The following is a 45,372-nucleotide window of genomic DNA, read 5'->3' as shown; positions in this document are numbered from 1 at the left end:
TCCCCGGGCCGGTCCTCACCGCCCACCGCCCCCGCCGGGAGGGCCGTCCCTACGACACCCACGTCCTCCCGCCCCGCCCGCCGGCCCCCACCCTGCGCCCGGTGGACCTCGACACCCTCCCCGAGCTCACCGCCGAGTCGGGCCGCGGCCTCTTCCTGATCCACGCCCTCACCGACCACGTCCAGCTCCGCAACCACCCGCTCCGCGGCGCGATCGTCAGCTTCGACAAGATCCTCAAGTGGCAGGACGACGCCCTCCTGAGGGCGGCCTCGTAGCGCTGCTGCGGGCTTGGCCTACAGCACCGCCAAAGCCGGACTCCTCGGCCCCACCAGGTCGCCGGCCAGGGAACTTGGACCGGCCGGGATCTGCGGGAACACTGTCGTACCCGGGGCCATCCAGGTCGAGGCGGAGAACGAGCTGCCCGCCCACCACCGTGCCTGACCCGAGGACCAGATCCGCCGCCAGTGCGTCCAGCGCCGGGGCCGCCCCGAGGACGTCGCCGCCGCAGTCGCCTTCCTCGCCGGCCCCAGCGCGTCCTTCATCACCGGCCGGTCGTTGCACGTCGACGGCGGCTGGCTCCTCCACTGACCCGCCCCGCACGCCGAGACCACGGAGAAGGAAGAGATCACCATGCAGCACCGCGTCCGCGCCGTCCTCCTCACCCCGAACGACACCATGCTGCTGATCAAGCGCATCCGCCCCGGCATCGACCCGTACTGGGTGATCGTCGGTGGCAAGATCGAACCGACCGACGCCGGCCCCGAGGAGGCCCTGCTGCGCGAGGTCCGCGAGGAGATCGCTGGCGAGGCCCAGATCGTCAGCCACCTCCACACGATCGAAACCGCCACCGACCACGAGGACTTCTACCTCGCCACCATCGAGAAGTGGAGCTTCGAGGACCGCACCGGCCCCGAGTTCAGCCAGGAAGGCCGGGGCGAGTACATCCTCGAAGAGATCCCCCTGGCTGCCGACGCCCTCGATGCGCTCAATCTCCTGCCCCAGGACTTCGCGGCCGTCCTGCGCGACGCCGTCGAGCGAGGGGAACTCCTCGCCGCCCGCTGACCGCAAAGGCGGCCGGGTCGGCTCGGCCACCCGACATTCGCGCGCAACTCGCGACGGCCACCGCACACGGCTCCGCCAAGAAACGACAGTCCTTGATGTGATCAAGACCGCTGCGGCAAAAGGACCTTGGCGTGGGGGGTGACGTGGTGCGTTTCGTGGTCCAACCGAAAATAGGCGACCCGGCGGTGCTACCACCACCCCGGGATCCGATTGATCATCGCTGTCCCCTACTGAACCGGCTGGTCTCCCCGGCCATCGCGGGGCGCGTCTGGGGCACATGAGGGCCCAAAGTGCCGCTGACCAGTGCGAGCCACTGAAGGTGGTTTCGCCTGGTCAGCGGCACCTTTCTGATCGAACCCGCAGGTCACGGGCTTGCGGGGACCAAAAGATCCTCAAGTGGCAGGACGACGCCCTCCTGAGGGCCTGCTGAACGCGGGAACGCCGAAGGGGTACGGGCGGCGCGCCCGTACCCCTTCTTCCGCTGCCGACCGGGGTCAGCTGTGCGAGCCGGCCTTGCGGCGGCGCAGGACGAGCAGGGTGCCGACGCCCGCGGCGAGCACGGCTGCGCCGCCGAGGGCGATCGGGAGGGTGTTGGAGCTGGAGCCGGTCTGGGCCAGCTGCGGGCCGGCTGCCGGGCTGGTGGAGGCCTTGGCGGCACTGGTGGCCGGGGCGGGGGTGGTGGCGGCACCGGCCTCGGCGACCTTGAACTCGCCCTCGTAGTAGCCGTAGAACTGGGTGCAGGCGTCCGGCTTGTTGTTGGCCGGGGTGGGGACCTTGTCGTTGTCGAACGCGTCCGAGCCGGAGTCGTAGTTGGCTCCGTACTTCCCGGCCGGGGCCTTGGCGGTGGCGGCTATCCGGACCTGGACGGTGTGCTTCTCGCCCTTGGCCAGCTTGAAGTCGGGCACCCGCAGGGCGCGGTCGTCGAGTTGCGCGGGCTTCCAGCCGGAGCCGGTGTTCAGCTGGACGTCGAAGAACCCGGTGCTCCACTGGACCGGGCGGTCCCCGTCGAATTCGTCGGTGACGTAGAGGGAGTTGTGGACGGCGGGCAGATCGACGCCGCTGTTGTTCTCCCAGGTCACACTGATCTCGGCGGCGGGGCCGCCCTTCACCAGGGTGGTGCCGTACAGGCCGGTGCCGGTGACCTTGAGGAGCGAGCTCTGGTAGACGCCGCCGTGGCAGCGGTTGGCGGTGGTGGGTGTCGGCACGGGGCTGGTCGGCCGGACGGTGGGCTTCGCCGTGGCGGAGGCCGACGGGGTGCCCGGCGCCGAGGCGCTCGGCGAGCCGGTCGCCGTGGCGGAGGCCGACGGGGTGGCCGACGGGGTGGGCGTGGCCGAGCTGGTGGCGGTCGGGCTCGGCGAGACGGCGACGGCGCCGGCGGTGGCCGTGCCGACCGTCGCGCCGAGCGAGAGCGCGAGCAGCGTGGACGCGGCCAGTAGGCGGGAAGAGCGCACGATCTTTGCCCCCAATAGGGTGAATTCTGTCTCTGTCTGCACGACTTGGCGCCTGGTTGTGATCACCGCCAAGTGCGCAGGGGCGGCACCCTATCGAGGAGGTGCCGACCGGCTCCCGACCGGGGTGACCGGAGCGGATCTACGCTGGCGCGATGGGTGCGGTGGGCGAATGGGATCTGCGGCGGCTGCGGGTGCTGCGGGCGGTCGGTGAGTGCGGGACGGTGACGGCGGCGGCCGAGCGGCTCTGCCTCTCGCCGTCGGCGGTCTCGCAGCAGGTGTCGGCGCTGGCGAAGCAGCTGGGCGCGCCGATGCTGGAGCCGTACGGGCGGCGGGTGCGGCTGACCAGCGCGGCCCGGCTGGTGCTGCGCCATGCGGAGCTGGTCTTCGGTCAGCTGGAGCGGGCCGAGGCGGAGCTGGCGGGGTACCTGCACGGCGAGGCGGGCGAGGTCCGGGTGGGCGCGTTCGCCACCGCGATCGGCGGGCTGCTCGTGCCGGCGATCGCCCGGCTGCGCGACGCCGCGCCGCGGCTGGCGGTGCGGGTGGTGGAGGCGGAGGCGGCCGGGGCGTACGGGCTGCTGGCGGCGGGCGACGTCGACCTGGCGTTGTCGCTCGCGGTGCAGCCGGCCGGCGGCGACCCGCGGTTCGTGGAGTCGGCGCTGCTCAGCGACCCGCTGGACGTGGCGCTGCCGCCTGGCCACCCGCTGGCCGGCGTGCCGGGGCTGCGGCTGGCGGACCTCGCCGACGAGCCGTGGATCTACGGCGCCGCCGGGCCCTGGCGGGAGATCACGCTGGCGGCCTGCGCGGACGCCGGGTTCGTGCCGGAGCGGGCGCACACCGCGGCGGACTGGACGGCGATCCTGGCGATGGTCGCGGCGGGCCTCGGGGTGGCGCTGGTGCCCCGGCTGGCCTCGGCGGGCCGCGGTGGCGGCGCGGTGGTCCGGGCACTGCCGGCCGACCTGCCGACCCGCCGGGTGGTCGCGGCGGTGCGGGCCGGGACGGAGGGCACGCCGCCGCTGCGCCGGGTGCTGGCGGCGTTGGCCGAGGTGGCGGGGACCGTGCAGACCGTTCAGTCGGAGTGAACGGTTTGCTCAGTTCTTTGTGATGGACCTGATCAGTGCCCCGGGTTCATGGTGGACGCATGGCCACCGACAACGCTCCCAGGACCCTTCCCGACGCCGACGCCCTGCCCTACGGGGGCGGTAACCCGTACGCCGACTACCGCTCCGGCGACTTCGCCTTCACCGCGCTGACCGACCTGGCCGACCGCCGGCTCGGCGGCGCCGTGATCGCCGCCAACGACGAGCTGTTCGCCGAGCGGGAGAACCTGCTGCTGCCCGAGCCCGCCGAGTTCCGCCCGCACACCTTCGGCAACAAGGGCCAGATCATGGACGGTTGGGAGACCCGCCGCCGCCGCGGCGCCGGCACCGACCGCCCGCACCCGACCGCCGACGACCACGACTGGGCGCTGATCCGCCTGGGCGTGCCGGGAGTCGTCCGGGGCGTGATCGTGGACACCGCGCACTTCCGCGGCAACCACCCGCAGCAGATCGGCCTCGAAGGCACCGAACTCCCGGGCACCCCGGGCCCGGAGGAGCTGCTCGCCGACTCCGTCGTCTGGCACCCGCTGGTGCCCCGCTCGCCGGTGCGCGGCCACGCGGCCAACGGCTTCACCGTCGAGGACGGCCGCCGCTTCACGCACCTGCGGCTCAGTCAGTACCCCGACGGCGGCATCGCCCGGCTGCGGGTGCACGGCGAGGCCAGGCCGGACACCGCCTGGCTGGCCGCGCTCGGCACCTTCGACCTGGCCGCGATCGAGCACGGCGGCGCCGTCGAGGACGCCTCGGACCGCTTCTTCTCGCCCCCGTCCAACCTGGCTCTGCCCGGCAAGTCCCGCGCCATGGGCGATGGTTGGGAGAACCGCCGGCGCCGGGACGACGGCCACGACTGGGTCCGGCTCCGGCTGGCCGGGCGGGGTGCGATCCGCGCCGTGGAGATCGACACCGGCTACTACGTGGGCAACGCGGCCGGCTGGGCCGCGCTCCACGGACGGGACGAGCAGGCGGCGGACCCGCAGGAGTGGTTCGAGCTGGTTCCGCGCACCAGGCTCCAGCCCGACGCCGTCCACCGCCTGGTGCTGGACGCCCCGCGGCCGGCCACCCACGTCCGGCTCGACGTCTTCCCGGACGGCGGCATCGCCCGGCTGCGGCTGCACGGCAGCCTGGTCTGAGCCCGCCGCCGCCGTCCAGTCGCGGTCCTGGCGCCCTCCCCGGTTGCCGGTGCCGGACGGCCGCCGGACGATGGGGAGATGATGCACCAGATGCGCGCCGAGTACGGCGACGGCGGCCCGGCCGCCGGGGTGAGGCTCTGGCACATGGTCCGCGGCTCCGACGCCGTCGCCATGTGCGGCCGGGACCTCGATGAGGGTGCGCCGATGCGGGAGCCGGTGGACTGGGGCAAGACGCCCGAACTCTGCTGCCACACCTGCGGGGCGTACTACCTGCGCGAAACGCCCTACCTGGGGAGCGAGCACCAGGGGAACCCGTAGGCGTGCGACGGTCGGCGCCGGTACCCGCGGGCGGGTCTACTGTGGTCGGCATGGATGAATCCCTGGTCCGGCCACGGTCGTTGGTCCGCGAGGCGGCCGGTCTGCGGGCCGGCGATCCCGGGCTGGCCGTCCACGTCGACCGGCTCTGCACCCGGATCGAGCAGGTGGACCCGCTGCTCCACGCCTTCGTGCCCGAGCCCGGGCGGCCCGGGCGGCTGCACGCCGAGGCGCGCGCGCTGGCCGCGCGCCACCCCGACCCGGCCGCCGCGCCGCCGCTGTACGGGGTGGCGGTCGGGATCAAGGACATCGTGCACGTGGACGGCCTGCCGACGCACGCCGGCTCCGCCCTGCCGCCCGGTGTGCTGGCCGGGCCGCAGGGCGCCGTCGTGGACCGGCTGCGGGCGGCGGGCGCGCTGGTCGCGGGCAAGACGGTGACCGCCGAGTTCGCGGGCACCGCCCCCGGCCCGACCCGCAACCCGCACCACCCCGGACACACCCCGGGCGGTTCCAGCAGCGGGTCGGCGGCGGCGGTCGCGGCGGGGCTGGTGCCGCTGGCGATCGGGACCCAGACCGGCGGCTCGGTGATCCGGCCCGCCGCCTACTGCGGGGTGGTGGGCTTCCGTCCGACGCACGGGCGGATCCCGATGGACGGGGTGATCCCGCACTCGCCGACCTTCGACACCCCGGGCCTGTTCACCGCGGACCTCGCGGGCGCCGCGCTGGCGGCGCCGCTGCTCTGCGACGACTGGCGCGCCGAGGAGGCGCGGGCGGCCGGGGCCGCCGCGCCACCCGTCCTCGGCGTGCCGGCCGGGCCCTTTCTGGAGCAGGCCGGTCCGCAGGCGCGGAAGGCCTTCGAGGAGCAGCTGGAGCACCTGGCCGCAGCGGGGCTGACGGTCCGTCGGATCGAGCTGCCGGCCGACCTCGCGGAGCTGCTGGGCCTGCTGCGGACGATCAACCGCTTCGAGCTGGCCCGTACCCACGCCGACTGGTTCGTCCGCTTCGGCGGCCTCTACCGGGCGGAGACGGCGGCCGGGATCCGGCACGGCCAGGCCGTCCAGCCGGAGGACTACGAGGCGGCGCTGCACGCCCGTGAGCACCTGTGCGGCCTGCTCGCCGAGGACTGGGCGGCCTCGGGGGCGGACCTCGTCCTGACGCCCGCGGCGACCGGGCCGGCCCCGGCCGGGCTGGGGACCACCGGTGACGCGGCGATGTCGCTGCCGTGGAGCTTCGCCGGTCTGCCGGCGCTCACCCTGCCGGCCGGACCGGCGGCGGACGGCCTGCCGCTGGGCCTCCAGGTGGTCGCCCCGGCCGGCGCCGACGAGCGGCTGCTGGCGCAGTCGGCCGTGCTGGAAGCGGAGTTGGGGGCGCGCCGCCGGGGCGAGTAGGGGGTTAACCCCCGCCCGGATCCGCCGGACCGCCGCACTGCGTCCGCGCCCTGCCGCGCGGGAGGGTGGGGCCATGCCGAAGCCGCCCCGTCACCCCAGTCCGCAGTGCCGTTCCCGCCGGGCGGGCCGCGCCCCGATGCGCCCGGGGGTGCGGGCCTGATGCTGCTCTCCTACGCACTCCAGAGCCTGAACGCCCGCCGGTCGAGCTTCGTCGGCGCCTTCTGCGCGTTGTTCTTCGCGGCCCTGACCGTCACCGCCTGCGGCACCCTGCTGGAGACCGGCCTGCGCGGCGAGATCCGCACCGAGCGGTACGCGGGCGCCCCCCTCGTGGTGGCAGGCGACCAGCAGGTGCACCAGACCGTCGTCAAGGACAAGGGCAACGGGAAGACCAAGACCAAGGAGAAGGCCAAGCCGCTCGCCGAGCGGGCCTGGCTGCCCGCCGCGCTGGCCGACCGGATCGCCGCCGTGCCGGGCGTTCGCGCGGTCGTCCCCGAACTCACCTTCCCCGCCCAGCCGGTGGCCGCCGACCGGCTCCCCGCGTACGGGCACTCGTGGGCCTCCGCCGAGCTGACCCCGTTCACCCTCACCGAGGGCCGGGCGCCGGGCGCCGACGACGAGCTGGTGGTCGACGCGGGCCTCGCCGCACGGGCCGGACTGCACGTCGGCGACCGGCTGACCGTCCGCTCCACGCAGACTCCGGCCGCCTACCGGATCTCCGGCGTCGCCGCCGCCCGGGGCGTCGAACTGACCGCGCAGAGCGCGCTGTTCTTCAGTCCGGCCGAGGCCGGGAGGCTGGCCGACCGGCCCGGCCGGGTGGCCGCGATCGCCGTCCTGCCGACGCCCGGCACCGACCCGGCGAAGCTCGCCCGTGACCTCGCCCCGGCGCTGGCCGGCGGCAACGCCGTCGTCCACCGCGGCGCCGACCGCGGGCAGGCGGAGTTCCCGGACGCCGCCGGTGCCCGGGTGAAGCTGGTCAGCATGGGCGCCGCGATCGGCGGCACCGCGCTGCTGGTGGCCGTCCTCGTGGTCAGCGGGACCTTCGCCCTGATGATCCAGCAGCGGGGCCGGGAGATCGCCCTGCTCCGTGCGGTGGCGGCGACGCCCGGGCAGGTGCGGAAGATGATCGGCGGCGAGGCGCTGCTGCTGGGTCTGGCCGCCGGCCTGCTCGGCTCGCTGGCCGGGCTGCCGGCCGGCGGGTGGCTGTACGACGGCTTCGTCGGCCTCGGCGCGGTGCCGGAGACCCTGCACCACACGCTCAGCGTCTTCCCGTTGTTCGCCGCGGTGCCCGCGACCGTGCTGGCCGGCTGGGCCGCGGCCCGGATCTCGGCCCGCCGGACGTCCCGGATCCGCCCCGGCCAGGCGCTGTCCGAGGCCGCGGTCGAGGTGCCGGGCGCCGGGTGGGCGCGGGCGGTGGCGGGCGTGGTGGTGCTGGCCGGCGGCATCGTCCTGGTCGCCGTCCTCGCCGCGCTGGACACCGAGAAGGCGGCCACCCCGGTGACCTTCGCCGCCGTGGTGGTGCTGGCCGTCGCGGTCTCGCTGCTCGGCCCGGTGCTGGCCCGGGGCGCGTCCGCCGTCCTCGGCGGGGTGCTGCGGATCTTCCCGGTGAGCGGCCACCTGGCCGCCGCCAACCTGCGGGCCGAGTCCCGCCGGCTCGGCGCCGCCGCCGCGCCGCTGGCCCTGCTGACCGCGATGGTCTGCACGGTGCTGTTCACCGAGTCCACCCTCGGGGGCGCGGCCGCCCGGCAGGCCGAGGACGGCGTCCGGGCCCCGTGGACGCTGGCCGCGAGCGCGCCGGGGGTGCCCGGCCGGGCGGCGCAGGCCGTCCGGGAGCTGCCCGGCGTCACCGCGGCGACCGAGGTGCTCCGCAGCTCGGCCCGGATCGACCTGGAGAAGTACACCGTGCAGGGCGTGACCACCGGGGGACTGGCGGCGAGCTGGGACCCGGACGTCACGGCGGGCACGCTGGCGGGCTTCGGCGACGGCGACCTCGCGGTCAGCGCGACGGCGGCCGGCGTCCTCGGGGTCCGCCCCGGCTCCACCGTCCGGCTGGTCCTCGGCGACGGCACCCCCGCCACCCTGACCGTCCGGGCCGTCTACGCCCGCGGCCTCGGCTTCGGCGACCTCACGCTCTCGCACGCGCTGCTCGCCCGGCACGTCGACAACCCGCTCGCGTCGGCCGTCCTGGTGGCCGGTGACGGCCGGGTCACCCGGGAGCGGCTGACCGCTGCGGTGGCCGGCTTCCCCGGGGTGCGGGTGCTCGACCGGGCGCAGGCCGGGGAGATCGCGGCCGAGGCCCGGCAGAACGGCGCGGAGGCCAACTACCTCGGGATGGCCCTGGTGCTCGGCTTCACCGCGATCTCGGTCGTGAACACCCTGGCCATGGCCACCGCCGACCGCCGCCGGGAGTTCGCCCTGCTCCGGCTGACCGGCACCACCCGCCGCCAGGTCCTCGGAATGCTGCGGTTGGAGTCGGCCGCGGTGGTGGTCACCGGCGTCACCGTCGGCTCGGCGATCGCCTTCGCGGTGCTCACCGCCTTCAGCCTCGGCATGACGGGCGCGGCCGGGGTGGCCTGGGGCTGGACCGGGTACGCCGGGGTGCTCGCGCTGGCCGCGGTGCTGGCCCTGGCCGCCACCACCCTGCCGGCGAGGCAGGCCCTGCGGGCACCCGCCCTCGCCGTCCCGGCCGGGTGACGCCGGGCGGGTGCGAGCGGCGACCGCTATACCCTGGCTGGACGCAGGCGCACCGGGCGGCCCACGACTGTGGGCCGCCCGGCGGCGCTCCCGCCACGACGGACAGCTGAGGTGGACCGTGAGCGGTTCGGTCAAGGACGGACGCACCGAGGGACGCACGGCCGTCCGTGCCGACGGACGTGCCGACGGGCGGGTCGTGCGCGGCGAGGAGACCCGCCGGGCGGTGCTGTCGCGGGCCGTCGAGATCGCCTCCGTCGAAGGCCTGGACGCGCTGTCGATCGGCCGGCTGGCCACCGACCTCGGGCTGAGCAAGAGCGGGGTGTTCGCCGGCTTCGGCTCCAAGGAGGAGCTCCAGCTGGCGACCGTCCGGGCCGCCCGGCGGATCTTCTCGGACGCGGTGGTGACCCCCGTGCAGGGCGTGGCCCCGGGCCTCGGCCGGGTCCGGGCGCTCTGCGAGAGCTGGCTCGCGTACTCGCGGGTCCGGGTCTTCGAGGGCGGCTGCTTCTTCTTCGAGGTGACCGCCGAGTTCGACGCCCGCCCCGGCCCGCTGCGCGACGCGCTGGCCGGCTGTGCCCGGGAGTGGCACGGGCTGCTGCTCGACACGCTGGCGCAGGCCAGGGCGACGGGCGGGCTGCGGGCCGACGCCGACCTGGAGGACCTCGTCTTCGCGCTGGTCGCGGTGATGGAGACGGCCAACTCGCAGGCGCTGCTGTTCGACGAGGAGACCCCGTACGACCGGGCCGGGCGTGCGGTGCTGCGCCTGTTGCGGGCCGAGGCGACCGACCCGGGGGCCCCCGAGCTGGCCTGACGCCCGCTGCGCCGGGCGGAGGAGGCGCAGGTTCGCGTCCATAAAACTGCACGAACGGTCGTGCTAATATCTCCCCGAGTTCGGCCCCCCGCACCCAGGCAGACCCGTCAGCACCGACAGGGAGACCCGATGGACCCGGCCGTCACACTGATCCGCACCACCCTCAACGCCACCTCGCTGATCGCCCCCGGCCTGGCCGGCCGGGCCGCGTTCCGGCTGTTCCGCCACCCCGTCCGGCGCGGCCGGGTGCGCACCCACGAGCGCGAGGTCCACCGCAGCGCCGTCACCGAGGAGCTGTCCCACCACGGCGAGCGCGTGGTGGTCTATCGCTGGGGCGACGGCACCCGGCCCGTCCTGCTGATGCACGGGTGGCAGTCCCGCGCCTCGCGGTTCGCTGACTTCGTCCCCCGGCTCCGGGCGCTCGGACTGAGCCCGGTCGCCTACGACGCCCCCGGCCACGGGGACTCCGGCGGCCGCACCGCCACCGTGCTCGACCACCGTGACATCGCCGTCCGGCTCCAGGAGCGCCACGGCGACTTCGAGGCGCTGGTCGCGCACTCGCTCGGCGTCAACGCCGCCTTCCTCGCCCTGCGCGGCGGCCTGCGGGCCGGGCGGCTGGTCGCCGTCGCCGGGGTCGCCGAGGTCTCCTTCATGCCGGCCGCCTTCTGCGCGCGGGCCGGGCTGAACACCGTGGTCGAGCGGCGGCTGCGGTGGCTGATGAACCACGAGATGTTCCCCGGCGTCGCCGACGTCGGCGCGTACTTCGACGCCGCCCGCAGACCCGAGGAGCTCGGCCTGCCGATCCTCGTCGCGCACGACGAGGACGACGACGTGGTCCCCCTCGGCCACGCCCACCGGCTCAAGGACGCGTACGGGGACCGGCTCGACCTGATCGTCACCCGGGGCCTCGGCCACCGCCGGATCCTCACCGAGCCCACCGTCCTGGACAACGCCGTCGGCTTCCTGGCGGCCGGTTCCCCCGCCGGCGGGAAGACCGCGCAGGCGGCCGGACGGGAGGTCGGCGCGGCATGATCCTGCTCGAACTGCACACCAGGTCGCTGGAGTTGGCCGGAAAGGTGGTGGCCACCGTCCAGCCCGAGCAGCTGGTGCTGCCGACTCCCTGCGCCGGCTGGACGCTCCGCCGGCTGCTGGAACACGTGGTCGGCCAGCACCGGGGCTTCGCCGCGGCCGCCCGGGGCGCCGGGCCCGACCCGGCGCTCTGGCGGGACGTCCCGGTCGACGGCGATCCGGCGGGCGCGTTCCGCCTCTCGGCCGGGGAGCTGACGGCGGCCTTCGCCGAGGCGCACGCCGCGCCGCGGGCCGGGCGCGGACTCTGGCTGCCGGAGATCCGCGACGGCGCCGCCTTCCCGCTGCGCCAGGCCGTCGGCTTCCACCTGCTGGACACCCTGGTGCACGCCTGGGACGTCGCGGCCGCCCTGGGCACGCCGAAGGAGGTCGCCGAGGCGGTGGACGCCGACGAGTGGCTCGCGTCCGCCCTGCTCTCGGTGGCCGTGCTGGTGCCGGCCGCGCCCGAGGACCGGGCGCCGGGGGCCGCCTTCCGGGAGCCCCTTCAGCGGCCCCCCGGGGCGGGGCCGTTCGACCGCGTGCTGGCGCTCCTCGGCCGCGACCCCGGCTGGGCCCCGCCCGTCCGGTAGGGGAGTCGCCGGACCCCCGGGGGGCGGGAGTCCGGCGACGGGCCGGGGCCGGCCGGGGCCGGGCTCAGCGACCGTCGGGCTCCTCGTCGGGGAAGCGCGGTCCGCCGATCAGGTAGAGCAGTGCGGCGATCGGGAAGCCGATCGAGGCGGCCAGTAGGACGAAGAACTGCCAGACCATTTCTCGCTCCTCGACGGTCCGGGGCGGCCCGTCAGCCCCGGAGGGCCCGGCCCCTCGAAGGAGGTCCCAAACCCGGCAGGCCCTGATTGGCCGAATTGTCCACTCGGTATCCGACGGTATGGCCGAATTACCCCCACTGCCACCGGGACGGACCCGCGCGCCGCGTGCACGGGTCTGGGCCTGCGCCCCGCCCGGCCCCACACTGTCGGGATGCAGGTACAGCTCGCAGGGGAAGCACGGCGGCCGGACCGCGAGAGCGAGGACTTCGCGGCGGCCTCGCCGGAGGCGCTCGTACTGCTCGACGGTTCGAGCTCGCCGACCGGCCTGGAGTCCGGGTGCCGCCACGGCACCCCCTGGTACGTCCGGCGGTTGGGGGTGCACCTGCTGGCCAGACTCACCGACCGCGCGGACCGGTCGATCGGGGAGTGCCTGGCCGACGCCATCGCGGAGACGGCCGCGCTGCACGGCGGCCGCTGCGACCTGGGACACCCCAACACGCCGGCCGCCATGGTGGTGGCGGCCCGCCGGCACGGCGCCGCGCTGGAGTACCTGGTGCTCGGTGACTCACTGCTGGTCCTCCAGTTCAAGGACGGACCGCCGAAGGTCATCGGCGACAACCAGCGCTTCCCCGGCGGCGAGGAGCTGCGCCGGCAGGTCTGGTCGACGGTGCCCGGCTCGGCCGAGCGCGCCGCGCTGCACCTGGAGTACGCGCTGGCCGTCCGCGCCGCCCGGAACACCGGCAACGGCCCGTGGATCGCGGCGGCCAGCCCGAAGGCGGCCCGGTACGCCGAGACCGGCTTCGTCGACGCGGAGCGGCTGCACGCGGTGGCCGCGCTGACCGACGGCGCCTCGCGCTACACCGAGCGCTTCGGCCTGGGCAGCTGGGCCGACGCGCTGCGGCTGCTCGCCGAGTCGGGCCCGGGCGAGCTGATCGCCCAGGTGCGGGCGGTCGAGCGGACGGACACCGCCTGCGAGCGCTGGCCGCGCGGCAAGGCGCACGACGACGCCTCGGCCCTCTACGCGCTGCTGTGACGGGGTCCGTGGCCCTGGTCACGGCCGGGAGCCCCGGCCGTCGGTCCGGGCCGGCCGGCCGCGCGAGCCGGGCCGGTGCGGCGGCCCGGTCCGGGGCGGGCCGGGGGCCGGTGCGGCGGCCCCTGGCGGCGGACGGCGGTCCGCTCAGGCGGCCGACGCGGTGACGACGCCCGCCCGTTCGGCGAGGACGCCGGCCTGGAAGCGGCTGTCCGCGCCCAGGCTGTCCATGAGCTCGGCGATGTGCCGGCGGCAGGTGCGGACGGACATGCCCAGGCGCCGGGCGGCCTGTTCGTCGGTGCTGCCCTCGGCCAGCATCCGGGCGATGGAGCGCTTGATCGCCGCACCGGCCTCGCCGTAGCCCGCGACCACGCTGCGGGTCTCCTCCTGGTCGAACGGCATGGCCCGGCCCCAGCACTGTTCCAGCGAACGGTAGATGTAGTCGACGAGGGCGGGCTCGCGCACCATGACGGCGCCGGCGGGCGCGCCGATCCCCGTCCGGGGGATGAACGCCACCTCGCGGTCCACGATGACGACCCGGTCGACGATCTCGTTGTCGGTCCGCAACTCGCAGCCGGAGGCGGTGAGTTGACTGGCGTAGCTCTGCATGGCCGGGTTGACGCGGACGGTGTGCTGGTACAGCGCCCGCATCCGCACGCCGCGTTCGAGCAGTTCGAGGTTGCGGGCGAGCGCGTCCGTCATGCCCTCGGTGGAGCCGATGCCCGGGTGGGCGCTGAACACCTCGGTGCGGCAGTTCGCGGCCAGCTCCTGGAACATGGCGCGGACGTCGTCGGGGTTCTCCATCACGTCGATCGCCTCGGCGCTGCTGCGCTCGCGCCGCATCTCGTAATAGAAGGGCACCAGCCCGAGCAGTTCGGTCCGCACCTGGGCGGCCTGCTGCTGGCTTGCCTGCAGGGCGGCGTTGATGGGGCCGATCAGTTCCGCGGCGGCGAGCTCGGGGTTGGTGGCGATCAGCGCCGAGGAGCCGTCGGGGGCGGGTCGCAGCAGGTGGAGCGCGGAGAGGTCGTCGGTCGCCCGTTCCAGCTGGTCGGGGGTCAGGCCGAGCTCGCCGGCCGCCCGTTCGTCCAGCCGGCCGTGCCTGACGGCCCAGGTGAACACCCTCGCCGCGGTCTCGTCGAGACGGCCTGAAAGTGATGGAAGGATGTCCGGAAAGACCATGATTGCCCCCGTTTGATCATAGTGATTTCACTGCGCTGCAACTTTATGACAGGGGCGCCAGGTGGAGATCCCCCCGATCGGCGGGCCAATGTGGAGCTGCACCGGAAAGCAGGTGCGGCTCCCGGCCGGAAACGGCGGAGGGGCCCGAGGGAACGTACGACGCCGTGATCCGGCGATCGACACAACGGGGGAAAACACCATGGGCAAGCGCCTTGCTTCCTGCTTCGTTCTGACCGCTCTCGCCACCGCCGTCATGGCCGGCCCGGCGTCCGCCGCCACCACCACCGCCACGGCCACCGCCGCCGCTGCCGCCACCATCACCGTGCGGGCGGCCGGGGCGGACACCGACCCGCTGCACCTCGTCCCGAAGCCGGTCGCCCACAAGCCGGGCAAGGACGGCGGCAGCGGCGACCTCCGCTGGGAGTGACCGCGGAGCCCCGCCGGAGCCCGGCCCGGCCGCGCCCCACCCGACCTGACCCGACCTGAACCGGCCTGATCCGCCTGATCCGACCCGCGATCGAGGACCCATGTCTGCCGCACCTTCTCCGCTGCCGCTCCGCGGCGTGCGATCCCGCCCCGGCGTGCACTACGCACCGGTCAGCAAGGGCGTGTACGTCTCCGCCGCCAAGGGGGCGTTCCTGCTGGCCGGCCCGGCGAGCCTGTTCCAGCTGGTCGACCGGCTGACCCCGCTGCTGGACCGCGGGGCCACCGAGGACGAACTGGTCGCGGCGGCCGGCGCCGAGAAGACCCGCGGTGTCGTGCGCTGGGTGGCCGGCCAGCTCCTCCTGCGCGAGCTGCTGTTCGACCTCGACCGGCTGGACACCCCGGAGCCCGGGCCGGACGAGCGCGCCGCCTACGGCGACTCGCTCGCCTACCTGGAGACCCGCAGCGACGACCCGTACACCGCCTTCCGCCGGGTGCGCGAGGGCCGGGCGGTCGTCCTCGGCCGGGGACCCGCCGCCGAGTCGGCGGCCCGCGGCCTGTCCGCGGCCGGCTTCGGCAGCGTCGTCCTGGCCGGTACGGACGGGAGCGCCCCGGACCCGTCCGAGCTGCTGCTGCTCGACCCGGAGCTCGACCGCGTCGTGCTGCCCGCCTCCGCCGCCGAGGCCGCCGGACTGCTGTCCGGTGCCTGCGTGGCGGTGGTCGTGGACGCCGCGCCGTCGGCCGACGCGACCGCCGAGCTCGCGCCCGGTGCCGCGATCGTCCCGGTGACCACCGCGGACGCGTCGCGGGCCGGTGGTCCCCAGGTCGTCGGCCCGCTGCGGACGGCGGGCGAGGCGCCCGGTCTGCACGGCAGGCTGGTCGAGCGCGCGGTGATCCGGCAGGGCGACCAGGCGCGGACCGTACCGTCGCCCACCGGCGCCATCATGGCCGGTGCGCTCGCCGCCCACCGGGCCTTCCAGCACGTCGGCCTCGGCACGCCGGAGAGCTCCGTCTCGGTGGTGCACGGCCCCGCACTGGAGACCGACGAGGCCGTGCTGGCCGGGACGGGCCAGGCCGAGTGGAGCGGCATCCGCAGCCTCGGTGACGCCGACCCGTCGGGGCTCGCGCCGGTCGTGACCGAGGAGGTGCTCACCGACTCGCTGCCGCTGTTCGCACCCTGGACCGGCCCGTTCCGGTGGATCGCCCCCGACGACCTGCCGCAGCTGCCGTCCGCCCTGGCCGTCCTCGAAGGCCTCACCCCCGACTTCGGCGCGCCCCTCGTCCGCCGCGGCATCGACCACGGCTCCGCCGCGGTCCAGGCGATCCTCGCCGGGCTGCGCGTCCTGGCCGCCGTGCCGTACCCGCCCGGGATCCGTCTCCTGGAGCGCTCGGTGTCGGCCGCCGGGACCACCGAGGCGCGCTGGCTGCTGGACGGTGTCCTGCGGATCCTGGCCCGCTCGGCCGCGGCTCCGGCCACCGTCCTGGGCTGGGACGACATCACCGACCACGACACCCTGCGGTTCTGGCGCACCCTGGAGGAGTACGAGGACCAGCCGGTCGTGCTCACGCTCGGCCGCCCGGCCGGACTCGCCGGCCCCTGGTGCACCGTCACCGTGGCCGACGCCCGTACCGGCGCGGTGCTGGGCTCCGCCTGGGGCGACAGCACCGACCGGGCCGCCGGGCTGGCGCTGGCCGCGGCCCACGGCGCCCGCCGGGCCGGACAGGCCGGTCACCCCGGCACCGTCGACCCGGCGCCCGGAACCGAACTGATCGACCTGATCACCGAGCCGGCGCTGAACGCGCTGGCCGGGGACATCGAGGCCTACTGCCACGCGCACGGGGTGCGTCCGCTCGGGGTCCGTGTCGTCGCCGACCCGCTGGCCGGGGAGCAGAAGCTGTGCTGGGGGCCGGTATGGCTGTCCTGACGATCGCCGAACCGTCCGCTCCCTGGGCGGAGTTCGCCGAGCTGCACGGTGCCCGCCTCAGTCTGAACGAGGGCTGGGACACCGAGGCTGAGCGCGCCGCCTGGACGGCGGCCCGCGAGGCCGGGGTGCCGCTGCTCTCCGTCCGGGTCCTCCCGGACGAGGTGCAGATCGGCCCGCTGTGGGACCCGGCCGCGCCCGCGCCCTCCTGCGCGGGCTGCGCCGAGGCGCGGGAGCGGCTCGCCGCACCGATCGCCCACGGCCACCCGATCGTCCGCGAGTGGGGTGCCCGGCGCTCCGGCACCGGTGCGTCGCCGCTGCTCCCGCTGCTGGCCCGGGCCGCACTGGCCGCCGGAACGCCCCTGGCCCCGGGTGAGTTGCTGTCCGTCCGTCCGGGCGGACTGCGCCGGCACCCGATCGCCCGGTACCACGCCTGCCCGGTCTGCGGGGACGCGGGCATGCCGCACGACCGCACCGCCGCGCCGCCCGTCCGGACGCCGGAACCCCTGGTCCTCGCCGACCGCCCGTCGCCGCAGCAGCTGCCGCTGCGCGAGCGCCCCGGCCTGCCGATGCCCGCCGACGAGCTGCACCGGCGGACCGTCGACGCCCGCTTCGGCCCCTTCATCGGGGTGCAGCGGGAGACCCAGGCCCCGTTCGCGATGAGCAACGCCGTGATGCCGGGCGGACCGGTCGGCGCGGGCCACGGCCGCGGCGCCACCTACCGGGAGAGCGATCCCGTCGCCATCCTGGAGATGTACGAGCGGATCGGCGGCTTCCCGTACGGCACGGGACGGGTCGTCAGGGACCTGGCCTACCAGGGCATCGACCTGCCCGCGCTGGACCCGGCCACGCTGGGCGGGCACACCGCCCGACAGCTCGCCCACCCCTACTGCCGGGTGCTGCCGTACGCGCCGCAGAACCCGACCGACTGGGTCTGGGGCCACCGCATCCCCACCGGCGAGCCGGTGCTGGTCCCGGCCGAGGTCGGCTTCTACCAGTACAAGCTGCAGCGGGAGGGCGACCGGAAGATCCACTTCCTGGAGTCCTCCAGCGGCTGCGCGCTCGGCGCGAGCCTGGAGGAGGCGGCGCTGCACGCCCTCTTCGAGGTCACCGAGCGCGACGCGTTCCTGCTCGCCTGGCACCGGCGGCGCCCGCTGCCGGCCATCGACCCCGCGTCGGTGCGCCGGGAGCGCAGCCGGGAGCTGATCGGCCTGATCCGCTCACGCGGCTACGACGTGCACCTGCTGGCGGCGAGCCAGGACGTCCCGCTGCCCTCGGTGTGGGTGCTGGCCGTCCACCGGGACGGGCTGTTCCCCGCCAGCTACTCCGCGGCCGGCACCCACCCGGACCCGGAGGCCGCGGTCGAGGCCGGCCTGTGGGAACTGGCGCAACTGGTCCACGAGCGGGTGCCGTTCGACCCGGCGGCGGTGGAGCGGATGATCGCCGACCCGTTCGAGGTGCGCGTGCTCGACGACCACTACCAGCTCTACAAGCGGCCCGAGCTGCTGCCCCGCGTCACCGAGGTGCTGGGCGGGCCGGTCGTCCGGCTGGACGAGGCCTTCCCCGGCTGGCCCGACGCCCTGCGTCCGGCGGCCGGCGCGCGGCCCGACGTACGGGCCTCGCTGGAGACCGTGCTCGGCCTGTACGCCGATGCCGGAATGGACACCGCGATCGTCGTCGACCAGTCCACCCGGGACCACCGGGACCTGGGACTGGCCGCCGCCAAGGTGATCGTCCCCGGCACGCTGCCGATGACCTTCGGCCACGCCAACCAGCGGTTGCTCGGCCTCACCAGGCTGACCGACGGCCTCCTGGTCGACGGCCGCCCGGTCACCGACGACGACCTTCCGCTCGACCCCCACCCGTTCCCGTGAGAGGAGGACCGATGAGCCTGACACTCGAACGCGGCGCTCTGCCCGGCACCGCCGAAGCGCGCCGCACCACAGCCCCGCACGGCACCGAGGCCCCGCACGGCACCGCCGAGGCGCGGCGTCCCGAGGCCCCGCACGGCACCGCCGAGGCGCGGCGTACCGAGGCCCCGCACGGCACCGCCGACGAGCTGCGGGAACTGCGCCGCTTCGCCTTCGAACAGGGCGCCGGCAAGGCCTTCGTCGCCCCGGGCCCGCAGATCGACCCCTCGATCGGCACCACCAGCGGGCAGCTCCCCGCAGCGGTCCGCCCCGACGCCGGCCGCCCGCTCGCCCTCGGAACGTCCCGGCTGCTGCGCCGCACCCCCTTCCCCACCGGCCTCGGGCCGGCGGACGGGCCGGCAGCCGGTGCGCAGACCCTGGACCACCTGCTGGTCACCGCGTTCGGCCTGCAGCGCCGGGAGCCGTCGAACTCCTTCAACGACCACCGCGTCGTGCCGTCGGTCCGCAGCAAGTTCCCGGTCCGCCCCTACCTGCTGCAGGACGGCGCCACCCGCTACCTGGACGTCCAGCGCCACGCGCTCCTGGACGTCGAGGGCGCCCCCGCCGCCGACGGCGAGCAGGGCGCCACCGTGGTGCTGGCCGGGCGGCACACCGACCTGCCACCGCAGTACGCGCTGCTGCGCGGCCCGCTGGTGGACCTCGAAATCGGTCACAACCTGCGCAGCCTGTACCTCGCGGCCCAGCTGTTCGGGGTCCGGGCGGAGCTGGAACTGCCGACCCCCGAGCCCGAGGGCCTGGCCGAGCGGATCGGCATCCGGCCCGCCGAGGGCTGGGCCTACCCGGTCGCGGTCCGGCTGGACGGCGCGACCCCGCGCTGGCGCCCCGGCACCGACCGGCCGGCGCCCACCGGGGACCCGGCACTGGACCGGGTGCTGCGGATCGACCGGATGACCCGGCCGTCCGGAGCGCCCGCCCCGGCGGCCGAGGCCACCGGCACCGGTCCGTACCCGGTCGAGGGCAACGGCCTGAGCTGGGCCGAGGTGCTCTGGAACCGTACGGCCGGGCGCACCCCCGAGGGGATCGGAGGCTTCTCCGGCGTCCGGGCGCCCCAGCCGTACGCGGCCGTCGCCGACAGCCTGGCGCTGGCCTGCGCGCCGCCGCCGTCCCCGCTGCTCGCCGCCGTCGCCGGACACGTCCGGCTCACCCTCTGCGCCCAGGACGTCGAGGGGCTGCCGGACGGCATCCACCGCGTCGAGGACAACCGGCTCACCGGGCACCTCGCCCGGCCCGGCGTGCACGCCGCGCTGGACTCCCAGTTCGGGTACCCGCTGAGCGGCGGCAACGACTGCTCGGTGCGGCACGCCACCTTCGTCTGGACCTTCACCGCCGACCTGCGCGCGCTGTTCGCCGAGTTCGGGCCCAGCGCGTGGAAGCTGCTGCAGTACGTGTGCGGCTGGTCGGCACAGGGCCTGGTGCTCGGAGCAGCGGCGTACGGCATGTACGCCCGGCCGGCCCGCGCCTTCGACGAGGTGCGGATCGCCCGCACGCTGGAGCTGGACCGCGACCAGACCGCCGTCTTCCAGGTGGTCTGCGGCACCGGCCGGTTCCGCGAGCCGATGCTGGACCTGCGGTCATGACCGCCACCCCGGGCGGCAGCCCCCGCTGGAGCTGCTGGCACCTCCACCTCGACTCCGCCGTACCGGCGCTGGTGGACACCGTCCTGCTGGACGTGGTCGAGCCGGTGGTGCGCGAGCTGCGGGCCGACGGTGCGATCACCGGCTGGTTCTTCATCCGGTACTGGCAGCACGGGCCGCACCTGCGGCTGCGGCTCGCCGGTCTGGACGAGTCGGCCGAGCCCGGCGTCACGGCGGCGCTCGCCGAACGGCTGGCCCCGGTCAACGCCGGCATCCCGGACGGCGAGCGGATGAGCACCGAGCAGTACCACCGGAGCACCGGCCCGATCGCCAAGGCCGGCGAGGGCGGCGCGGACGGCTTCGAGGCGTTGCCGCTGGCCGAGCTGCGGCCGGGCGGGGTGCACCGCGAGCCGTACACCCCGGAGACCGACCGCTACGGCGGACCGGCCCTGCTGGGGCTCAGCGAGTCGCTGTTCGGCGACAGCAGCGAACTGGTGACGGCCGTTCTGCGGACCCGTCCGAGCTGGAACGGCCGGGTCTCCTTCGCCCTGCTCGCGATCGCGGCGGCGGTCCGCGCGGCCGACCCGGACCAGGTCTCCCAGGAGCGGTTCCTGCGCGGACTGCGCACCTCCTGGCTGACCTGGGCCGGGCGGGCCGAGCACCCGGGCATGAACCCGCTCGCCGCCCGCGAGGCGTCGCTGCGCTCCGCGGGACTGCTCGCCGAACGCTTCCCGGGCGGGCCGGGCGCCCTGCCCGGTGCCGGCCGGGCCGCCGACCGGTGGGCGGAGCGGCTGGGCACCGCCATGGACGTCTGGCGGGACGCCGCCCGGGCCGGGACGCTGAGCTCCAGCCCGCCGGAGATCCTCGCCTCGCACCTGCACATGACGCTCAACCGGCTGGGCTTCGGCCCCGAGCAGGAGGTCTTCCTGCTCAGCGTGCTGATCGAGCTCTGGGCGGGCCACCGTACGGCGGCCGCGGCGTGACCGTCACCGCGACGGCGGCCGGGACGACGGCCGTCCCGCCGGGCGGGTACGAGCGCGCCTGCGCCACGCTGCTGCCGGAGCTCGCCGAGCGGGTCGGGCCGTCGCTGGCGGAGGGCCGCTGGTTCGCACTGGAGCGGACGGCGGGCCGCTACGGCCGGGTCCTCCTCCCGCTCGGTGGCCGGGCGTACCACGGTCACGCCTTCGCCGAGGCCTTCGAGGCCGCCCTCGGCACGCCGGCCGCAGGGCCGGACGGATCCTTCTGGTGCGCGCTCGCCGGTGAGCCGCGGACCGACCCGGCGGTGCTGGACGGGCTGCGCTGCGGTCTGGCGCACGCCGCGGCCGCCCACGGCTTCGCGGTGCGCTGGCCGCGGGTGCAGGATCAGGAACTGCTCGACATGGCCGCGCAGTTGGACGGCCTGGACACCGGCGTCCTGCTGGTCGCCGAACTGTCCGACCAGGCGCCCGCGTAGCCGGTTCAGGCGCCCGCCCGGCCCGACCGGGCGCCCCGCCGCGGGCCGGCCGAACGGCCGGCCGCCCGTGCGGCCCATTCCCCGGGATCGGTTGATCCCCCCACAGACCTCCCCCGTCAGGGGTGAGCGCCGGCCCTTTCCGGGCCGGCCCAGCTCCGCCGGCGTCCGCCGCGCGGAGTCCGGAACGCGGCCCGAACGGGCCCGCTCCCGGAACGAACCGATGACATCCCAGGAGATCCACAGATGAGCGAGTCCGTGAACACCCCGCAGGTCGAGTCGGCCGAGGTTCCGGCGGTTGACGTCGAGGAGCTGTCGGTGCTGGAGGTCGGCGACGCCGCCGCCCTTCCGGAGATGGGTGCCTCCAGCGGCGGCACCATGTGCTGCTCGTCCTCCTCGTCCACCTGCTGCTGCTGATTCAGCTTCAACAAGCGCACTGAGAAACGGAGTTCCAATCATGAGCGAGTCCATCAACACCCCGCAGGTCGAGTCGGCCGAGGTTCCGGCGGTTGACGTCGAGGAGCTGTCGGTGCTGGAGGTCGGCGACGCCGCCGCCCTTCCGGAGATGGGTGCCTCCAGCGGCGGCACCATGTGCTGCTCGTCCTCCTCGTCCACCTGCTGCTGCTGATTCAGCTTCAACAAGCGCACTGAGAAACGGAGTTCCAATCATGAGCGAGTCCATCAACACCCCGCAGGTCGAGTCGGCCGAGGTTCCGGCGGTTGACGTCGAGGAGCTGTCGGTGCTGGAGGTCGGCGACGCCGCCGCCCTGCCGGAGATGGGTGCCTCCAGCGGCGGCACCATGTGCTGCTCGTCCTCCTCCTCCACCTGCTGCTGCTGATCGAGCGGTACGCACACCGGCGCGCGGCCGCGACCGCGGAGCGGCGCGCCAGGCATCGTCCCGCGGGTGTTCCGGACCACCGGGCACCCGCGGGGCCCCGCACCACCCCGCACCACCCGCACCATCCCGGGCAGCCCCGAGCCGCCCCGGACCCCACCCCACCCCAGTCGCCGAACCATCGCGAGGAGCCATGACCGAGCACCACCGGGCCGGACGTACCGAATCGCCGGCCGATCCCACCGAGCTGGAGATCGAGGAGCTGTCCGTACTGGAACTGGGCGACGCGATCGCCCTGCCCGAGATGGGCGCCTCCAACTGGGGCGGCTGGTTCTGCTGCTCCTCGTCCTCCTCCGCCACCTGCTGCTGCTGACCCCGGACCGTCCGCCGTGCCGAACCCGACGCCCGCCAAGGAGATCCGCATGACCACCGCCACCGACCCGCTGGTGATCCGGATCCACGGCCGCCCCGAGCAGCCCCGCGCCTACGTCGCCGACGTCCTGGGCCCGCTCGCCACCGGACTGCGCCGCGAGCACCGGCTGCGCGCCGTCCACCTGCGCCGCGGCTGGCGCGGCGGGCCCCACTACGAGGTCGTCGTGCGGCCCGAGAACGGCCGCCCGCTGGACGTCTCCGGCTGGTCCGCCCTGGCCGAGTCCGCCCTGGCCGGCACCGCGCTCGACGGCCCCACCGAGGCGGACTACCTCGGCCAGGCCCGCCGGATGGAGCAGTGGGAGCAGACCGGCCGCTCCGCGCCGCCGCTGCGTTCCCCCGGCACCGTGCTGATCGCCTCCGACGAGGCCGGCGCCGACTGGCTGCCCGACCTGCGCGAGGCCCGCACCGCCGTCCAGGCCGCCCTGCTCGACCCGCTGCTCGCCACCCTGCGCGAGCACCGCGACGAGGACGCGCTGCTCGCCCACCTCGCCGAGGTGATGGCCACCCTGGCCGGCACCCACCCCGGCCGGCTGCCCTTCGGCACCATGTCCTTCCGCTCGCACGCCGAGGCCTTCCTCGCCTCGCCGCTCGCCGGGCAGGACCACCGCCCCGACTTCCGGCGCCGCTTCGAGCGGGACGCCGACCGCCTCACCGCCCTGGTGCGCCGCCACCTCGCCGACGGGCCGGGGCCGGAGACCGCCGGCTGGCACGCCGGCTTCCGCTACGGCTGGGGCTACCTGGACGCGCTGGTCCGCTCGGGACGGCTCGCAAACGCCTACCTGGACGGCTTCGCGCCCGCCGCCCCCAACGGCAGCACCCGGCCGCCGACCCGTTTCCACGCACTGACCGAGCAGTACGGGATCACCACCAACCCCGACGACTCCTTCGCCTCCTACCGCAGCCTCCTCAACTTCTTCTACGAGCTGCTGCCGCTGCTGGACGTCACCCCGCTGCACCGCTACTACCTCTGCTTCGCCCTCGCCGAGGCCACCGACCTGGCCCTGGGCGAGACCTGGGAGGAGCGCATCCGCCGCGCCGCACCCGCCCCGACCACCGCCACCACGACCACGGAGTGAAAACCATGGACTTCGGAATCTCGCTGCTCCCCGACGCCGGGCCGGACACCAAGTCGCCGACCGCCTACTTCGACGACGTCCTCGCGCTGGCCCGGATCGCCGACGAGGCCGGGATGAGCCACGTCAAGATGACGGAGCACTACCTGCACCCGTACGGCGGTTACTGTCCCAGCCCGCTCGGCTTCCTGGCCGCCGTCGCCGCGCAGACCACCAACATCCGGCTGATGACCGGCTGCGTCCTGCCGGCCTTCCACCACCCGGTGAAGCTGGCCTCGTACGCCGCGATGGTGGACGCGATCAGCCACGGCCGGGTCGACATCGGCTTCGCCCGCGCCTACCTGCCGTACGAGTTCGAGACCTTCGGCGTCGACATGGACACCAGCCGGGAGCGCTTCGAGACGACCATCAAGGCCGTGCTCCGCCTGTGGACCGAGGAGAACGTCACCGAGGACACCCCGTTCTTCTCCTACCGGGACGCCACCATCCTGCCCCGGCCCACCCAGACCCCGCACCCGCCCGTCTGGGCCGCCGCGGTGCGTTCGGCGGAGAGCTTCACCCGGATCGGCGAGCTCGGCCTCGGGCTGCTGATCACCCCGTCGCTGACCCCGCTGGAGGCCGTCCGCGAGCAGGTCGCGCTCTACCGCGACGCGTTCGAGCGCACCCACGGCGACAGCGGGCAGCAGCCCCGGGTGGCCGCCAGCCTGCCGGTGTTCACCGCCGAGACCGACGCGGAGGCGCAGCGCCTCGGCGACCCGCTGCTCGCCGAGTACCTGCGGGTCTGGGGCGGGGCCACCTCGTCCTGGAACAGCGCCACCTCCAAGGCGTACCCCGGCTACGACCAGGTCGGGAAGTACGTCGGGATGATCACGCCGGAGCGGCTGCGCACCGAGGGCGGCGCGGTCGTCGGCTCCGCGGCGACCGTCGCCGAGAAGCTCGCCGCGTTCCAGGACGTCGTGCAGGCCGACCACATCCTGCTCCAGGCCGACTTCGGTGCGATGCCCGGCGACGTCGCGGAGCGCAGCCTGCAGCTGTTCCTGGAGGACGTCCGCCCCAAGTTCCTGGCGGCCTGACCGGCCGCCACCCCGGCGGCGGCCCGAGCGGCCGCCACCCCCCCCGGCCTCACCGGCCGCCCACCGGCGGACAGCACCGCCGCACCACACCGCCCGGCCACCCGGAGCGGGAGAACGAGGAGATGAGATGAGTCACGACGCACCCGCGATCGTGCTGAGGGGCCTCCAGGTCAGCTACGGCTCCCACCGGGCCGTCGACGGTGTCGACCTGGAGATCCCGCGCGGCGAGGTGTTCGCCCTGCTCGGCCCGAACGGCGCCGGAAAGACCACCACCGTCGAGGTCATGGAGGGCCTGCGCCCCCGCTCCGGCGGCGAGGTCCTGGTGCTGGGGCAGGACCCGGCCCGCGCCGACCGCCGCTGGCGGTCCCGGATCGGCGTGGTCCTGCAGACCGCGCAGGACCAGCCGGACGCCCGGGTGCGGGAGATGCTCGCCCAGTTCGCGTCGTACTACCCGGACCCCCGCGACGTCGACGAGGTGCTGGAGGTCGTCGGCCTCACCGAGAAGAAGGACGCGGCCCTGCGCGACCTCTCCGGCGGCCAGCGCCGCCGGATGGACGTCGCCCTGGGCATCGTCGGCCGCCCCGAGCTGCTCTTCCTGGACGAGCCGACCACCGGCTTCGACCCGGAGGCACGCCGCCAGTTCTGGCAGCTGATCCGCGACCTCGCCGCCGACGGCACCACGATCCTGCTGACCACCCACTACCTGGACGAGGCCGAGCAGCTCGCCGACCGCATCGGCGTGCTGGCCAACGGCCGGCTGGTGGAGGTCGACACCCCGGAACGCTTCGGCGGCCGCGCCGAGGCCGGCACCGTCGTCACCTGGCAGGGCCCGAACGGCCGCGAGCGCCGCGAGACCACCAACCCCGCGCAGCTGATCGAGGAGCTGTCGCGGGAGTTCGCCGGCGCCGTACCCGACCTGCAGGTGCACCGCCCGAGCCTCGAGGAGACCTACCTCGCCATGATCGGAGAAGCCCGATGACCATCGCCGCCCCCGCCCCCGCCGCCCCCCGCGCCCCCGCCACGCCGCGCGCGGCCGCGGCCGCCGGGTCCGCGCCGCTCCCGTCCCCGATCCGCCTGGGCCTGGCCCGCGGCCTGTTCGAGGTGCGGCTGCTGATCCGCAACCGCGAGGCCATGGTCTTCAGCATCCTGATGCCGATCATGCTGCTGGTCATCTTCGGCAGCCTCTTCGACCAGGTCGTGCCCGGGACCGGCATCAAGATGCGCGAGGTCACCGTGGCGGGCATGATCGGCTCGACCATCATGTCCTCCGCCCTCGGCACCATGGGCATCGGCATCGCGGTGGACCGCCACGAGGGCACCCTGCGCCGGCTCGCCGGTACGCCCTTCCCGCTGGTGTCGTACTTCATCGGCAAGGTCGTGCTGATCCTGACCCAGGCCCTCGTCCAGGTCGGCGTGATCCTGGCCCTGGGCGTCGCGATGTTCGGCTTCCAGCTGCCGAAGGACGCCGCGCACTGGTTCACCTTCCTGTGGGTCTTCCTGCTCGGCACCGTCTCCACCGCGCTGATCGGCATCACCATCGGCTCCCTGGCCCGGTCCGCCCGCAACGCCCCCGCGCTGGTCAACTTCCCCTACATCGGCCTGCAGTTCATCTCCGGAGTGTTCTGGGTGATCACCGCACTGCCCAAGCCGGTCCAGATCGTCGCCTCGCTCTTCCCGCTCAAGTGGATGACCCAGGGAATCCGCTCCGCCTTCCTGCCCGAGTCCTTCGCCGCCGCCGAACCGGCCGGGGCCTGGGAGCACGGACGGATCGCGCTGGTCCTCACCGCCTGGCTGATCGGCGGCCTGGCCCTGTGCTGGGTCACCTTCCGCCGCAACGCCCGCCGCTTCTGAGCGGCTGCGGCCTCCGGGCCGCGCCGGGCGTACGGCCCCACCACTGGTCCCCAGAGAGGATGGCCATGAACCACCCCGACCACCCCGCCGATCCGCCCCGCGCGGACGGCGGCATCGCCGACACCGTCCAGCTCCGCGTCAACCCGCTGCCCGCCCACCGCCTCTCCACCGAGGACCTGCGCAGGTCGCTCGCCCACCTCGCGCTGATCAAGCAGCAGCGGGACTCCTGGCAGCCGCTGGCCTGCGACGAGCTCTACTCGCTCGCCGGCACCGTCGAGGACCCGGAGCGCCGGCGAGGGGTGGTCGCGCTGCGCCGGGCGATCTTCAACGGCCGCGACCCGGGCGCGGCGGCGGACGGACTCCCGGAGGCGACCAGCGCCTGGCTCGCACTCCACCGGGAGTACACCGCCGTCGCCGACCGGATACGCGAACGCTACGGCGAGGCCATCGAGCTGGAACGGCGCAACCTGGCCGGCCTGCTCGACAACCCCACCTTCGGCAAGGCCGTGTCGCTGCTCGCCCCGACCGTGCACGACACGGCCGTCCGGTACGGCGCCGCCGGCGGCGCCGCCGACCGCAGGCTGCGCAAGTCCGAGCGCGGACTGATCCAGTACGTCACCCGGGCGCTGCTGCGGACCAGCCCGCTCTCCCAGTTCACCGCCGTCGGCCTGGCGCACTGGGACGAGGACGGCCCGCAGCTCGACGAGGTCGAGTTCGACGGCGACGCGGCGCGGGCCTTCGCCGAGATCGACCGCTCCGTGCTCAACCACGTGCTCGGCGGCCTGCCGGTCACCGGCGGCCCCACCGGCTGGGTCACCGTCTCACCGACCCTCCGGGCCGAGGCCGACCGGGTCTACTTCCCCCGCGTGGACGGCGACCAGGTGCGGATGCTCTCCGCCCCGCTCACCCGTCACCTGCGGCTGCTGCTCGCGATGGCCGGGATGGGCCCGTACCACGTCGACCACCTGGCGGAGGACCTCGCCGCCAGGACCGGCGGCAGCCGGGAGGCCGGCGCCGACTACGTCGCCAAGGTCGTCGCCGCCGGCATGCTCACCGCCGCTCCCGGCCCGGACGAGCAGGACCGCACCGGCCTGCGCGCACTCGGCCGCCGCCTGTCGGGCGACCACCCGGCGGCGGGCCAGCTGCTCGACGAACTCGCCGACGTCGTCGAGGGCATCGAGACCGCGCCCGCCGGCCAGCGCCCCGCGCTGGTCGGCCGGCTGCCGCACCTGGAGGAGCGGCTCCTGGAGGTCAGCGGGCGCCCGGCCCGGCTGCACGTCAACGAGGACCTCGTCTTCCCGCCCACCGCCCCGAGCACCGCCGGCTACACCGGCGCCCTCGGCGACCTCGCGCACGTCCTGGAGTTCCAGTCCGCCTACGACCGCTTCCACGAGGTCCGGGCCCTGCTCACCGCCGCCTTCGTCGAGCGCTTCGGCGCCGGCGCCTCGGTGGGGCTGATCGAGCACGCCGAGGAGCTGGTGAACGAGGTCTACCGGCGCGAGGACCTGCTGCGCACCGCCGGCCCCGACGGCCTCGGGCCCGACGACGGCAGCCTCGGGCAGCTCCACGCCCTGCGCCGCCGCGCCGTCGGGGCCCTGGTCCGCGAGGTGCACGCCGGCCGGCACCGCGACGAGGTGATCTGGGACGCCGGCTACCTCGCCGAGCTCACCGCCGGGCTGCCCGACCGCTTCCGGGCCGTTCCGCTCTCGTACGGGGTGCTCATCCAGCCCGCCGACGACCTGCTCGTCGTCAACGACGCCTACGCGGGCCACGCCTCGCTGAACTCCCGCTTCCTGCACGCCGCGAGCAGCACCGGCGGCCCCGCCGTCGACCGGCTCGCCGAGCGCCTGCTCGGCCTGTACGGCGCCGACGGCGCCCGGGTGCTGGAGGACCGCGGCCTGTACCGCACCAACATCAACCTGCACCCCCAGGTGCTCCCCGAGACCGTCACCCCGCGCGAGTGGGCCACCCTGACGCTGCGCCACGACCCGTCGGCGGACCGCCTGGAACTGCTCGACCGCGACGGCCGGCCGGTCCGGGTGCTCCCGCTGGGCTCGCAGTACAGCGAGATGTACCCCTTCCCGCTGCGGCTCGCCTACTGGCTGGTCGGCTCCGGCCGTCTGGTGCTCGACCTGCAGGAGAAGGCGCGCCAACGGCTCGCCGAGCGCGACCGCGGCGGCGTCCTCGGCCTGCCCCGGCTGCGGGCCGGCCGGGTCCTGCTCCACCGCCGCCGCTGGTTCCTGGGCGAGGGGGAGCTCCCGCAGCCCGGACCGGCCGAGGAGGAGGTCTCCTACCTGCTCCGCCTCACCGACTGGCGGGCCGGGCACCGGGTGCCCGACGAGGTCTTCGTCAAGACCTCGCTCTTCCAGCAGGACCCGTCCGACTACGTCGGCAGCGCCTCCGAGTGGCGGTCCTTCATCGACCAGCGCCGGCGCGGCAAGCCGCAGTACGTCGACTTCTCCAGCGCCCTGATGGCCCGGGTCCTGCCCAAGCTCCTGGAACGGCGCGGCGGCGGGTACCTGGAGGAGGCCCTGCCGAGGCTCGGGGAGCGGCCCAACACCTTCGAGTGGATCGTGGAGTTCGACCGCGCTTCCGGCGGCCGCTTCAGCGCCCTCCGCAGGGACGTGATCCGCGCGGGCCTGGTCGGCGTCTGACCGGTCCGCCGCCCGGGCCGGTGCGTCCGGCGACGGCGGCCGACGAGGGACGGGCGAGAGACCGACGACCGACGGGTGCGAGCGACGACCCGACGGGCGGGAGCGACGACCGACGACACACGGGCGGCCGGCCTGGTAGTCCTCCATCGCCTGCTGGAGCTCGCGGTGGCTGTTCATCACGAACGGGCCGTAGTGGGCGACGGGCTCCCGGATCGGCTGCCCGCCGAGGAGGACGACCTCGAAGTTGGCGCTGCGGGTGTCCTGGGCCTCGTCCGCCCGGATGGTGAGCGAGTCGCCCTCGCCGAAGACGACCGCCTGCCCCATGTGGAACGGGCGCCGCTCCTCACCCGCGGAGCCGCTGCCGGCGAGGCCGTACGCCAGGCCGTTGAAGTCGGCCCGCCAGGGCAGGGTGACCTGGGCGCCGGGGTTCACGGACACGTGGATCATCGTGATGGGCGTGTGCGTGGCGCCGGGGCCCTGGTGGCCCGCGATGTCACCGGCGATGAGCCGGACGAGCGCGCCGCCGTCCTGCGAGGCGAGCAGCTTCACGCTGCCGCCCCGGATGTCCTGGTACTTCGGCGCGATCATCTTGTCCGCGGCGGGCAGGTTCACCCACAGCTGCAGCCCGTGGAACAGGCCGCCGGACATGACCAGCGACTCCGGCGGGGTCTCGATGTGCAGCAGGCCGGAGCCGGCCGTCATCCACTGGGTGTCGCCGTCGGTGATGACGCCGCCGCCACCGTGCGAGTCCTGGTGCACGAAGGTGCCGTCGATGATGTAGGTGACGGTCTCGAAGCCCCGGTGCGGGTGCCACGGGGTCCCCTTCGGCTCCCCGGCCGCGTAGTCCACTTCGCCCATCTGGTCCATCATGATGAACGGGTCCAGGTACTTCTGGTTGATCTTGGCGAAGGCGCGGCGGACCGGGAAGCCCTCGCCCTCGAAGCCTTCCGGGGCGGTGGAGACGGCCAGCACCGGGCGCGGTCGGGCGCCTTCGGCGGCGGCCGCGACGCGCGGCAGAACGAGCGGGTTTTCGACGGTCACGGCGGGCATGTCGGCCTCCTTCGGGGGGTTCCTCTGGCCTACGTCCACGAGATTAGTTCAATCCTCAACAAGAAGCAAGTTGAACTTTGAACTATGTGGTGACGACTCGGCCTCGCGCCCCCCTCCAGGATGGATCGGGTCCGAAGCGACCGCCAGTCGCCGGCCGTGCGGCGGGCGGTCGCCCAGGGCTGCCGACCGTCAGCCGTACATCCGGCGCATGGTGAAGTCGACCATCTGCTCGACCGCCTTGGCGTCGAACACCATCCGGTGCTCGCCCTCCATGTCCAGCGCGAAGCCGTACCCGGTCGGCAGCAGGTCCAGGACCTCGGCGCCGGTGACGGTGAAGTGCTTGGAGTCCTTGCCGGCGTACCGGCGCAGCTCCTTCAGCGAGCTGAACATCGGGATCACCGGGGTCGGCGTGTTGTGCAGCGCCAGGAACCCGGGCCGGTCGCCGCGCGGGCAGTGCACCTTGGAGGTGATGAAGATGGCCTGGAAGTCCTCCACCGCCATCGACCCGGTGGTGAAGGCCCGGACGGCGTCCGCCAGCGAGGGCGGCGACGGTTCGGGGTAGAGGGACTGCTGCGACGCCTGCGGCTGCTCGCCGTACGGGCCGGGGCCGGGCATGCCGTTCATGCCCGGCTGCGGTCCCGCCTGCTGCTGGTAGGGGTCACCCGGGTATGCGTTCTGGTCATAGCCGTACACACGGACAGGCTATCGGGAGCGCAGCCGCTCGTGCGGGCGCCGATCCTGACAAGGAGTGGGCGTCCCGGCTTGTGGGACGTGACCACGTTCATAGCGGATTCACCGCCAGGGGCTTGAAACAAGTTACCGCTGGGTAGCATCATGATGCTTACTGGTGGGTACGGGACGCCCGAACGCGGCGGTCTCCCGGAAGCGACGAACCGGAGAAAACGGCCATGGGTCACTACAAGTCCAACCTGCGGGACGTGGAGTTCAACCTCTTCGAGGTGTTCGGCCGCGAGCAGGTCTACGGCACCGGACCGTTCGCGGACATGGACGTCGAGACCGCGAAGAGCATCCTGAGCGAGATCGCGCGCCTGGCCGAGAACGACCTCGCCGAGTCCTTCGCCGACGCCGACCGCAACCCGCCGGTGTTCGACCCGGAGACCAACACCGCCCCCGTCCCGGCCTCCTTCAGGAAGAGCTACCAGGCCTTCATGGACGCCGAGTGGTGGCGCCTGGGCATCCCGGAGTCGATCGGCGGCCAGGTCACCCCGTCCTCGCTGATCTGGGCGTTCGCCGAGCAGATCCTCGGCTCGAACCCCGCCGTCTGGATGTACTCCTCCGGCCCGGCCTTCGCCGGCGTCATCGCCGAGGAGGGCACCCCGGAGCAGCTGGAGGTCGCCAAGCGGATGACCGACCGCCTCTGGGGCTCCACCATGGTGCTGACCGAGCCCGACGCCGGCTCGGACGTCGGCGCCGGCCGCACCAAGGCGATCAAGCAGGAGGACGGCTCCTGGCACATCGAGGGTGTGAAGCGCTTCATCACCTCGGGCGAGCACGACATGTCCGAGAACATCATCCACATGGTGCTGGCCCGCCCCGAGGGCGGTAAGCCTGGCACCAAGGGCCTCGGCCTCTACATCGTGCCGAAGTTCGACTTCGACTGGGAGACCGGCGAGCTCGGCGAGCGCAACGGCGTCTACGCCACCAACGTCGAGCACAAGATGGGCCTCAAGGCCTCGAACACCTGCGAGATGACCTTCGGCGCCAAGCACCCGGCCAAGGGCTGGCTGCTGGGCGAGAAGGTCGACGGCATCCGCCAGATGTTCAAGATCATCGAGTTCGCCCGGATGATGGTCGGCACGAAGGCCATCGCCACCCTCTCCACCGGCTACCTCAACGCCCTGGAGTACGCCAAGGAGCGCGTGCAGGGTGCGGACATCTCGCAGTTCCTGGACAAGACCGCCCCGCGCGTCACCATCACGCACCACCCCGACGTGCGCCGCTCGCTGCTGACCCAGAAGGCGTACGCCGAGGGCATGCGCGCCCTGGTCCTGCTCACCGCCTCCACCCAGGACGACGTGCTGGCCGCCCGCCTGCGCGGCGAGACCGACGAGGCCGCCGAGCGCCTGAACGACCTGCTGCTGCCGATCGTCAAGGGCTACGGCTCCGAGAAGTCCTACGAGCAGCTCGCCCAGTCCCTGCAGACCTTCGGTGGCTCCGGCTACCTGCAGGAGTACCCGATCGAGCAGTACATCCGGGACGCCAAGATCGACACCCTCTACGAGGGCACCACCGCGATCCAGGGCCAGGACTTCTTCTTCCGCAAGATCGTCAAGGACGGCGGCCAGGCGCTCACCGCGCTGTCCGAGCAGATCCAGAAGTTCCTCGGCTCGGCCGCGGGCGGCGACGCCCTGGCCGCCGAGCGCGAGCTGCTCGCCAAGGCCGCCGGCGACCTGGAGGCCATCGTCGGCAAGCTGCTGGCCGACCTCTCCTCGGTCGAGCAGGACGTCAAGAACATGTACAAGGTGGGCCTCAACACCACCCGCCTGCTGATGGTCTCCGGCGACGTCGTGGTCGGCTGGCTGCTGCTGCGCCAGGCCGCGGTGGCCCTGGCCAAGCTGGAGGCCGGCGCCTCGGAGAAGGACGTCCCCTTCTACCAGGGCAAGGTCGCGGCGGCCCGCTTCTTCGCCAGGAACATCCTGCCGACCGTCACCCCGCAGCGCCTGATCGCCGAGGGCATCGACAACGAGATCATGGAGCTGGCGGAGGAGGCGTTCTAGCCTCCGCCCACCCGGCGCCCGCCATTCACCCTCCCCGGGACGCTCCCCGGACTCCGTCCGGGGGCCCCGTCGCGTGACGCCTCTTTGACCGCCTGACCCAACCCTCACGCCGAAGGGCCCGGTTCCGACCGGGCCCTTCGGTGTGCCCGGAGCCGTCGGCGGTCCTGCCATGACCGTCCGCGACCGGGCGCAACCGTTGGGTGCGTGACACCCTTCACGGCGTCAGTTCACGGTTCTGTCTGCGTTCTGCATCCGTTGGGAGGTTCCGAGTGTCATGTCCGTGTACGGGCATATGCTCAAGGTGCGAAGCCGACCCCCCATCCGGCCTCAGCCCTCCCTCGACTCAGGAGCAGCATGTCGACCGCCGCCCGTCAGGCCTTCTTCGACCGGACGCACACCGATGATCTGATCGCGTTTCTCGGTACCTCACCGTCGCCGTACCACGCGGTCGCCAGCGCCGCGGAGCGGCTGGAGAAGGCGGGCTTCCGGCAGGTCTCCGAGACGGACGCCTGGGACGCGGCGGCCGGCGGGCGGTACCTGATCCGCGGCGGCGCGCTGATCGCCTGGTTCGTGCCGGAGGGCGCCGGCCCGCAGACGCCGTTCCGGGTGGTCGGCACCCACACCGACTCGCCGAACCTGCGGGTCAAGCCGGTGCCGGACACCGGCACGGCGGGCTGGCGGCAGGTCGCGGTGGAGATCTACGGCGGCGTGCCGCTGAACACCTGGCTCGACCGGGACCTCGGCCTCTCCGGCCGGCTCGCCCTGCGCGACGGCAGCGCGCGGCTGGTGCAGCTGGACGAGCCGCTGCTGCGCGTGCCGCAGCTGGCGATCCACCTGGACCGCCAGGTCAACGAGGGCATGAAGCTCGACAAGCAGCGCCACCTGACGCCGATCTGGGGCCTCGGCCCGGTGGACGAGGGCTCGCTGATCGCGTACGTCGCGCAGCGCGCCGGCGTCGAGGCCGCCGACGTGGCCGGCTGGGACCTCATGACGCACGACGTCCAGCCCGCCTCCTACCTGGGCCGGGACCGCGAGCTGCTGGCCGGTCCGCGGCTGGACAACCTGCTCTCGGTGCACGCCGCCGCCGCCGCCCTGGCCGCCGTGGCCGCCGCGGCCGGGACGGACGGCGCCGAGCTGCCGTACATCCCGGTGCTGGCCGCCTTCGACCACGAGGAGACCGGCAGCGAGTCGGACACCGGCGCGCAGAGCCCGCTGCTCGGCAACGTCCTGGAGCGCTCGGTCTACGCGCGCGGCGGCAGCCCCGAGGACCGCGCCCGGGCGCTGGCCGGCACCGTCTGCCTCTCCTCCGACATGGGCCACGCCGTCCACCCGAACTACAGCGAGCGGCACGAGCCGGGGCACCACCCGATGCCCAACGGCGGGCCGATCCTGAAGGTCAACGTCAACAACCGGTACGCCACCGACGGCGTCGGCCGGGCGGTGTTCGCGGCGGCCTGCGAGAAGGCCGGCGTGCCGTGGCAGACCTTCGTCTCCAACAACGCGATGCCCTGCGGCACGACGATCGGCCCGATCACCGCGGCCCGCCTCGGCATCCAGACGGTGGACTGCGGCATCGCGGCGCTCTCCATGCACTCGGCGCGCGAGCTGTGCGGGGCGGACGACCCGTACCTGCTGGCGAGCGCGATCAAGGCCTTCCTGGAGGGCTGAGCAGCGGTACGACGAAGGGCCCGGCGCGGTCGCCGGGCCCTTCGTCGTGCGGTGCGGCGGCTACTCCATCCCGGCCAGCACCAGCGGCAGCCGGCGCGCGCCGTCGGCGACCAGCTTCACCGGCACGCCCCAGTCCTGCTGGTGCACGTGGCAGGCCGGGAACTCGATCTCCGGGTCGTCGTCGCAGGACGCGGCCATCGCCGAGACGTGCAGCACGCCCTCGGTCACGTCGTCGGAGAGCACCAGCTCGCGGGAGAGCGCGGAGTCCGCGCCCGCTCCGGAGACGAGCAGCTCCGGCGGGGTGGAGCTGACCAGCAGCCGGGTGGACGGGCCGTAGCGCTCGTCCAGCTTCTGGCCGGCCGGCGCCGAGAAGACCACGTCGAGCCGGAACGCGCCCGGCGCGACCTCGGTGGCGGCCCGCTGGGTGCGGTGCGCGACCGACTCGACCCGGACGGCCTCCTCGGGCAGCCGCAGCCTGGTCAGCCGGTGCCGGGCCGACTCGACCACCACGATGTCGCCGTCGACCAGCACCGCACCCGAGGGCTCGCGCAGGTCGGTGGCCAGCGTGGTGACCTCGCCGCTCGCCGGGTCGAAGCGCCGCAGCGCGTGGTTGTAGGTGTCGCTGACGGCCACCGAGCCGTCGGGCAGCACGGTGACGCCCAGCGGGTGCTGGAGCAGAGCCTGCTCCGCGGCGCCGTCGCGGTGCCCGAAGTCGAACAGGCCGGTGCCGACGGCGGTGTGGACGGCGTTCGTTCCACGTGAAACCCACCGGAGGGCGGAGGTCTCCGAATCGGCGACCCAGAGCCTCTCGCCGTCCGCCGAGACGGCCAGGCCGGACGGCTGGGCGAACCAGGCCTCGGCGGCCGGTCCGTCGACCAGGCCCTCGTTGGTGGTGCCGGCCGCCACGCCGACGGTGCCGGCCGCCGGGTCGTAGGCCCAGAGCTGGTGGACGCCGGCCATGGCGATCCACACCCTGCCGTCGAACCAGGCCACGTCCCACGGCGAGGAGAGGTCCACCTCGAGGGCCGGCCCCTCGGTGGCGGAGCCCTGCCACCACTGCCGGCCGGTGCCGGCCAGGGTGGTCACCTCGCCGTCCGACAGCCGGACGCCGCGCAGCGCGTGGTTGACGGTGTCGGCCACCACGACGTCGTACGGGGACCCCTCAGGCAGCAGCGCCAGGCCCTGCGGTTCGCTGAACCGGGGGGCGGTGCCGTCCACCAGGCCGCGCACCCCGTCGCCGATCCGGCGGACCACCGTCTCGCCGTCCTCGGCCAGCTCGACCAGCGAGTGGTGCCCGGAGTCCGCGACCAGGAAGTGCCCGTCGGGCAGCCGGACCGCCTTGCCGGGGAACTTCAGGTCGCCCGCGGTGGGCTCCGGCGCCACGTACGGGCCGTCGCCGCGGCGCAGCGTCCCCTTGGCGGCGTGCTCCGCCTCCAGCTCCTCCACCAGCCGGGCGATGGCGTGCGCGTGCCCCTCGCCGGCGTGCTGGGCGACCACGTACCCCTCGGGGTCGATCACCACCAGCGTCGGCCACGCCCGCACCGCGTACTGCTTCCACGTCGCCAGCGCCGGGTCGTCCAGCACCGGGTGGTGCACCTCGTACCGCGCCACGGCGTCCACCACGGCCTGGTGGTCGGCCTCGTGCACGAACTTCGGCGAGTGCACGCCCACGATCACCACGGTGTCGCGGTGCTTCTCCTCCAGCTCACGCAGCTCGTCCAGGACGTGCAGGCAGTTGATGCAGCAGAAGGTCCAGAAATCCAGGATGGTGATCTTGCCGCGGAAGTCGGCGAGCGCCAGTTCCTTGCCACCGGTGTTCAGCCAACCGCCTGCCCCGACCAGCTCGGGGGCGCGTACACGTGCACGAGATGCCATGAGGCAATCAAACCCCACCCGGCGGGCGGGTATTCCGGCCGCCGGCGGAGTCGGCCGTTCGCGGTGCCCGTGTGGCGGTGCTTCACGGCGGGCGGACGATCGGGTCGAATGGCGGGCGGGGGGCACACCCACGGGGCGCAGCCGCGGCTCGCAACCGGGGGGGCACACCCACGGCGCACGCCCACGAACTGGAGGCGGTATGCGGTACCTGGTCAGGGAGAAGCTGTTCGCGATCGGTGACGACTACTGGATCGAGGACGACCACGGGAACAAGGCGTTCCTGGTGGACGGCAAGGTGCTGCGGCTCCGGCACACCTTCGAGCTGAAGGACGCCGGTGGCCGGGTGGTCGCGGTGGTGAAGGAGAAGGCGTTCACCGTCCGGGACGCGATGCGGATCGAGAACACCGACGGGGACACGGTCGCGACCGTCCGGGAGAAGCTGTTCACGCCGTTCCGCGACAAGTACCACGTGCAGCTGGCCGACGGCGGCGAGCTGAAGATCCACGGCGACCTGATCGACAAGGACTACCGGATCGAGAACGGCCACGGCGACGAGCTCGCCCGGATCTCGCGCAAGTGGTTCCGGGTCCGTGACACCTACGGCGTGGAGATCGCCGACGGGGCCGACACAGGCCTGCTGCTCGCGGTCGCGGCCTGCGTCGACCACCTGACGGAGGAGGACTGACCCGCGGCTACACGATGACGTGGGGCAGGAAGCGGGCGCCCTGGTGGGTGATCGGGCTGTCGTCCGTCTCGCGGATGCCGAGGCCCGCCGCCTCGCCGTCGACCACCCAGGCGCCGAGCACCGGGCGGTTGCCGTCGAAGTCGGGCAGCGGGTGGTACTGCTGGTAGCAGTGGCCCTCGGGGCCGTAGCGGTCCGGGTCGCCGGCCCAGTCGGCGAGCCGGGTCTCCCGGCCGTCCGGGCCGACGATCCGGATGCCGGCCCCCTCGCGGCCGAGCAGCGGCTTGGCCGCGTAGCCCGGGCCGTCCGGGCCGGCGAGCTCGCGCGGGCCGTCGAGGTAGGCGGGGAGCAGGTTGGGGTGGCCGGGGTTGAGCTCCCAGAGCACCGCCAGCAGAGCCTTGTTGGAGAGCAGCATCTTCCAGGCCGGCTCGATCCAGAGCGTGGAGCCGGTGCCGCCGCCGTGGTCGATGACGTCGAGCAGCTGCTCACCGAACTCGTCCTCGGCCAGCCACTCCCACGGGTAGAGCTTGAACGCGGCCCGGATGAAGCGGTGTTCGAGGTCGACGAAGCGGCCGGAGAGGCCGTCCCAGCCGATGTCCTCCACGGCGATGCCGACCGTCTCGATCCCGGCCTGCTCGGCGCACTCCTGGAGGTAGAGGGTGGTCATCCAGTCCTCGCCCTCGGTGTCGCCGCGCGAGTGCGCGAAGTGCACCGGGCCGGGCGGCAGCAGGTGCTTCTGCCGCGCCCACGAGGCGACCAGCCGCTCGTGCAGCGAGTTCCACTGGTCGGCCTGCGGGAACCGCTCCTCCATCCAGAACCACTGCGGGCCGGCCGCCTCGATCAGCGAGGTCGGGGTGTCCGCGTTGTACTCGAACAGCTTGGCCGGGCCGGTGCCGTCGTACGCGAGGTCGAACCGCCCGTAGACGGCCGGCTGCTCGTCGCGCCGCCGCCAGGACTCGGCGACGGCGGCCGCCAGCCGCGGGTCGGTGATGCCGTAGTCGGCGAACCGGCCGGTGCGCACCACGTGGTCGGCGGCGGTCAGGCACATCTCGTGCAGCTCCTCGACCACCTCCTCCAGGGCCTCCACCTCGGGCAGCGAGAACTCGTAGTACGCGCTCTCGTCCCAGTAGGCGTGCGGGCCGCCCTGGTTGCACGGGTCGGAGCACATGGCGTAGATCAGGCCCTGGGCCTCGACGGTGGCCAGCCAGTCGGGGCGCGGGGCGATGGTGCGCCGGCGCATCGCGGTCAGCCCCCGCCCGAGCCGCTGGAGCCGGACGGGCAGCCGAAGCCGCCGCGCTTGGTGGCGGCCTTGTCGAAGGTGCCGCCGGCCGCGGTGGTGCTGCCGGACCCGCAGTAGTACCAGCGGCCGGCCGTGGTGCCGCCGCTCTTGCAGGAGTGGCTGTCCAGCACCTTCAGCGTGGCGGGGTCGACGCAGCGGCTCGGCGGGCTGCTGCTGGAGGAGGAGCAGCCGGACAGGGCCAGAGCCAGGGTGCCGACCATGCCGAGGGCGACGAAGCCCGAGCGGCGTCGGGCGTCCGGCACCGGGGTACCGGATCCGGTGGCTGTGGCGGAGGGCGGTGGCGACGTCATGGCGCCCGATGGTACGCGTGGGACCGGAGGATACGGGAGGGGGCCCGCTTCCCCGGCCGTGCCGCGGCCCGATGGGATATGTTTTGCCGATCCTTGACCGTTGGACCCAGCCGGACCGGGCTGGAATCAGTGAGTGGACGCGGGGGACTGACCTGTGAACGACATCCTGCACGGCCTCGGTGCGGCTGCCGCCTTCGGCGGCGTCGGCGTGGTGCTGCTGCTCCTCGGCGTCGGCCTGGTGGACGTGCTGACGCCCGGGAAGCTGGGCCACCAGATCTGGGTCGAGCGCAACCGCAACGCCGCCGTGCTGCTCAGCTCGGCGCTGCTCGGCATCGGCGGCATCGTCTTCACCGCGATCCTCTACACGTACGAGGACTTCGGGAAGGGCCTGGTCTCCACCGCCTGCTTCGGTGTGCTCGGGCTGGTGCTGATGGCCGTCGCGTTCTGGGTGGTGGACCTGCTCACGCCGGGCAAGCTCGGCGCGATCCTGGTCGACCCCGAGCCGCACCCGGCGGTCTGGGTCTCGGCCAGCTGCAACCTCGCGGTCGCGGCGATCGTGGCCGCGTCCATCGCCTGACGGTACTGGTCGCCGGCGGTACGGGGCGTCCCGCGGTACTGGTCGCCCGGCGGTACGGGTGGCCCGGCGGCACGGGCCGCCCGACGGTGACTCACACCGGGTGCGGCTGCCCGCCGAGGACGTGCTCGCGCCCCCAGGCGCCCAGCGGCGCCAGCGCGTCGTTGAGCCGGACCCCGGCCGCCGTCAGCGAGTACTCGACCCGCGGCGGCACCTCGTCGTACGACTCGCGGTGCACGATGCCGTCCGCCTCCAGCTCGCGGAGGTGGGCGGCGAGCACCTTCTCGGTGATGCCCGGCACCTGGCGGCGCAGTTCGCCGAACCGCCGGTTCGGGAACTCCGCCAGTGCCCAGAGGATCAGCACCTTCCACTTGCCGCCGATCACGTCCATCGCGGCGTCGATCCCGCAGACGTACGCACCGGGCCTCGGAACCGTCGCCATGCCCCCACCTCTCCGGCCTGCTCGCTCACCTCAGGGTAACCACCCACTTCGAAGTGCGTACTTGATCGGTCCCCGGGCCGGCGACGAGCCTGATCGGCATGGCACACAACACCGTTGACCCCGCTGCGAAGACCCCCCTCACCCTGCTCGGCCTCGGCGCGATGGGCACCGCGCTCGCCCGGACCTGGCTCGCCGCCGGGCACCCGCTGACCGTCTGGAACCGGACCCCTGCCCGGGCCGAACCGCTCGCCGCCGAGGGCGCCGCCGTGGCCGCCACCGCCGCCGGGGCGGTCGCGGCCAACCGGCTGCTGGTCGTCTGCCTGCTGGACGACGCCTCCGTCGGGGCGGCGCTGGACGGCGTCGACCTGACCGGCAAGGACGTGGTCAACCTGGTCACCGGCACCCCCGGCCAGGCCCGGGCCCGTGCCGAGTGGGCCCGCGCGCGCGGTGCCCGCTACCTGGACGGCGGGATCATGGCCGTCCCGCCGATGATCGGCGTCCCGGCGGCCGGCCCGTACGTCTTCTACAGCGGCTCGGCCGCACTCTTCGAGGAGCACCGGGCCACCCTCGCCGTCCCGGCCGGCACCACCTGGGTCGGCGAGGACGACGGCTTCGCGGCCCTGCACGACGTGGCGCTGCTGAGCGCGATGTACGGCATGTTCGCCGGCGTCGCGCACGCCTTCGCGCTGTTCCGCGAGGAGGCCGTGGCCCCGGCCGACCTCGCCCCGCTGCTGACCTCCTGGATCACCGCGATGTCCGGCTCGGTGGCGAGGACCGCCGAGCAGCTGGAGAGCGGCGACTACACCCGGGACGTCGTCTCCAACCTCGCCATGCAGGTCGCGGGCACGCCGACGTTCCTGCGCACCGCCGAGGAGCAGGGGGTCAGCCCCGAACTGATCGACCCCTACTTCCGGCTGATGCGGCGCCGGCTCGCCGAGGGCGGCGGTGACGAGGACCTCACCGGCGTGATCGACCTGCTGCGCGGGGCGGCCCGAGCCTAGCCCGCCGCGCGGTCGGTGAGGGGGCGGCGGCGGAGGGCGGCGTCGGTGAGGGCGGGGGGCTGCCAGACGCCGTCGGGGTGGTAGAGGTTGGTGCCGGGCGCGACGATCGCGTCGATGCGGTCGAGGGCGTCGTCGTCCAGGACGAGGTCGGCACCCTTGAGGGCCGCCGCCAGCTGCTCCGCGGTGCGCGGGCCGATGATCACCGAGGTGACGGCCGGGTGCGCCAGCGGGAAGGCGAGGGCGAGTTCGGGCAGGGTGCGGCCGAGGTCGTCGGCGAGCGCGGTGAACTCCTCGACGGCGTCGAGCTTGGCCGCGGTGACCGGCAGTGCCGGGTCGAAGCGGGCCGGGGTCAGGGCGGCCCGGCCGGTGGTGAGGTCGATCGGGCGGTTCCTGCGGTGGCGGCCGGTGAGGAACCCGGAGGCGAGCGGGCTCCAGGTCAGCGCGCCCATGCCGAGCCGCTGCACGGTGGGCAGCACGTCCCGCTCGATGCCGCGGGCGAGCAGCGAGTACGGCGGCTGCTCGGTGCGCAAGCGCGGCAGGTTGCGGCGTTCGGCGACGTGGTGGGCCTCGACGAGCAGCTCGGCGGGGAAGGTCGAGCAGCCGAAGGCGCGGATCTTGCCGGCCCGCACGAGGTCGCCGAGCGTGGAGAGGGTCTCCTCGATGTCGGTGGTGTGGTCGGGCCGGTGCACCTGGTAGAGGTCGATCCAGTCGGTCCGCAGCCGCCGCAGGCTCTCCTCGACCTCGCGGACGATCCAGCGCCGCGAGTTGCCGCGCCGGTTGCGGCCCTCGCCCATCGGGAAGTGCACCTTGGTGGCGAGGACGACGTCGTCGCGGCTGCCGTGGCTCTGCAGCGCCTTGCCGACGATCTCCTCGGACTCGCCGGCCGAGTACATGTCGGCCGTGTCGATGAAGTTGACGCCCTGGTCGAGCGCGGTGTGGATGATGCGGGCGCAGTCGTCGTGGTCGGGGTTGCCGACCGCCCCGAACATCATGGTGCCGAGGCAGTACGCGCTCACCTCGATGCCGGTGCCGCCGAGGACGCGGTAGCGCAAGGTTCTGTCCCCCTGGTGGTGGATGGGTGGTCGGGGCCCGGGCGGGGCCGCGGCCGCTGGGCCCCGAGGGTAGGGCTTGGAGTGCACTCAAGGGCAAGGGGTGGGCCGTCGGGGCGGGACAAGGGGTGGTCCGTCAGGACGCTGGAAGTGGTGGTCCGTCGGGGCGGGACAAGGGGTGGGCGGTCGGGGCGAGGGGCGGGTCGTCCCTCTGCCGGGGGAGCGGGTTCCCCCGGGAAGGGGAGGCCTGGGCGGTGCGGCCGGTGCGAGCTTGGGGGCATGACGGCAACGAGCGGTTGGGCGACGGCGAGGGTGGCGGCGCGGGCGGCGGACGGCCGGGCGGTGATGGCCTGGGGCGTCGCGTACGCGGCCTTCGGGGCCGGCTGCGCGGTGAGCGGGACGGCGCTGTTCGGCGCGACCTGGCTGGGATGGGCGGTCGCCACGGTGGGCGCCGCCGCCTTCCTGGCAGCGGCGGCGTTGGCGCGGGGCGGACCGGCCCCCCGGTTGCGGTCGGTGCTCTGGACGCTCTGCGTCCTGGCCGGCGCGGCGGCGTTCGGCCTGCTGATGGACGTCATCACGCTGGTCTTCAGCCAGGACGTGGACAGTTGGGCGTCCACGGCCCACCGGGTGCTGTCCGCGCTCGGCGCCGTCCTGCTGGCGGCTGCCGCCCGAGCCGGTCGTCCGCCTGCTCGGACGGCGGGCACGGGTACGGCGCCGGCGCCTTCGGCGGCTCCAGGGGGCGTCCAACTGGCCGCCCTGGCAGGGACGGTTGCGTTCGCGCCGTACGTCGTGATGAAGACGACCTGGGCGGTTGGCGGGACCTTCGCGGGCCTGAGCGGTGACGCGATGCTGGCCGACGCCGAGCGCAACGGCGCCTCCGGGGTCTGGCTCACCCTCGCCTCCTGGGGCGTCGACGCGACGGCGCTCCTGGCGGCGCTCGGCGTGTTCCTGCTCTGGGGCCTGGTCCGCCCGTGGGGCCAGGTCTTCCCGCGCTGGACCCTGCTGCTGCACGGCCGCCGCGTCCCCCGCTGGCTTCCGCTCACCCCCGCGCTGCTCGGCGCCGCCACCCTCGCGCCGTACGGGATCATCGGCATCGGCTACGCGGCGCTCGGCACGACCGGCGTGGTGACCGTGCCGCGCGGGGACTTCCCCACCGAGGCGGACGTGCTGCTGGTCTGCTGGATCGGCCTCGGCGCCTTCGCCGTCTACGGTGTGGCCCTCGCCGTCGCCGCCCGCTCGTACTGGCGCCGCACCGGGTGACCGGCGGGGCGGCGCCGCCGTTTGCGGAACCGGCAACAAATCTTGCCGGTGCCGTGGGGGTCGTCGCAGCCTGGCGGTGGAGGTGATCGCCGTGAGCGACCGACGGGACAGTGCCGACAGGAACAGCAGGGCCGGCAGGAGCAGCGCGACCAGCACCACCAGCAGGGCCGGTGGGCATGGCAGGACCGGCGGGGCCCCGGACGGTCGCCGTGCGGACGGCCACGACGCGGACGGCTACGACACGGACGGCTACGACGTGGTGGTGGTGGGCGGCGGGGCCGCCGGGCTGAACGCGGCACTGGTGCTGGCCCGGGCCCGCCGCCGGGTGGCCGTGCTGGACGCCGGACAGCCGCGCAACGCGCCGGCCGCACACCTGCACGGCTTCCTCTCCAGGGACGGCATGTCCCCGGCCGCGCTGCTGGCGGTCGGCCGGGACGAGCTGGCCGGGTACGGCGTCGACCTGCTCGACGCCCGGGCCGACCACCTCGCACCCGTCGATGCCTCCGGCGTCACGGACGCCACCGGCGCCCCCGCGCCGCAGGGCCTCGGCTTCCTCGTCCACCTCGCCGGCGGTCCGGTGCTCCGCGCCCGCCGCGTGATCGTCGCCACCGGCCTGCGCGACGGCCTGCCGGAGCTCCCGGGCCTCGCCGAGCGGTGGGGTCGCGACGTGCTGCACTGCCCGTACTGCCACGGCTACGAGGTGGCCGACCGGCCGCTCGGCGTGCTCGGCACCCATCCGGGCTCCGTCCAGCAGGCGTTGCTGGTGAAGCAGTGGTCGGACGACGTGGTCTTCTTCCCGCACGCCCGGCCGCTGGACGACGGCGATCGTGACCGGCTGGCCGCGCGCGGCGTGCGCGTCGCCGAGGGGACGGTCCGGCGGCTGGTGGCCGACGGCGACCGGTTGCGCGGCGTCGAACTGGCCGGGGGTGAAGTGGTGCCCCGCGAGGCCGTGTTCGTCTTCCCGCAGCCGGTGCCCCGGGACGCCCTGCTCTCCGGCCTGGGCTGCGCCCGGGACGAGCAGGGCTGGGTCGTCACCGACCGCACGGGGCGCACCGGCGTGCCCGGGGTCTGGGCGGTGGGCAACGTCGCCGACCCGCGGGCCCTGGTCGTCACCGCGGCCGGCCAGGGTGCGGCGGCGGGGTTCGCCGTCAACCATCACCTCGTGGACGAGGAGGTCGAACAGGCGCTCGCCGCCGCCCCCCTCTGAAGTGCCGCCCCGAAGCCGCCCCGAAGTCACCGATCCGAACGGAGTCAGCCATGCACCGACCGCGCCACCACGACGCCCCCGAGCCCGCCCTCGCCCCCGCCGCCGCCACGCACGACCACAGTCACGGCCACAGTCACGATCAGGGGCACGGCCATGGCCACGGCCACCATGCGACCGACACGGACTGGTCGGCGCTCGCCGACCTCCTGGAGCGCGAGGGCGAGCTGCACACCCCCGCATTCGCCCAGGCCGCCCAGTGGCTGGGCGAGTTGACGGCCGGTGTCCCCGTCGGCCGGGTGCTCGACGTCGGCAGCGGCCCGGGCGTCGTGGCGGGCCTGCTCGCCGACGTGTTCCCGGCCGCCGAGGTGGTCGCCGTCGACCGGTCGGATGCTCTGCTGGCCCGGGCCGAGGCCCGCTCGTCCGGCCGCGTCACCACCCGACAGGCCGATCTGCCCGATGAGTTCGGCCTGCTCGGTGCGGCCGACCTGATCTGGTCGTCCCAGGCGATCCACCATCTCGGCGACCAGCAGGCGGCGTTGGCATCCCTGGCCGGGTCGCTGCGCCCGGGAGGGCTGCTCGCGGTCGCCGAACGCGGGCTGCCGCTGCGGTTCCTGCCGCGCGACCTCGGCCTCGGCCGTCCCGGCCTCCAGGCCCGGCTGGACGCCGCGTACGAGGATGCCTTCGCCGCGATGCGTGCCCAACTCCCCGGTGTCGTCGACGAGGTGGAGGACTGGCCCGGCATGCTCTCCCGGGCCGGCCTCACCCCCACCGGCTCGCGCACCTTCCTCGTCGAGTGGCCGGCCCCGCTCGCCGCGCCGGCCCGTGAGCACCTGCACGCCCAACTCGAACGCCGTCGTGAGCAGTTGGACGGGATCCTGGCCGCTGACGACCTCGCCGCCCTGGATGTCCTGCTCGATCGCGACTCCCAGGCCGGCATCCTCGCCCGTCCCGACGCGTTCTACCTCGTCGCCGTCACCGTCCACACCGCCCGGGCGGCCGCCGCGGAGTAGGGGGCCGTCGGGGCAGGTGCGTGG

The 45,372-nt window shown here is 74.4% G+C and carries 41 protein-coding genes and 3 pseudogenes; 35 read left to right on the top strand and 9 right to left on the bottom strand.

Features of this window, described 5'->3' with window-relative positions; all coding sequences use genetic code 11:
- The 3 genes and pseudogenes from ACFC1F_RS18445 to ACFC1F_RS18435 all read left to right on the top strand — a co-directional run.
- Nucleotides 1–275, top strand: a pseudogene (locus ACFC1F_RS18445) (ATP-binding protein); the annotation flags it as partial.
- Nucleotides 276–288: 13 nt separating this feature from the next.
- A pseudogene (locus tag ACFC1F_RS18440) lies at nucleotides 289–588 on the top strand (SDR family oxidoreductase).
- A 42-nt stretch (nucleotides 589–630) separates the two neighbouring features.
- Nucleotides 631–1,062, top strand: a complete 432-nt coding sequence (locus ACFC1F_RS18435; RefSeq protein ID WP_376159478.1) for an NUDIX domain-containing protein — start codon at nucleotides 631–633, stop codon at nucleotides 1,060–1,062.
- A 494-nt stretch (nucleotides 1,063–1,556) separates the two neighbouring features.
- Here ACFC1F_RS18435 and ACFC1F_RS18430 read toward each other — a convergent pair whose 3' ends face one another.
- Nucleotides 1,557–2,513, bottom strand: coding sequence for an LAETG motif-containing sortase-dependent surface protein (locus tag ACFC1F_RS18430; RefSeq protein WP_376159476.1), 957 nt, complete (start codon nucleotides 2,511–2,513; stop codon nucleotides 1,557–1,559).
- Nucleotides 2,514–2,674: 161 nt separating this feature from the next.
- Between ACFC1F_RS18430 and ACFC1F_RS18425 the strand changes: the two genes are divergently transcribed.
- The 9 genes from ACFC1F_RS18425 to ACFC1F_RS18385 all read left to right on the top strand — a co-directional run bounded on the left by ACFC1F_RS18425 (nucleotide 2,675) and on the right by ACFC1F_RS18385 (nucleotide 12,807).
- Nucleotides 2,675–3,592, top strand: a complete 918-nt coding sequence (locus ACFC1F_RS18425; protein WP_376159480.1) for a LysR family transcriptional regulator — start codon at nucleotides 2,675–2,677, stop codon at nucleotides 3,590–3,592.
- A gap of 59 nt (nucleotides 3,593–3,651) precedes the next feature.
- On the top strand, nucleotides 3,652–4,740 hold the full coding sequence (alc, locus tag ACFC1F_RS18420; protein ID WP_376159474.1) for an allantoicase: 1,089 nt from the start codon (nucleotides 3,652–3,654) through the stop codon (nucleotides 4,738–4,740).
- A gap of 78 nt (nucleotides 4,741–4,818) precedes the next feature.
- Nucleotides 4,819–5,058 (top strand): hypothetical protein, encoded by a 240-nt coding sequence (locus tag ACFC1F_RS18415; protein WP_148643645.1) that lies wholly within the window; start codon nucleotides 4,819–4,821, stop codon nucleotides 5,056–5,058.
- A gap of 50 nt (nucleotides 5,059–5,108) precedes the next feature.
- Nucleotides 5,109–6,443 carry an amidase gene (locus ACFC1F_RS18410; RefSeq protein WP_376159472.1) on the top strand — a complete coding sequence of 445 codons (1,335 nt, stop codon included), beginning with the start codon at nucleotides 5,109–5,111 and terminating at the stop codon, nucleotides 6,441–6,443.
- Nucleotides 6,444–6,602: 159 nt separating this feature from the next.
- Nucleotides 6,603–9,134, top strand: a complete 2,532-nt coding sequence (locus tag ACFC1F_RS18405) for an ABC transporter permease (RefSeq protein ID WP_376159470.1) — start codon at nucleotides 6,603–6,605, stop codon at nucleotides 9,132–9,134.
- Between the two features lie 118 nt (nucleotides 9,135–9,252).
- Nucleotides 9,253–9,942 carry a TetR/AcrR family transcriptional regulator gene (locus ACFC1F_RS18400; protein ID WP_376159468.1) on the top strand — a complete coding sequence of 230 codons (690 nt, stop codon included), beginning with the start codon at nucleotides 9,253–9,255 and terminating at the stop codon, nucleotides 9,940–9,942.
- A 129-nt stretch (nucleotides 9,943–10,071) separates the two neighbouring features.
- The gene (locus ACFC1F_RS18395) at nucleotides 10,072–10,974 is read left to right on the top strand and encodes an alpha/beta hydrolase (protein WP_376159466.1); all 903 of its coding nucleotides are present in this window, start codon (nucleotides 10,072–10,074) and stop codon (nucleotides 10,972–10,974) included.
- Complete coding sequence (locus tag ACFC1F_RS18390; protein ID WP_376159464.1) at nucleotides 10,971–11,597, top strand: TIGR03086 family metal-binding protein; 627 nt, start codon at nucleotides 10,971–10,973, stop codon at nucleotides 11,595–11,597. Before ACFC1F_RS18395 ends, ACFC1F_RS18390 begins: the two co-directional genes overlap by 4 nt.
- Before the next feature lie 388 nt (nucleotides 11,598–11,985).
- Nucleotides 11,986–12,807, top strand: a complete 822-nt coding sequence (locus ACFC1F_RS18385) for an integrase (protein WP_209413606.1) — start codon at nucleotides 11,986–11,988, stop codon at nucleotides 12,805–12,807.
- Between the two features lie 144 nt (nucleotides 12,808–12,951).
- Here ACFC1F_RS18385 and ACFC1F_RS18380 read toward each other — a convergent pair whose 3' ends face one another.
- On the bottom strand, nucleotides 12,952–13,983 hold the full coding sequence (locus ACFC1F_RS18380; RefSeq protein WP_376159462.1) for a LuxR C-terminal-related transcriptional regulator: 1,032 nt from the start codon (nucleotides 13,981–13,983) through the stop codon (nucleotides 12,952–12,954).
- Nucleotides 13,984–14,182: 199 nt separating this feature from the next.
- Between ACFC1F_RS18380 and ACFC1F_RS18375 the strand changes: the two genes are divergently transcribed.
- The 15 genes from ACFC1F_RS18375 (at nucleotide 14,183) to ACFC1F_RS18305 (ending at nucleotide 29,202) form a co-directional block, all read left to right on the top strand.
- Nucleotides 14,183–14,410, top strand: a complete 228-nt coding sequence (locus tag ACFC1F_RS18375) for a hypothetical protein (RefSeq protein ID WP_376159460.1) — start codon at nucleotides 14,183–14,185, stop codon at nucleotides 14,408–14,410.
- A 136-nt stretch (nucleotides 14,411–14,546) separates the two neighbouring features.
- Nucleotides 14,547–16,331 (top strand): hypothetical protein, encoded by a 1,785-nt coding sequence (locus ACFC1F_RS18370; protein ID WP_376159458.1) that lies wholly within the window; start codon nucleotides 14,547–14,549, stop codon nucleotides 16,329–16,331.
- Entirely contained in the window at nucleotides 16,319–18,202 is a 1,884-nt protein-coding gene (locus ACFC1F_RS18365) for a YcaO-like family protein (RefSeq protein ID WP_376159456.1), read from the top strand. Before ACFC1F_RS18370 ends, ACFC1F_RS18365 begins: the two co-directional genes overlap by 13 nt.
- 11 nt (nucleotides 18,203–18,213) lie before the next feature.
- Nucleotides 18,214–19,836 carry a hypothetical protein gene (locus ACFC1F_RS18360; RefSeq protein ID WP_376159455.1) on the top strand — a complete coding sequence of 541 codons (1,623 nt, stop codon included), beginning with the start codon at nucleotides 18,214–18,216 and terminating at the stop codon, nucleotides 19,834–19,836.
- Nucleotides 19,833–20,816, top strand: coding sequence for a thiopeptide-type bacteriocin biosynthesis protein (locus tag ACFC1F_RS18355; RefSeq protein ID WP_376159453.1), 984 nt, complete (start codon nucleotides 19,833–19,835; stop codon nucleotides 20,814–20,816). Before ACFC1F_RS18360 ends, ACFC1F_RS18355 begins: the two co-directional genes overlap by 4 nt.
- Nucleotides 20,813–21,286 carry a hypothetical protein gene (locus tag ACFC1F_RS18350; RefSeq protein WP_376159451.1) on the top strand — a complete coding sequence of 158 codons (474 nt, stop codon included), beginning with the start codon at nucleotides 20,813–20,815 and terminating at the stop codon, nucleotides 21,284–21,286. Before ACFC1F_RS18355 ends, ACFC1F_RS18350 begins: the two co-directional genes overlap by 4 nt.
- A gap of 243 nt (nucleotides 21,287–21,529) precedes the next feature.
- Entirely contained in the window at nucleotides 21,530–21,700 is a 171-nt protein-coding gene (locus ACFC1F_RS18345; RefSeq protein ID WP_148643631.1) for a thiazolylpeptide-type bacteriocin, read from the top strand.
- Nucleotides 21,701–21,740: 40 nt separating this feature from the next.
- Nucleotides 21,741–21,911 (top strand): thiazolylpeptide-type bacteriocin, encoded by a 171-nt coding sequence (locus ACFC1F_RS18340; protein ID WP_148643630.1) that lies wholly within the window; start codon nucleotides 21,741–21,743, stop codon nucleotides 21,909–21,911.
- Nucleotides 21,912–21,951: 40 nt separating this feature from the next.
- Nucleotides 21,952–22,122: a thiazolylpeptide-type bacteriocin gene (locus ACFC1F_RS18335; RefSeq protein WP_148643630.1), complete on the top strand. Its 171-nt coding sequence runs from the start codon at nucleotides 21,952–21,954 to the stop codon at nucleotides 22,120–22,122.
- Between the two features lie 190 nt (nucleotides 22,123–22,312).
- The gene (locus tag ACFC1F_RS18330) at nucleotides 22,313–22,492 is read left to right on the top strand and encodes a thiazolylpeptide-type bacteriocin (RefSeq protein WP_148643629.1); all 180 of its coding nucleotides are present in this window, start codon (nucleotides 22,313–22,315) and stop codon (nucleotides 22,490–22,492) included.
- Between the two features lie 49 nt (nucleotides 22,493–22,541).
- Nucleotides 22,542–23,627 carry a hypothetical protein gene (locus ACFC1F_RS18325; protein WP_376159448.1) on the top strand — a complete coding sequence of 362 codons (1,086 nt, stop codon included), beginning with the start codon at nucleotides 22,542–22,544 and terminating at the stop codon, nucleotides 23,625–23,627.
- Nucleotides 23,628–23,632: 5 nt separating this feature from the next.
- Nucleotides 23,633–24,697: an LLM class flavin-dependent oxidoreductase gene (locus tag ACFC1F_RS18320; RefSeq protein WP_209413597.1), complete on the top strand. Its 1,065-nt coding sequence runs from the start codon at nucleotides 23,633–23,635 to the stop codon at nucleotides 24,695–24,697.
- A gap of 127 nt (nucleotides 24,698–24,824) precedes the next feature.
- Nucleotides 24,825–25,676: an ABC transporter ATP-binding protein gene (locus tag ACFC1F_RS18315; RefSeq protein ID WP_376159445.1), complete on the top strand. Its 852-nt coding sequence runs from the start codon at nucleotides 24,825–24,827 to the stop codon at nucleotides 25,674–25,676.
- Entirely contained in the window at nucleotides 25,673–26,548 is an 876-nt protein-coding gene (locus ACFC1F_RS18310; RefSeq protein ID WP_209413596.1) for an ABC transporter permease, read from the top strand. The genes ACFC1F_RS18315 and ACFC1F_RS18310 overlap by 4 nt, the downstream gene beginning before the upstream one ends.
- A 65-nt stretch (nucleotides 26,549–26,613) precedes the next feature.
- On the top strand, nucleotides 26,614–29,202 hold the full coding sequence (locus ACFC1F_RS18305) for a lantibiotic dehydratase (protein ID WP_376159443.1): 2,589 nt from the start codon (nucleotides 26,614–26,616) through the stop codon (nucleotides 29,200–29,202).
- A 123-nt stretch (nucleotides 29,203–29,325) separates the two neighbouring features.
- Here the strand turns inward: ACFC1F_RS18305 and ACFC1F_RS18300 are convergent.
- Both ACFC1F_RS18300 and ACFC1F_RS18295 read right to left on the bottom strand, forming a co-directional pair.
- Nucleotides 29,326–30,252 (bottom strand): annotated as a pseudogene (locus ACFC1F_RS18300) (pirin family protein); the annotation flags it as partial.
- A gap of 189 nt (nucleotides 30,253–30,441) precedes the next feature.
- Nucleotides 30,442–30,945 (bottom strand): SseB family protein, encoded by a 504-nt coding sequence (locus ACFC1F_RS18295; RefSeq protein ID WP_374106062.1) that lies wholly within the window; start codon nucleotides 30,943–30,945, stop codon nucleotides 30,442–30,444.
- A 215-nt stretch (nucleotides 30,946–31,160) separates the two neighbouring features.
- Here ACFC1F_RS18295 and ACFC1F_RS18290 point away from each other — a divergent pair, with 215 nt between their 5' ends.
- Both ACFC1F_RS18290 and ACFC1F_RS18285 read left to right on the top strand, forming a co-directional pair.
- On the top strand, nucleotides 31,161–32,990 hold the full coding sequence (locus tag ACFC1F_RS18290; protein WP_376159441.1) for an acyl-CoA dehydrogenase: 1,830 nt from the start codon (nucleotides 31,161–31,163) through the stop codon (nucleotides 32,988–32,990).
- 354 nt (nucleotides 32,991–33,344) lie between these two features.
- A complete protein-coding gene (locus ACFC1F_RS18285) occupies nucleotides 33,345–34,658 on the top strand; it encodes a M18 family aminopeptidase (RefSeq protein ID WP_376159439.1) in 1,314 nt (437 codons plus the stop codon).
- A gap of 60 nt (nucleotides 34,659–34,718) precedes the next feature.
- Here ACFC1F_RS18285 and ACFC1F_RS18280 read toward each other — a convergent pair whose 3' ends face one another.
- Nucleotides 34,719–36,533: an NHL domain-containing thioredoxin family protein gene (locus tag ACFC1F_RS18280; RefSeq protein ID WP_376159437.1), complete on the bottom strand. Its 1,815-nt coding sequence runs from the start codon at nucleotides 36,531–36,533 to the stop codon at nucleotides 34,719–34,721.
- Between the two features lie 199 nt (nucleotides 36,534–36,732).
- Between ACFC1F_RS18280 and ACFC1F_RS18275 the strand changes: the two genes are divergently transcribed.
- On the top strand, nucleotides 36,733–37,218 hold the full coding sequence (locus ACFC1F_RS18275; protein WP_376159435.1) for an LURP-one-related/scramblase family protein: 486 nt from the start codon (nucleotides 36,733–36,735) through the stop codon (nucleotides 37,216–37,218).
- A gap of 7 nt (nucleotides 37,219–37,225) precedes the next feature.
- Here ACFC1F_RS18275 and ACFC1F_RS18270 read toward each other — a convergent pair whose 3' ends face one another.
- Nucleotides 37,226–38,455, bottom strand: coding sequence for a glutathionylspermidine synthase family protein (locus ACFC1F_RS18270; protein ID WP_376159433.1), 1,230 nt, complete (start codon nucleotides 38,453–38,455; stop codon nucleotides 37,226–37,228).
- Between the two features lie 5 nt (nucleotides 38,456–38,460).
- Nucleotides 38,461–38,805 carry a hypothetical protein gene (locus ACFC1F_RS18265; RefSeq protein ID WP_209413588.1) on the bottom strand — a complete coding sequence of 115 codons (345 nt, stop codon included), beginning with the start codon at nucleotides 38,803–38,805 and terminating at the stop codon, nucleotides 38,461–38,463.
- A gap of 154 nt (nucleotides 38,806–38,959) precedes the next feature.
- Here ACFC1F_RS18265 and ACFC1F_RS18260 point away from each other — a divergent pair, with 154 nt between their 5' ends.
- The gene (locus ACFC1F_RS18260) at nucleotides 38,960–39,382 is read left to right on the top strand and encodes a DUF350 domain-containing protein (RefSeq protein ID WP_148643618.1); all 423 of its coding nucleotides are present in this window, start codon (nucleotides 38,960–38,962) and stop codon (nucleotides 39,380–39,382) included.
- 91 nt (nucleotides 39,383–39,473) lie between these two features.
- Here the strand turns inward: ACFC1F_RS18260 and ACFC1F_RS18255 are convergent, their stop codons facing one another.
- Complete coding sequence (locus tag ACFC1F_RS18255) at nucleotides 39,474–39,821, bottom strand: winged helix-turn-helix transcriptional regulator (RefSeq protein ID WP_376159431.1); 348 nt, start codon at nucleotides 39,819–39,821, stop codon at nucleotides 39,474–39,476.
- Nucleotides 39,822–39,919: 98 nt separating this feature from the next.
- On the opposite strand from ACFC1F_RS18255, the gene ACFC1F_RS18250 reads away from it, so the two are divergent.
- Entirely contained in the window at nucleotides 39,920–40,822 is a 903-nt protein-coding gene (locus tag ACFC1F_RS18250; RefSeq protein ID WP_376159429.1) for an NAD(P)-dependent oxidoreductase, read from the top strand.
- Here the strand turns inward: ACFC1F_RS18250 and ACFC1F_RS18245 are convergent.
- Nucleotides 40,819–41,874: an aldo/keto reductase gene (locus ACFC1F_RS18245; RefSeq protein WP_376159427.1), complete on the bottom strand. Its 1,056-nt coding sequence runs from the start codon at nucleotides 41,872–41,874 to the stop codon at nucleotides 40,819–40,821. The genes ACFC1F_RS18250 and ACFC1F_RS18245 overlap by 4 nt on opposite strands.
- Nucleotides 41,875–42,150: 276 nt before the next feature.
- On the opposite strand from ACFC1F_RS18245, the gene ACFC1F_RS18240 reads away from it, so the two are divergent.
- The 3 genes from ACFC1F_RS18240 to ACFC1F_RS18230 all read left to right on the top strand — a co-directional run bounded on the left by ACFC1F_RS18240 (nucleotide 42,151) and on the right by ACFC1F_RS18230 (nucleotide 45,348).
- Nucleotides 42,151–43,131, top strand: a complete 981-nt coding sequence (locus ACFC1F_RS18240; protein WP_376159425.1) for a hypothetical protein — start codon at nucleotides 42,151–42,153, stop codon at nucleotides 43,129–43,131.
- Between the two features lie 91 nt (nucleotides 43,132–43,222).
- A complete protein-coding gene (locus ACFC1F_RS18235; RefSeq protein ID WP_376159423.1) occupies nucleotides 43,223–44,338 on the top strand; it encodes an NAD(P)/FAD-dependent oxidoreductase in 1,116 nt (371 codons plus the stop codon).
- Nucleotides 44,339–44,388: 50 nt separating this feature from the next.
- Nucleotides 44,389–45,348: a class I SAM-dependent methyltransferase gene (locus tag ACFC1F_RS18230; RefSeq protein WP_376159421.1), complete on the top strand. Its 960-nt coding sequence runs from the start codon at nucleotides 44,389–44,391 to the stop codon at nucleotides 45,346–45,348.
- Nucleotides 45,349–45,372: the final 24 nt, after the last annotated feature.

This window comes from Kitasatospora sp. NPDC056181 (genome assembly GCF_042266225.1).
In the GTDB taxonomy this organism is placed as follows: Bacteria; Actinomycetota; Actinomycetes; order Streptomycetales; family Streptomycetaceae; genus Kitasatospora.
This window is presented reverse-complemented; position numbering and strand designations above follow the sequence as displayed.

Coding starts and splice junctions, on each gene's coding strand:
- ACFC1F_RS18325 (WP_376159448.1), top strand. CDS start 22,542: ATGACCACCGCCACCGACCCGCTGGTGATCCGGATCCACGGCCGCCCC.
- alc (WP_376159474.1), top strand. CDS start 3,652: ATGGCCACCGACAACGCTCCCAGGACCCTTCCCGACGCCGACGCCCTG.
- ACFC1F_RS18340 (WP_148643630.1), top strand. CDS start 21,741: ATGAGCGAGTCCATCAACACCCCGCAGGTCGAGTCGGCCGAGGTTCCG.
- ACFC1F_RS18275 (WP_376159435.1), top strand. CDS start 36,733: ATGCGGTACCTGGTCAGGGAGAAGCTGTTCGCGATCGGTGACGACTAC.
- ACFC1F_RS18335 (WP_148643630.1), top strand. CDS start 21,952: ATGAGCGAGTCCATCAACACCCCGCAGGTCGAGTCGGCCGAGGTTCCG.
- ACFC1F_RS18380 (WP_376159462.1), bottom strand. CDS start 13,983: ATGGTCTTTCCGGACATCCTTCCATCACTTTCAGGCCGTCTCGACGAG.
- ACFC1F_RS18435 (WP_376159478.1), top strand. CDS start 631: ATGCAGCACCGCGTCCGCGCCGTCCTCCTCACCCCGAACGACACCATG.
- ACFC1F_RS18265 (WP_209413588.1), bottom strand. CDS start 38,805: ATGACGTCGCCACCGCCCTCCGCCACAGCCACCGGATCCGGTACCCCG.
- ACFC1F_RS18285 (WP_376159439.1), top strand. CDS start 33,345: ATGTCGACCGCCGCCCGTCAGGCCTTCTTCGACCGGACGCACACCGAT.
- ACFC1F_RS18355 (WP_376159453.1), top strand. CDS start 19,833: ATGACCGCCACCCCGGGCGGCAGCCCCCGCTGGAGCTGCTGGCACCTC.
- ACFC1F_RS18345 (WP_148643631.1), top strand. CDS start 21,530: ATGAGCGAGTCCGTGAACACCCCGCAGGTCGAGTCGGCCGAGGTTCCG.
- ACFC1F_RS18230 (WP_376159421.1), top strand. CDS start 44,389: ATGCACCGACCGCGCCACCACGACGCCCCCGAGCCCGCCCTCGCCCCC.
- ACFC1F_RS18255 (WP_376159431.1), bottom strand. CDS start 39,821: ATGGCGACGGTTCCGAGGCCCGGTGCGTACGTCTGCGGGATCGACGCC.
- ACFC1F_RS18405 (WP_376159470.1), top strand. CDS start 6,603: ATGCTGCTCTCCTACGCACTCCAGAGCCTGAACGCCCGCCGGTCGAGC.
- ACFC1F_RS18330 (WP_148643629.1), top strand. CDS start 22,313: ATGACCGAGCACCACCGGGCCGGACGTACCGAATCGCCGGCCGATCCC.
- ACFC1F_RS18240 (WP_376159425.1), top strand. CDS start 42,151: ATGACGGCAACGAGCGGTTGGGCGACGGCGAGGGTGGCGGCGCGGGCG.
- ACFC1F_RS18395 (WP_376159466.1), top strand. CDS start 10,072: ATGGACCCGGCCGTCACACTGATCCGCACCACCCTCAACGCCACCTCG.
- ACFC1F_RS18385 (WP_209413606.1), top strand. CDS start 11,986: ATGCAGGTACAGCTCGCAGGGGAAGCACGGCGGCCGGACCGCGAGAGC.
- ACFC1F_RS18250 (WP_376159429.1), top strand. CDS start 39,920: ATGGCACACAACACCGTTGACCCCGCTGCGAAGACCCCCCTCACCCTG.
- ACFC1F_RS18365 (WP_376159456.1), top strand. CDS start 16,319: ATGGCTGTCCTGACGATCGCCGAACCGTCCGCTCCCTGGGCGGAGTTC.
- ACFC1F_RS18390 (WP_376159464.1), top strand. CDS start 10,971: ATGATCCTGCTCGAACTGCACACCAGGTCGCTGGAGTTGGCCGGAAAG.
- ACFC1F_RS18290 (WP_376159441.1), top strand. CDS start 31,161: ATGGGTCACTACAAGTCCAACCTGCGGGACGTGGAGTTCAACCTCTTC.
- ACFC1F_RS18280 (WP_376159437.1), bottom strand. CDS start 36,533: ATGGCATCTCGTGCACGTGTACGCGCCCCCGAGCTGGTCGGGGCAGGC.
- ACFC1F_RS18270 (WP_376159433.1), bottom strand. CDS start 38,455: ATGCGCCGGCGCACCATCGCCCCGCGCCCCGACTGGCTGGCCACCGTC.
- ACFC1F_RS18375 (WP_376159460.1), top strand. CDS start 14,183: ATGGGCAAGCGCCTTGCTTCCTGCTTCGTTCTGACCGCTCTCGCCACC.
- ACFC1F_RS18305 (WP_376159443.1), top strand. CDS start 26,614: ATGAACCACCCCGACCACCCCGCCGATCCGCCCCGCGCGGACGGCGGC.
- ACFC1F_RS18410 (WP_376159472.1), top strand. CDS start 5,109: ATGGATGAATCCCTGGTCCGGCCACGGTCGTTGGTCCGCGAGGCGGCC.
- ACFC1F_RS18310 (WP_209413596.1), top strand. CDS start 25,673: ATGACCATCGCCGCCCCCGCCCCCGCCGCCCCCCGCGCCCCCGCCACG.
- ACFC1F_RS18360 (WP_376159455.1), top strand. CDS start 18,214: ATGAGCCTGACACTCGAACGCGGCGCTCTGCCCGGCACCGCCGAAGCG.
- ACFC1F_RS18320 (WP_209413597.1), top strand. CDS start 23,633: ATGGACTTCGGAATCTCGCTGCTCCCCGACGCCGGGCCGGACACCAAG.
- ACFC1F_RS18415 (WP_148643645.1), top strand. CDS start 4,819: ATGATGCACCAGATGCGCGCCGAGTACGGCGACGGCGGCCCGGCCGCC.
- ACFC1F_RS18315 (WP_376159445.1), top strand. CDS start 24,825: ATGAGTCACGACGCACCCGCGATCGTGCTGAGGGGCCTCCAGGTCAGC.